Below are 55,221 nucleotides of genomic sequence, written 5' to 3' on the forward strand. Positions count from 1 at the left end.
TATGTTGGTTAAGGAATTAGCAAAAGTATCAGAAAAAAGTGAAACAGATCGTCCAGAAATAGCAGAGTCACCACGTTTTAGTCAATCAGTGACAGCTAAGTCAACCGATACAGACCGCGTTCAACGTCGTGCAGAGCTTGATTTAAGAGAACGTTTCAACAACCTTAAAAAAGAGAATAATGAATTACAAATGGCTTTACAACAAAGTAAAGCAGATGAATTAACGCAAAAAGAAAACATTGGTGAGTTAAAATTACAAATGGAACGCCAACAACGTGTTCTAAATGAAATGAACGACGGTAAAAAATCACACAATGCTGAAGAAAAAGAACGTACGCGTCAATTACAAGAGCAATTAGATGATGTGAATTATCGTTTGCGTCAAAGTGGACAAGATTTACTTGAACGCCAACGTGAAATTCAACAATTACAATTAGTTGTTAGCGATAATGAAAATTATATTAATGGCTTACAAGCTGATTATGACCAATTAAGATCAGCTAATAACACGCAAATTGAGCAATTATTGCAAGAAAATGATATGTTGAAAACTGATTTAATTGATTACCGTAACAGTGAACTAGAAGGTAAACAAATCGTTCAAGCGGTTAAGAGTGAATTACATCAATTAACATTAGAAAAAGAAACGATTCAAGAAGACTTGAAACAAAAACTACAACGTATGGAATATGAAAATGATGAATTACGTACTGTTCTTAAAGAAAATCAAGTATTCGAAGATAAAACACAACAAGATTTAATCGAAACAACCCGTGAACTAAACAAATTCCGTGATGATGTGAAACGTTTAGAAACAGAAAATTCATTGTTAACTCGTGAATGGGAAACACGTTTTCAAACATTGTCTTCAGAAAAAGAAGAATTAGCAGTGGCTTATAATACAAGTCGCCAGTTAGAAGTAGAGCGTCAAAATGAACTGATTCAATTAAAAAATAGTTTAGTTGTTTTAGAGCAAAACTTACAACAAGCGGGACTTGAACAACAAAGAGCCGTTAGTCAATGGGAAGAACGTGTTGCTAAAGAAGAACGTGAAACAGCGCGTATCTTACAACAAGCAAGTTTAGATAAAGATCAATTTGCTAGAAACAAAGAGCAAGAAATCAAACGTCTTTCTGATCGTTTAGAACAACAACAAAACTTAGTTGATAAATTAATGATGTCACAAAAAGACACACAAGAAAATTGGCAAGAAAATTATCAATTACTAGAAACTAATTACAAAACAGCAAGAGATCGTTCGGTTCAATTAGAACAAGAAATTTCTCGCTTATTACAAGATAACCAATTGTTAGAAACTAAATTAGCAGGTATGGAACAAAGAGAAGCTCACGTTGTGGCGCCGGTTATTCCAGTAGCACCTGTTGTACCAGTAGCAGCACCAAGTTTAGAAGCTGTTTTAGAGCAAACAAGTAGCACGCAAAACGCACTTCAAGCAGAAATTGACAATGAAGTCGCAAGTTTAGAAGTACCTGTAGTTAAACCAGAACCAAAAGTTGAAAAAGAAATTGCTTATGAAGAAGAAGTTGAAGAAACAGCAGATTCTGATTATGACTACGATTACGGTTACGACGGTTATGATGATGAGTATGGCTATGACGACGAATATGATGATGAGTATGATGATGACGACGACGATTCAGACGACGTTTTAAGCTATGACGGCGAAACAATCAAAGAAGATGTAGAAGAATTATTAGATAATACGGATGATGAAGACATCGAAAAAGTTTCTAAAAAAGATTTTGCAGAAGTTGAAGAACGCGTTGATGGCTTGAAACGTTTATTTGAAAAAACAGAAGATGCTGATTTCAAAACATTCGTAGCGCCAAAAATGAAAAAATACAACAAACTGAAAAATAAAATCGAAGAAGATGTGAAAAAACCTAAATTATTCTCACCTAAATACAAAATTGAAGCAGGTCTCTTCAATGAAATGAAAGCTTATGCTTTAATGAGCCGCCATTTACAAGTTTTATCAGGTGAAGATGAAGACGCTGATTATGACTATGATTACGATGGTTATGATTATGAGTACGATTACGAATAGAGATTAGAAAGTTTAAAGTGAGACATGAAAGTGTTTTGCTTTAAGCTTTTTTTATCAAAGAAAGGACGTTTTAAAATGAAAAAGACAAGTAATCCATTTACGATTCATCCTCCTGTAGGTCCTTATGTTCATCAAGTAATTAATTCGGGTTATCAACCAAAATGGCTAACGCTATCTGGTCAAATTGGCATGACTAAAGAGGGAGATATTCCAAGTGAAGTATCCAAACAATTTGAACTTGCTTTAAAGAATATTAAATCTAATTTATTGATGGCTGAGATGGATGTTAAAAACTTAGTAAAGTTAACTATTTATTTAGTTGAGGAAATTGATCTAGAAGAAAGAACGAAAGCATTGAAAGAGTTTTTAAAAGAAGAAGAAACGGCGATGACACTTTTATACGTTAAAGGTTTAGCTAATCCGAAGTTGAAGGTTGAAATCGATGTAGTGGCTTGTAAATAAAGAAAAAAGGAACGCTCTGCTTTAAGCAGTCGTTCCTTTTTCGCCTTTTTCAATGGCATATTTAATTAATAATGGTGAGAAGAGAGTTGTTAGGATAATCGCAACAACAATGGCAGAATATAAGCCTTCGTTGATTAAGCCTAGGGATTCGCCCATCTTCACAATAATCAACGCCATTTCCCCACGTGATACCATACCAGCACCAATAATTAAAGATTGATTTTTATCCAGATGAGTTAAACGCCCACCCACGTAACCACCAATTAATTTAGTTAAAGTTGCTAAAACAGTGAAGACAATAATTAGTAAGGCGTACTCTTTGAAAGCTGATAATTCAATATCTAAACCAATAGAGACAAAGAAAACTGGGATAAATAAAGAGTAGCTAATCACAGAAACATTGTGCTCAATGCGGTGTTTACTTTCATGTTTAGATAATAATAAACCGATGAAGAAAGCCCCAATCACATCACTCATACCTACTTTTTCTGAAAGAACAGCGAACAAGAAACATAAAACTAAACCGAATGCTGTCTCCACTTCCACAGCAACGATTTTTTTAACTAAAGCTAAAAGTGGGTTCAAAATAAATTTAGCAAATAGGAATAATCCTAAGAAGAATAAAATTTTGCTTCCCAGTAGGTCCCAAATGAAACCAACACCCATAGAACTACCACCAGAAGAGCCTGAACTTAAAACAGCGCTAAAGATACTAACAATTAAAACAACGGCGATATCATCCACTACGGCCGCTCCAAGAGTGACAGAACCTTCTGCTGTATCTAAACGGTTGTATTCTTTTAATACTTGAACGGAAATACTCACCGAAGTGGCACTAAAAATTACCCCTAAGAATAAAGCTTCTTTCCAAGGAATATCAAAGAGATGCGCAGCACCGCTTAAGAAAAGCATAGGAAGTAAAATCCCAAATAAAGCGACCATAACAGATGGTTTTAGGTATTTTTTGAGTTTTTCCAAATCGCTTTCTAAACCAGCTAAAAACATGAGTAGAATCACCCCGATTTCAGCAAAGAGTGAAATAGCTTCAGTATGTAAAACTAAGCCTAAAAGTGCAGGGCCTAAGATCACCCCAGTAAGCAATTCACCGATAACAGCAGGAATACCAATTTTTTGGCATAAATGACCAGCTAGTTTTGTTCCGATAATAATTAAGATTAACGAGATTAATAATTCCATTAACATAGTGTTTCCCCCTTTAAAAAATTTCCAAAAAAAGACGCATGCCAAGGAACCTCTTCCCGCCCTGAAAGAGATTTCCTTGAAGCATACGCCCAACCTTGAATTGTTCTATGTCTATTATTCTGACACAGTTTCATGATATTTTCAAATATTTTGTTACTTAACGACAAAAATAAATTCTTCACCTAAAGCTTCGATTCGTGTTTTCCACTCGTCATTTGTTAGATTATTTTCATCAATATAGCGATTTCTGTCGTGAACACGGCATTCATGAGAACAACCACGAACGTATTTGTCTTCATTTTCTTCAGAACATAAAATCTGACGGTTACACTCTGGATTTCCACAGTTAACATAACGCTCAGAAGGTGTGCCGTCAAACCAATCACGTCCCACGACAACAGGATTTACATGATTAATTGGGACACTAATACGCTCATCAAAGACATACATTGCGCCGTCCCATAGTTCCCCTTGAACTTCAGGGTCGCGACCATAAGTAGCAATCCCACCGTGAAGTTGTCCTACATCTTTAAAGCCTTCTCGGACTAACCAACCAGAGAATTTCTCACAGCGAATCCCACCTGTACAGTAAGTAACGACGCGTTTGTCCATAAATTCTTCTTTGTTATCACGAATCCATTGAGGTAATTCTCTAAATGAACGGATATCTGGACGAACAGCGCCTTTAAAGTGACCTAAGTCATATTCATAGTCGTTACGAGCGTCAATGACTACTGTGTCTTCATCTAGAATAGCCTCTTTAAATTCAATTGGAGAAAGGTAAGCACCGGTTAACTCTAAGGGGTTGATATCATCTTCTAATGATAAAGAAACAAGCTCTGGACGTGGTCTAACAAACATTTTTTTAAATGATTGTTCTTCTGCTGGATCCATTTTAAAGAAAGTATCTTTAAAGCGCTCATCAGCGTGCATGTGTTCCATGTATTTTTGAGTGTCTTCAGTTAATCCAGATAAAGTTCCGTTAATGCCTTCATTGGCAACTAAAATTCGACCTTTTAAGTTCAGTGATTTACAAAAGGCTAAATGTTCAGCTGCGAATTGTTCTGGATCTTCTATTGGAACGTATAAATAATATAATAAAACTTGATATTTTGACAAAGTCAATTCCTCCTCTAGTTTGTACTAAATTATTATAGTGTAGAGTAACTAAAAATAGCAACTTACGTGCTTTATTCACAAAGTTAAGGTATATTAGAGAGTAATTAAAGAGTTGACGATTAGCTAAAATAAAGATATCTTACATAGAGTAGAAAGATGTTTGACGATAGTGGGGTACAAAAGAAAATGATATGGAAAGAATTAAAGAAACAATGGCGTTTTATGGACGGTGTTGTTATCCTTTGTTTAGTTGTTTTATCCTTTGTTCCATTGGTGATTTTTTCGATGAATCAAAAAGATGCAACTGGTAATAAAGAAGGAACAATTGCAGTGATATCGATTGATGGTAAAGAGGTTGATCGGTTTGAATTAAATGAAGATACGAAGCATTATGAGAAAACGTATCATCCAGGGAAAGATAAATACAATATTGTGGAGATGGAAGGGACTCGAATTCGTGTAAGAGAAGACAACAGTCCTGACCAAATTGCCGTAAGAACGAGCTGGATTAGTCGTGTGGGTCAAACAAGTATTTGTTTACCTCATAAACTCGTGATTGAGATTATTTCACAAAATCCAAGTGACGATGATGAAGATATGATTATTACTTTTTAGGAGTGAAGGAAAATGGTCAGAAAAGTAACAGATAGAAAAGACTTAGAACAAATTCATGCTTTAGCAAGTTATGCCTTTAATAGTCAGCATACAGAGGAGCAAAAAGAGAAATACATTAAAAAGAATCAATTTATTGATAACTATGTAGAAGAAATTGATAACGTTGTTGCGAGCCAAGTTGTGAGTTATCCTTTCGCTGTGACAATCGGTGGCGTAACCATGGGAATGTCTGGTATTGGAGACGTGGCTAGTTACCCTGAAGCTCGTGGAACGGGTGGGATTCGTAATATTTTTAAAGCTATTTTCGAAGACTTACATGAAAAAGGAACAGAGCTTTCTTATTTAGCACCTTTTTCTCAAGCTTTTTACCGTAAATTTGGGTATGAAACAGTCTTTGATTTTGAAGAAATCAGAATTCCAGCAAGTATTATTCAACAAATTAAACCTGAAAAAATAGGAAGTGTGAAGCGCACAGACTGGTCAGATCAAGACACACAAGACGTGTTAAAAAATTTATATCAAGAAACACTTGGAAAAGAACATGGCACAGTGGTTCGTGAGGATTACTGGTGGGAATATACCTTAACAGCAAAGAAAAACCGCCGAATTGCTTTATGTTTTGACGATAACAACGTGGCACAAGGTTACTTAATTTATGAATTAATCGGTGCCTCTGAATTTATGATTTATGAAATGAGTTATAAAAATGCCTTTGCGATGCGTAAATTAATGACCTTTGTTTCTTCTCATAGCGGTAGTTTTGCGGAGTTTGTTTCAACTAATATTAGAGATACGATGCTATTAGAGTTGTTCACTGAGATGAAGGGGATCACTCGTAAAACCTATAGTAGTATGATGGTGCGCATTGTTAACTTTAAAAACTTTATTGAAAAATATCCATTTAGAGATAATGGTCAAAAAGAAGTTGTTTATTTAAAGGTTGAGGATTCAACCTGTGAGTGGAATAACGGCGTGTTTGAAGTGACGATTGAAAAAGGTCACGCAACCTGTGTCAACGTTTCAGATGAGACTGCTGTGGATTACAGTGGATCAATTCAACGTTTTACTCAAGTTTTCATGGGACATCATACACTTGAGCAGGCCCTGTGGTTAGAGTTAATTGAGCAATCAACAGATAACCATGTGTTAGGCGATTTGATTGAGCATCGAACACCACAGTTATATGATTATTTTTAAATAAAAAAATATAGACGAAAAAAAGAGTAGGTACTAGACTACTCTTTTTCTTCACGTTTAGGGCGCTGCATTAGCACGACTAAATATAAAACTATTCATCTATTATATTACCATAGTTATGAAAAAAGTCATTATCAAATTTTAAAGTAATGGATGAAAAAAATGATAATTAGTAACTTAACGTGATTTTACTTGTTTTTTAGTTCTTTTTTATCAATGAATAACCAACTGGTGTCTCTTTGTGATTGATTAGTGGAGAATTTTTCAATGTTAAGAATTCTAATTGATTTATCTTTATTAGAAAATGAATAATCAACAGAATTATCAATCGTGGCATCTTGATAAAGACTAGCAGACGCCGCAGGAATAGTTAAGGTTTCTTTTTGATTAAAGGAAAAAAGACTTGGAAAAGCTTGGATTTGTACATAGATATTAGGATCATTTGAATCAATTGTTCCGAAAACATGTGGACTATGGATTTTAGTGAATTTCTTTTTATTTTTTAGCTGAATGGTGTAAGTCACATCTTCTGGAATCATCTGCTCTTTTCTAGTGTCAGAGTTGAAGACCTTTTTCTCAGATACTTTATTGGAAGTAATTGAAAACACTTCTAAATCATCAGGAGTTAGTTGAATAGGTTGTTGTGTCCAAAAGAAATAACTAACAAAAATAGCAATTATGGCTACGCTAGCAGTTAATAACGATAGGAATGTTTTTCTCTTAATATTAACATTTAATTTTGCGGTCATTTTTTTATCTCCTCTCAACATTTCATCAAGGGACAGATTGAAAAAATCACTCAATTTAACTAACTGTTCCAAATCGGGATAGCTTTTTCCGTTCTCCCATTTAGAAATCAATTGACGACTGACAAAAAATTCATTAGCTAATTCTTCTTGTGTTAAGTTCTTTTTAGTACGTTCTTCTTTAATAATTTTTCCGATTTCCATTATTAGCACCTCCTTGAATTAAGCATAGTTGTTAACCGTAAAAATGACTAGCAACGAAATTAAACATTGATAGGTTAGGCATGCTACATATCCTTCCATGATAAAAATTTCCTTAATAATCAACAATCGTTAAACTTTTTAAGAACTCTTCTTTAAGATGTTGGTCTCGGTAATCTTGAAACTCTTTTTGATGATGTTTGAGAATTTTTCTAACATTCATCGGATTGAAACTGGTCATTAAGTCGTTAGTCAGCATAAAATCACGAGTGAGATGCCATTCATAAAAATAGCCCAATGGTTTTGCGGTATAAATAATATTCCCAATCTTGGTTTCTTCAAAACGGCGATGGGTGTGACCAAAAATCACTTGTCTGATATTAGGATAGTTGGCAAGCATGTCCCCTAATTTTTGTGTTCCTAAGAAGGCATTGATTTGATTCCAACGGGCGTATTTCCCTTCGAAGTAACGAATAAACTCTTGATGTGGAACAAAGTGAGTCGCCAAAATAACCTCTTTATTTTGATTGATTAAATCATCTAAAAGGATTTCTAGTTGTGAGAGAATCTGCTCAGTTATTTCAATATCACTTTTACCTCGCTCAATCATTCGGTCGTACCAATATAAATTTTTAGCTGCGAGTATTTTCTTTGGATCATTTTCTAAAGCAAAACTATAATCATACCAACCATTCATTCCAACTAAAACTAAGTCAGATGTTAATTCTAAATAATCTAAATTAAGAAAGCGATCATCTGGATAGTTTTCCATTTGCACTGGATTGTTTAAGCTTGGCAGTTCATGATTGCCGAAATTGTAAGTCACAGAATAGGAACTTTTTTCTAAATAAGCGACTGTTTCAAGTAACTGATTGACTGTATTGGCTGTGTCCCCAGCTAGGTGGAGATGGTTTATTTGCTGTGCCTCTAATAGCTCTATAAGGAGGTCCAAATCCTTTTTGGATAGTTTATTAATGTCTACGTGTAAATCGCTGATAACGGCTAATCTGCCCATGTAAGTCACCTCATAGATAGTATAGCGTAGTCTGTGATAAAACAGTTAGCTTTATTAACATACAATGTAATTAGATTGTGTTATAATGGATATGCGAGACGAGATTAGTAAGCAAACAGAACACCAAAAAACCACCCTATGGCGATAGGGTGGTTTTTCTTTTCACTGGTGCGAATCAGCGTTGGGTTAGTAGCAACTATTTGAATACCGTCTAGTCATCTAACTTCTGACTAATCCATAATAATATGAGTCCCACTAAAAGTGGTGCGATAAACAACGAGATTATTTGATCAAACAAACAGAATACCCCCTTTAAGGGCAGTTGCCAATAATAATTATATCATGAAAATAATCAGATTTTATGATTTGAGGTTGATCTAATGTGCTTTTTTAGTAAGCATCAAATTCTAAAATGAATTAATTAGAAACTATGTCTCCTAATAAGGTGAGATAGTTTGTTTGTGGTACGTTTAATCTTATTTTACAAAAAAATTTATAAAAAATAAAAAAATGTGCAACAATAAAAGTATTGATTACGAATAAGTAAGTAAAGGAGGCTGATAGAATGCCAAGTGATGCTGATTTAATTAAAAAGATAATCAAAAAAGGCTCTAAAGAAGCCTCTGAGATGTTAATAGAAAGATATTATGATTGTCTTTATTGTTTTTTATATCGTCAACTAGGAAACAAGGAAGATAGTTTAGATGTGACCCAGGAAGTTTTCATCTCCGTTTTAAACAGCATTCAAACCTATGATGCAAAAAAAGCCAGTTTTAAAACGTGGTTGTTTCAAATAGGAACCTATAAGGTAATTGATCGAAGGCGTAAAAAACAAGTGGTGTATGAAGAGTTGGAAGAGTATCACGAAGGTCAAACAGAAGATTTACTCGCTCAATTTGTGGAACTCGAATTATTAGAATCCGTCAATGATTATGTGATGAGGTTTCACCCAGATATTCAAAAAGTCTTTCGTTTGAAAATATATGGTGATTTTACGTTCAAGGAAATCAGTAAATTGTTAAATGAAAGCGAAGAAAAAGTTAAGGCGCAGTACTATCGTTTAGTGAAGAAGATTAGAAAGGAGTTCCAAGAAAATGAAAGATGAAAAAAAGATTGAATTACCTAATGAGTTAGAAAAACAGCAAAGTATCGCGTTTATTTTAGATCAAGTAGATGTAGTACCTCGTACTTTCTTACAGTTTATCCGAAATTTTTTAAGCGACATTAATATTAAAATTATTTTTGGTGAGTTAAAAGAAGTGTTACTGGTTATTTTTATGACATTGATCTGTGTACTTGTTTTAGGAATTCAAGTCACTCATGAGCAAATGCTAAAGACAAACTTAGTGATAGGTGAATTACAACAAGATACGGCATTTCTTACTTTTTTATTGTCTCCTTTAGTGTACGCTTTGTTCCATTATTTAAGTCTTTGGAAAGAGTATCAGCTTAAAACATTCGAATTAAAAATGACTTACCGAATCTCTTTGAAAGAACTGTTAATTATTCGGTTATTACTGTTTAGCATGGTTGCTTTGATTGTGTCTGTGACATCTAGCTGTCTATTGTGGCTAGCGTTAGAAAAAAATATCTCCTTAATCAGATTAATCAGTATTTCAAGTGCTTCTTTATTTATATTTGCAACTGTTCAACTAGTGTTGGATCAAAAAATAAGTTTAAAAAAGAGTTATATTATTAGTCCTATTTTTTGGCTGATTGTTGGTTTTATTTTATTTGAACTAAGTAATTTTGTTGGTGGCATCTTAATATGGTTACCGAATTTTTTAGTGATAATCATTAGTTTAGTTGCTATAGCAAGCTATTTGTATTTACTGAGACAAGAATTTTTAAAACAAAGAGAAGGAGGGGAAGCATATGTTAGAGCTTAAAAATGTTAGTAAAAAATTTAAGGACACACTTGTTTTAGAAGAAATCACCCTTACATTTGAAAACGGAATTTACGGCTTACTGGCTCCAAACGGGGCGGGAAAAACAACGTTAATCAAGTTGATGACAACCCTGTTATTTCCAACAACGGGAGAAATATTATGGGATGGTCAAGAAATTAATCAATTGGGTGAAAGTTATCGAGGAGAGTTAGGTTATCTACCTCAAGACTTTGGCTATTACGGGAATTATAGCCCAGAAAAATTTTTACTTTATGTGTCCGCCTTACAAAAAATGGATAAGAAAATAGCTAAAACAAAAATATCAGAACTTTTAGAACTAGTTGCTTTAACTGATGTTAAACATAAAAAAATGAAGCATTTTTCAGGTGGAATGATTCAACGTGTGGGAATTGCTCAAGCCATGCTAAATGATCCTAAATTACTGATTTTAGATGAGCCGACAGCTGGACTAGATCCTAAGGAAAGAGTTCGTTTTAGAAACTTATTACATCGATTGGCAGAAAATCGAATCATTATTTTATCAACACATATTGTTTCTGATGTAGAGTCTATTGCGAATCAGTTGATTTTATTAAAAGACCACCAAGTGTATTTATCTAATACACCAAATGAAATCAGTGAGTTGATGCAAGGAAAAGTCTTTGAAATACCTATGGAAAAAGAGTTGCCTGAGGATTATTTACTACTTAGTGAGAGACAGAGTGAACAGGGAGCTGTCTATAGGGTTGCCAGTTCCACCATTCCTAACAATAGTGTGGAGGTTAGACCAACATTAGAAGATGCCTTTTTATATCTGTTTAGAGATGAGGTGTAACGAATGTTGTGGCTAGAGTTTAAGAAGTTATTAGAGCAACGGATTATTGGTGTTTTTATTCTGTTATGTGTCGTTTTTAATCTACTGATGATAATCAACATTGGTTTTGATCAGAGCTACCTAAAAGATGTGACAGCATTTAAACATGAGCAGGGTCAATTGATTTCTCCAACAAGTATTGAAACTGCAGAGAAATTGCCTTTTTCAAAAAATCAGCAGCGTTTAGTTAATGAATTATCTGAAGCAGAGGATGTTTTTAGTCACTTATTTTATCAAGAATTAGAAGAACAGGTCATTGATCATTATCAAGTGACAGGTAAGATGTCTCAGAATTTAGGGAATAAATACCAACAATTAGAACCAGTTATTAAAAAGCTCTCTCAAGAAAAAGATGCACTAGATATTGCAGCTGCAGGAGACACTATGAATTACTTTACCTATATTAGAAATGTTTTATTTCGGATGATTTTATTAGAAGGTATTATCTTTGCTGTATTAATCGGGCTATATAGTAGTACTTCAGAAAAATTAACCAAAACAGAAGCACTTGTTTTTACCTCAAAGCGGGGGCGGAAAATTCAGTTTAGTAAATTCTTATCAGGGTTAGGATTAGTCTTACTTTTTTATCTCCTAACTACCTTTATAGTGATGTTTAGTTTTCAAATGACTGAATCACTGGCTGATTTATGGCAGAGTAGTGTAAGTACGCAATTTCACGTCAATATTTATATGCCAGATATACTGGAACTGCCATTTATTACGTGGATTCCTTTAACTTTATGGGGATATATTATGGCTTCTGCTGTTTTAGGATTGTTCATTATAATTTTCATTTATAGTAGTCAGTTTTTAGTTGGCTTGTATTTCAATCACATCTTTAAAGGATTTGTGTTCACGATTTTTCTGATAGCTTTACATAAATTGGTGAGGTTGTATGCTTTTAGACTAGGATGGTGGACGATTTTTACCGGAGTAAATTTTTTGCCAATCGCTATTGTCGAAAATCAGAGCTATTGGTTCACCGAGATGGGCATCTTCTCAATTATTCCCTTGCAAGAAACAGTGGTTGTTGTAAGTAGTTGTCTGATTTTAGGTTTATTAATCCTACCAGTCAGTCGTCTTTATTCAAGAAAGGAGGTCAAGTAAATGGTAAAAGTGGAATTCAAAAAATTTATCCAACCAATCGTCATTGGGGTGGTTTGTTTGATTAGTTTCGTTTCTTATCAATATTATATTAGTTTTATTTATACTTTTTGGCCAAATGGTGGTATCACAGAATTTTATAATTTTTCTCATGATTGGCATGACAGGTTTGGTCTCTCTATGTCAGATGCTGATTTTGAGGTCGTGGCAAATGAAAACCAAGAACGGGTAAAAAAAGCTGATAGTATCATTAAAGAAAGTGAGTATGGAAAACAACGAGGAATTAACACCTATAAAGAGTTTAAAACGTATGAAAGTGAATTGCCAGAAGGAGCAATTTTGGAATTACCTAAATCGGATCAGAAAGAACGTCAAGAGTTAAGAGAATTTATTCAACCTAATGAAAAAGTATTTTCTCAGATAGAAACTTTTGAAACAATTATAAAAGAAAAACAATCTTTTTCCTCACCAGAAGTTTTTGTTAAAGGAAGAGAGATAAATCAAAAAGAACAAGAAAAATTAACCAAAGTGTTGTTTCAAAATGACAGTTGGCGGAATATATTACCCATGTACTTACCAGATACATTAGCCAGTCGTATTTCTGATATGTTAATAACGATTTTGATTGCTTTAGGACTTTTGATACCTTCCGTTTTCGTGAAGGATACCATGTTAAAAATCAAAGCGACTCAGTGGAGTAGTAAACGAGGACGTAACATTGTTAAAAGTCAGTACATAGCGACTCAATTATGGAGTTTAATGACGATTACAGTGATGCTAGGTGTCTTTTTATATCCATTAAAAAACACCGAATTTACGCGCTACTTCTCTAGTGGATTGAATTCATTTTTAGGTGAAAGCTGGTTTCAAGGTAGAAACTATTCGTTTTTAGAAATCACTTTTGGAAGTTGGTTGTGTCTAGTCATCTTATTAGTATATTTGGTGGGAATGAGTTTTAGTCATATTTTATTTTTTATCGGTCAAACCAGCCGTAATTATTTAAACATGTTAATGAAAGTTATTCCCATGTTAACGGTATTTATTATTTTGAGTTCGTTAATATTTAACTATGCCTTTTACTTGGAAAATAAAATATATCAATGGACGGGCATTGTTAATAGTGAACTTTACGTGAGTCTATTATTGCTTATTGTGAGTGTTGGAATAGGGATTACGCCGATATTTATGAGTAAGAAGAGGGAACTAAAATAAACCCTATTACTTAATGATTTGAGGAGGAGTAATTATGAATCTATCAGTGACTATGAAAAAGTATCAAGTGGTAGGTATCATTATTATGGTTAGCTTTATTTTAGTTTTACCTCAGTTAATACTTAAAAACATGATCATAGGTTCAGATGCTCTATTTCACTTCAATCGTCTGTACGATACATCTCAACAAATCAAGGAAGGGAACTTTCAACCATTCATTTCAATGTATGGCTATCAACAATCAGGACGTGTTGTCACGCCTATTTACGCTCTGATACTATCATACATATTGGGTGCGTTACTTTTAATCTGTGGTAATTGGTTTATTTTTCAAATGGTTAGTAACTTTTGTCTTTTTTTACTCTCAGGAATATCGATGTATGCACTTTTAAGAAAAATGGAAGTCCAACAAAGAACGTGTGTGGAACTAAGTTTGTTTTTCATGACGACCTATTCAATATCTTATTGGGTTATTAGACAAGGTTTTTCTAGTTGGGCAGGAGAATTATTACCACTGTGCCTAATACCAGTAGTAACCATGTTTAAAGACAATAAATATCAACCAATTAGCGTGGCATTATCACTAGCGGTGATGTTTCAAACCCATTTTTTGACGAGAATCTTTCTTTTATTTTTTTATAGTATAGCTTTTATATATCAACTAATTAAGAATAGTCATAGACTAAAATTGATACGACAACTAGTTACTTCAATGGTTATTTTTTTCTTTTTAACAAGTAATATCTGGTATGCCTTACGGTGGCTTTATGGTAATAATAAAATTCTACCCCCATTTCAAAATACCGCAATGTTTGAACAAACGATAACAAAAGCAAGTTGGTATTGGTTAATCAATCCTTTTATTCTTCCGTTAATGATTCTTTTCTTATTATTTACCCTCATTACACGGTTTCGTAAAATGTCAGATTTAAACAAATATTTTAGCTTAATGTCTTTGTTCTTCTTTTTTCTATCTTCAAATTTTTTTCCATGGCGCTTTTTATCGACATTAGATATATCTTTAATTAAAGTCATTCAATTTCCGTTTCGTTTTTTTATACCTGGAACGGTGTGTTTAATCTGTAGTGTTGGATTAACGCTGTTAGAAAAATTATATAGAGTAAAAGTTAAAAATTTTCAGTTTTGATAGGAGCTTGTATTGTTCATAGTTTATTTTTATATGGAGATGCTTTGAAAGAGTGGGATGATCCAAAGTTATTCATTCAATCAGGAAGTCATGTTGTGATTCATTCGGAGGATGTTGATGAAGTGAAACAATCTTTTTATCAGAAAGACTTAAAAAAATCTCTGGTACTCGTTGAAAAATCGACTCCCGATTATTTACCAGTATATAGGGATTCTCAGGAAAACAACTATCAACTTTATGAGAAAGTTTTCTTTAATCAAAAAAATAAATTTAGTAAGACAGTAAAAAATCACCAATTGGTTGTAGAGTGGCAAGGGAAAGAGAATGAAGAAGTCATTGTTCCAGTCGTTAAGTATGCTCGGACAACAATAATTTATAATAATCAAAAACTAGAAAAGCCTAAATTAACAGTGTTAGGTAGTCCAATTGTTAAGAGTAGAAAAGGAGCCAATGAATTGATTTTGTATGGTGATTATTAATAATCACCATACAAAAATGCAACCAGCCTAAATGCTGATTGCTAAAAAGGAGTTGTTTATTTACTTTGGAGGAGTAAATAAATGAAAAAGTTTGTTAGGGTTGTTTTGTTGGTATACATATATAATAACTTCTAGATGTGTTAAAAGTGTGATGAAATTGTTCTAAAGTAAGAAGTTTTTTTAAAGGAATTCTTAAGATGAACTCACATGACAAGTTTGTAAGTTTTATCAATGTTAGTCGTAAGTTGGAGTTGGTAAAATGTAACCAACATTAACTAGGAGAGATGAACGATGAAAAAGATAATCCCAATTATATTACTGATTGTTGCAGGTTTTATTGGATACAAAGGCTATACTTACTATAACGACACATATAAGGCAACGACAGCTTATGCTCTTGTGCCTGAAGTACCAGAGAAGAAAGAAGCTCGGGATGACAGTAACAGACCAATCAAAGATGAAGATGGTTCAATTAATTATACTTACGACTATTCTTTTAACTTTATCAAAAAAGACGGTACAAAGCAGACACAAGATTTTGGTTTAACTGGATCGAATGCAGAACCTTATGAACCAGGTACTTATGTGACAGCTGAAATATCGAATAAACGTGTTGTTAAGGGACCTTATACAGTAAAAGAAGATCAAATCCCTAAAGAGATATTAGCTCAATTAAAAGGAAAATAACTATTTATAGGTGACATTGAGAAAACATTTTTTTGTCAGAAAAAATAAAAAATTACCCAAATAGTGCGATATAAAGAAAAAAACCTTCTTTAGATATTCCAAAATGGAATAGCAAAGAAGGTCTTTTTATTGTGTAATCCTTAAATAAAAAAAAGAGGCGGACATTTAAGTCAGCCTCTAAAAAGGAGTTGTTTATTTACTTTGGAGGAGTAAATAAATGAAAAAGTTTGTTAGGGTTGTTTTGTTGGTATACATATATAATAGCGCGTAGATATGTCAAAAGTGTGATGAAATTGTTTTAAAGTAAGAAGTTTTCTTAAAGGAATTCTTAAGATAGAAACTTATTTAACTTCCATCACGGCAAAATAATTATTTTCATTATCAGCAAAGTTAAAGACGCGACCAGTGGGCATAGGCACGATGTCACCTAAAGTTACTTGCTTATTACCTAGTTCTTGATAGAAGGCGTCAAAATCATCTGAATAAAACATTAACGAGGGTGTACCTAAGTTTAATTCAGGAGACATTTTTTCGATTATTTTTTTATCATGTAAAACGATGCTTGTTTCAGACGTTTGAGAAGGGGTGATTTCAAACCATTTCATACCGTGTTCGTTACTTACTTCTGCTAAAAGTTTAAAACCTAATTTTTCCGTCCAAAAATTTTTTGCTTCTTCTTGATTGTTAACGTATAACATAATTTGTCCAATATTTTTTATCATGGTGGTAACTCCTTTAAGTTGATAATTTTTTATAGTTGAAGTATAACTTTTTTAAGAGATAAAGACATGAATTTAGCTCAAAAATAGTTTGTTTAATCTATTAAATAAAAACAAAAAAATAGAGGCTGAATTGAGTCAGCCTCTAAAAGGAGTTGTTTTATTTACTTTGGAGGAGTAAATAAAATGAAAAAGTTTGTTAGGGTTGTTTTGTTGGTATGTATATATAATAGCGATTAAATGTGTTAAAAATGTGATGAAATTGTTCTAAAATAAGAATTTTTAATTAAGAAATTATTAAGACTGTGAAATTACCACGTTCGATCTAGTTTATCAGCGTAAAATTTGATGGCTTCTTGGTACATAGAAACGGAAGAATCAGAGGAAGTATGGGCAATAATTTCAAGTAAAACAGCCATGGCATGTTGATGTTCCGACAAATTATAGAGTGTCATGGCATAAAAAGTTTGTAGTGCTTGGTTCTCTGGAAACAGAGCGATTCCTTTAAGAAAAGTTTCCTCAGATTTTTCATACTTTCCAATTGTTCGATAAGTACTACCTAAACCAAGATACGCATTTTCTAAATCTTGAGGGGATAAATTACCATTAATTGCTTTCTCGTAGTAGGGAACTGCCCCATTTTCATCGCCTAAAGAATCAAAAGTCCAAGCGCATTGATAGTTAATATAGGCATCTTCCGGAAATTCTTGAACTAATTCGAGCATTAAATTCTTTGATTCAGTGTAATTTTTGCTATTTCGTAGATCAACAGCTAGTTTTAATTTATCTATCATTGTAACTTCCTTTCTGATATTTTAATTGTATTTATATAATTAGATAATGATATCATATAAAAATTCATTATATGTATAAATGTACTTAAAATTGTCTAATTGTTTTGAATATTATATAATTAAAATATAAAAATAAGAGGAGGAAGTCAAATGACAGATAAAAAAATGTTGAAATCAGAGAAATTAAGATTGAAAAATGACCGACTTCGAGCGCAAGGGAAAGATCCCTTAAAAGGCTCTAATCCAATGGTGAATACAGGAGTAGCTGGTATTAATAAAGTGAATATAGGCATTCGAGATGATTCTAATACAACGAGTTTTATGGATAAGACGCAACGTAACTTTAATACAGAAAATGCGTGCAAAGATGATAATCGTTAACTAAAAAAACAAGGATAACTCAAATGAGCGATCCTTGTTTTAAATTTATTCAGTTACTTGGAGCAAAACGGCTTTTTCATCACTCTAGAACCAAACCCCCACAAAAAACAGTAGAACTTCACATGAGACGACCATTGCTAGGTTTTTAATAGCTAGTGGGAAGGTTTTTGTTTTGATTTGTTCTTGGCTGTAAGCTTGGGTGTTTTTCCAAACTTTAGGGAAGATTCCCCAGATTAAAAGAAGTGTTAATGGCACAATTTTGAAAATCACGGCTAGGGTCACAGCGACAAAGGTTGCGATCACTAAAAATTGAAATAATTTAACCGCCTTTTTCTTACCAATGTAATAAACAAGGGTATGGCGGTTGTTGAGGGTATCCTCTTCTAAATCACACGTATTATTGGCAAGCATCAAATTAGCAATTGAAAAAGCGGCTGGAAGTGACATTAGACCAACTTGAGAAATGAGTGTCCAGTCAAAAGGCACTAAATTATAAATGTTGAGATACACACAAATTAACGGAATAACAACTCCCATCGTTAAACCAGAAGTGACTTCGCCAACTGGCAAACTAGATAAGGGTTTTGGTCCTGCTGAGTAAAAAATACCCATGGCATAACTAAACATGCCTAACCATAAAATAATCCAGCTCGTTTGAGAGGCTAGATAAATTCCCATTAAAGCGGAAATAATAATAAAGACCCACATGATGAACCTAACAAGATCTAAGGACAGATTTTCACGCCCAATAATATTGGTTTCGTCTTTGTAGTCGTGGACGTCTGTGGCGTTGTGGTAGTCCATATAGTTGTCCATAATATCCACAGCCATATTAAACAGCACCATGGAAATAAAAAAGATGAGCATATTGCCCCAATAAATTTGTTTAAAATGATACCATGAATAGAGGAATCCCATTAAAAAGGGAAAAATACTCGCTGTTTTAGCTTTTAATTCCACTAATTCAGCAAAAACTTTAAAACTCATTGATTAAAACATCCCTTCACTTTTCGTTCAGTGTTTATTATACTGTTATAGTAGAATTTTTCAATTATTTAAAATTGACACAGTTGTTTTAATGCGCTAAATTGAGACTATGATTATTTTGTAGGAGGCCAATAATGGCAGTACATCCACTATGGGAAAAGTATCCCGATTTAAAGAAAGATTTAATAGAAACAAAAAAAGTCATGGACAAATCCGTGAAAATTAGAAATAAAGACATTACCCAAGCTTTGCAATTATTTTTTGAAGCAGGTGGCAAGTTACTTCGCCCCGCTTATTTCTTATTGTTTTCAAAATTTGGAGACGCTGATATGCCTGAGAAAAAAGCCCATCGTGTGGCAGCTTCTTTAGAGATTTTACATGTAGCGACCCTAGTTCATGATGATATTATCGATGATTCCCCAATGCGCCGTTCATTGCCTTCGATTCAAGCAACTTACGGTCAAGACATTGCGGTTTATACAGGTGACTTTTTATTCACAGTCTATTTCCACTTGTTAGCAACATCTACAAGAAGTTTTAGAACGATTGAGATGAATGCCAATAGTATGAAACGCATCTTAGTTGGTGAACTAGATCAAATGAATTTAAGGTTTAACACAAAGATCACAGTGAAACAGTATTTTCAACATATTAAAGGGAAAACGGCCCAATTATTTGAATTTGCGTGTTTTGAAGGCGCTCATTTTTCAGACAGTTCTAAGATGGTTCAATTAACAGCCAAAAGAATCGGCTATAATATCGGAATGGCATTCCAAATTATGGATGATATTTTGGATTATAAAGCCACAGAAAGTGATATGCAGAAACCAGTTTTTGAGGATTTAAAAAATGGTTACTATACGTTACCACTTATTTTGGCTATGGAAAAACATCATGAAGAATTTGCACCGTATTTAGAGAAAAGAACTGACTTATCAGATACAGAACTACAAGAAGTCCGTGACCTAATCGCTAAATACGAAGGGATCGAAAAAGCCGAAGCCATTGCAGAACGCTTCACAGACCGCGCCTTAGCAGGAATCAAAAAGTTACCCGATCGTGAAGAAAAAGAAATCTTATACGACATAACAGCCACATTGTTAAAACGAAATAATTAATATAGAGTGGTGAAAACGGCGTTAAGCTCCAAGCAACTAAAGTAAATCGCAAACAAGTCACTTGAACAATAAAGAGAGAGGATACTAGGTGTCACTCTCTTTTTATGTACTTAAGAGGAGATATCAAAATGAAAAAGTTTAAAATATTTATGGTAATTACGTTACTTCTTGTTTTATCTAGTTGTGGAATGAGTAAGGGGAAACAAGGCGAAGAAATTCTTAATGCGAGTTTTGATTATGCCAATGAGCGTTATGATGAAAAAAATATGTTTACTAAGAAGAATACAAATGGATATGTGTATCAAGATGAGGACTATTATTATGTTCAGTTAATTAATCAACAAGAGGAAGAAGATTCATACGGCAAGAAATCAATGATTGTGATTCATGATTTTTACCGTATAAAAAAACATGACAAGTTCTCTGTATCTAAAGAAGATTTTGAAGTATATAACAATCGAGACGAAGTGGAAAGTAAACCATTTATCTATGATGAAGAAAATATAATTATTGAAGAATAACACCTTTAAAGACTACATGAAAAGTGATATGATATTTTCATGAAACAAAAACACATTAAATAAAAGAAGGTCTTTAAAATGACAAAGAAAAGTGTCGAAGAAGTTGAAGCAGCTGTTTTAAGAAAAGTGTATGATTTGATTTTGAATCCAGAAACAACAGAAGAAGAAAGAGCCTTACTTGTTTCATTCAAAGAAAAAGCAACAAGTAATCAAGATATGGAACAACCAATTATGAAGCTATCTACTGAATTAGGTCGGTTGGCACTCGTTAAGTACAACCAAAAAGCCACACTTAGCGCTGAAGTCGGAGAATTTTATAAAACAATCTCAGACACAGGCTTACTAAAAAAGAATGTAGGCTATGGCCTTTTAGCAACAAGCATAATGCTTCAAAATTTATAAAAATAAAGTACGTATGTCCGCAAAAATTTGTAGGCATACGTACTTTTTATTTCTTATCATTGTGTTAAATCAATCCGCTGACTCACTCCATAAATCAAACAACCGGTTAATCCCATTGATAATGCTTCGCCAAGAGCGACAAAACCATAAGTTATCCAAAAAGGCATATGATAAAAAACAGCTAACATGCCTGCTACAGTGAACATCGACAGAGCAAAAATTAGACTAGTAACAATAATTTTATTTTTTAAAGAAGTCATCTGTTGGGTAACCAATAGAACGATAAGTAACACTAAAAACGTGCTTAAGCTGCCGACAATCACATCAATAATGCCCAGTGGTGAGACAAAATTAGCAATCGCAACACCTAAAACAACGCTAGGCACATATCGTTTATTAAAGAGTGGTAAAAAATTGAAAATCTCCGCTAAACGGAATTGGATGGGCCCGAAACTAATCGCTGAAAAAGCGAAAGTAATCACCACATAAAGTGTAGTGACAAGAGCTATTTTTGATAGGTCAGAAACAGTGAGTTCCTGTAAGAGGTATTTTTTATTCATATTGTTTTCTCCTTTGCAAGACGAGGTGTCTTGGTAATAACTGTAACCAAAGGATGGAAAAAGATATTTTTTTCCGTAAGTGTTACAGTTTGATTCTTATTTGAGTAACCAACCACCGTCGATTGGTACAATGTTTCCTTGTAAATAGCTAGCTTGTTGACTTGCTAGAAAGAGTGTCAATTGAGCGACTTCATCTGGATTTGCCCAGCGTTTAACAGGTGTTTCACTGGCCACCCATTTTGCCATCTCACCGTCACCAACAAAATCCGCCGCATTCATCGGTGTTTCAATCGCACCAGGGGCAATCCCTTTAATACGAATGTTTTTATCTGCATAATCTAAAGCAAGCTGCTTAGTAAATCCCACGATAGCATGTTTGGCAGAAGTATAAGCAACACCGCCACCACCAGCAACAAGACCTGCAATTGAAGCCATATTAATGATACAGCCTGTTTGTTTTTCTAAAAAAATTGGCAAGACGAGTTTGGTTAAATTGAATTGACTCGTAACATTGACCGCAAAAACTGTTTCCCATAAATTATGAGATGTTTCATGAAGTGGTAAGTAGTCATCTAGAATGCCTGCTGTGTTAAGTAAGATATCAATGGTTTCAAACTGTGCTAAACACGTTGTAACAGCTTCTTCTAAAATAGCCATCTCTCTAATATCACCATGGGTAAACAAGAAATTTTCAGGATATTTTTGTTGAAGTTCAGTCATGCTATCCGCATTTTTATCTAGTCCAAAGACTTTAGCGCCTTGTTCTAAAAATGCTACAGCCTGTGAATATCCAATCCCTGAATTAGCTCCTGTCACAAAAACGACGCTTCCTTGATATTCTGGGTAGTGAATGAGCATCATTTGTCAGTAACCACTTTCCAATCTGTTGCTAAAATATCGCAAACAGTTGGGGCAAAACTAGAAAAGCCTTCGTCACTTGTTTTAATTAAAAAATAAGGTGTCACAGGACAGTTATCGAAGACGTCATCAGTTACAAGTGTCACATAAAGCTCGAATCCTCCCCAACCTTCGCGAATAATCTTTTCCCCATTTTTTAATTTAGGTAAAATCTCTTCAAATGTCATTTTAAAATCTCCTTTCGTTTAAAAACTGGTCTCATTATAACATGGAGTAAAACATACTTGTTCATTTTTCGAAAGCTTTTCTCCTTTAAATCCGATACAATAAACTCAAATAGAAACAGGAGGAAAAGCTTATGACGTTAACACAAGAGAAAAGAGACGAGTATTATCAAGCACTAGTAGAAAAAGATTCCACCTATGATGGTATTTTCTTTGCGGGAATCAAAACGACAGGTATTTTTTGTCATCCCACATGTACGGCTAGAAAGCCCAAATACGAAAACTGTGAGTTTTATTTAACGGCAGAAGAAGCCCTTCTTGCAGGATACCGACCTTGTAAAATTTGTCATCCCTTATCTTTTCCTCATGAAATTCCAGATGAAATTAAACGACTGGTTCAGGCGGTAGAGGAAGAGCCTGAAAAGAGATGGCAAGAACGTGATTTTAGAGATCTAGGCTTACATTCGGCAACGGCCAGAAGAAAATTCAAGGAGATTTATGGTATGACTTTTGTGCGCTACGCCAGATCAAGAAGAATGGGCCTTGCGTTCAAAGAGATTTCAAATGGCAGTAAAGTGATTGATCAACAAGTGGCAACAGGCTACGCCTCTCCTAGTGGGTTTAATGATGCTTTTACGAAAATTATGGGAAATCCAGCGAAAAGAACAGACATTTCGATTTTATATGCTTATTTTATTACAACGCCAATCGGAAAAATGTTGAGCTTATCTGATGATCATTACTTATATCTACTGGAATTTACAGATCGTAGGGGATTAGAAAGAGAATTAGAGGGTTTAAGAAAAAGCCAAAATTTCCGAATTATTCCTGGAAAAAATGACATTAATCAAGAAGTGGAAAGACAAATCCTTTTGTATTTTGACAAGAAGTTAAAAGTTTTTGATTTACCTTTATTTAGAAAAGGAACGCCTTTTCAGAAAGACGTGTGGGCGTTACTAGAAAAAATACCTATGGGAGAAGTTAGGAGCTATAAAGATTTAGCTCACGACTTGGGAGATGAAAACAAAGTGCGTGCTGTTGGAAATGCTAATGGTGCCAATCAGCTTGCCATCGTGATTCCTTGTCACCGAGTTCTTAAAACGAGTGGCGAATTAGGTGGTTACGCGGGTGGTTTAGAGCGTAAACAATATTTACTGAATTTAGAGAAAGAGATCAAAGAAGAGCTGTGTTAAACTGAGTTAAAAGGAACAAAGGAGCATGCTCATGAAAATTGAACTCAAAAAAATTATGCCAGAAGATTTAGTGGAACTCTGGGAGATTAGCTACGGTCCTGATGCTGATTTAGAATGGATGAACTACAACGGTCCATATTTTCACGATCCGATTTTAACAAAAGAGGAATACCTGACAGGTTGGGTGACTCAAGTAATCAATCACCACCGATTTAAACTGATTACGGTGGATGATAAAATTGTGGGCATTGTGACAGCTTATTGGGAAGATGGTAAATTGAAGCATTGGTTAGAAGTTGGCATGGTTATTTATGATCGTAATATGTGGGGAAAAGGCATTGGAACAAAGGTTTTAAAGATGTGGTTACCTTATTTATTTACTGAATATCCTGAGTTACCACATCTGAGTTTTACCACTTGGTCAGGAAACTCAGGTATGGAAAAGATTGGTCAAAAAGCTGGAATGACAAAAGAAGGCGTCATTCGTAAAGTGAGATATTGGCAAGGTAACTATTATGACTCAGTAAAATATGGCATCTTAAGAGAAGAATGTTGTTAAATAGCAAAGGTTGGCGAGGCGCTAACCTTTTTTTATACAGAAATTTTTTTAAAAACATCAACAAATTGAATAGTATTTATTGACTGTGTGGTAACTTCATACTTTATACTGTAAGTCATAACTAGGAGGCGATACTCATGTCATTACTTTCAACAGGACAATTAGCAAAATTATTTCAACTACCTAAACCCACCATCCGTCATTATGTGGATGAAAAACTTTTAATCCCTATCGTGAATGAAACGAATGGTTATCAACATTTTACAGAACGTGATGTGTACCGGTTGTATCAAATTATTTTTCTTAGAAAGATTGGCTTTTCAATTGAAGAAATCAAGAAAATGTTGAAGGATGATACGATTCTTTCAGGACTTAAAGAGTCAGTGGTTGATTTAGAAAATCAAATTCAAGAATTAAAAGCCATTCAACACACAGTGAATACAATTATTGAGACAGAAGAAACGGTCAAAATAGGTGAGATACAATTTTTAGAACAAGATATTCGTTACTTGAAAGAAGTTCCTGAGAATGTGATTAAAGATGAATCCATTGATTTTGTTGAAGCAGGAAAACAAGGCTTTACTCAATTAGAATTACTTATAACTATCATCAATAAAGAAGGAGTAGACAATACTTTTTCTCTTAGTTCGGAGTTAGAAAGTGAGCGAATACTGAAAAAAGGAACCTATGCTTGTAAAAATGTGGCGCTGATAGAAACTAAACAATTGGAAAAAGAGATTGAATTGTTTATGGCAGATCCGATTTTAAATATAAACTCAGATCAAGAAATCATAGTTTACGAAAATATCTATAGCTCTTTAGGTTACAGTGAAAAAGAAGTTTGGACGTTAGAAGCGAGAATATAAGGAGGCTTGTTACAATGGAGTACATGGGTGAATTGAATATTTTGCAGTGGACGGGTGAGTACTTTATTCAAATTCCAACAGGGTTTAAGGAAAAAGGACTTGAAGAAGATGATATTATGGCAATTGTTCGAGATGCAGTTACTTCTGAAGAAATTAAAGATTTAAAAGATATGGAGTCTATCTCTACAAGTCTTCCTTTGAAGAAAAAAACGGCGAAAGAAGTGATAGGTAAAATCGCCAAAGATGCGGCTGATCAAGGGATGAGCTTTTTAGTCGATACTTTAATCGAAACAACCTTAGATATTGATATGGGAACAGACAACAAGAAAAGTATTTTTGGCGAATTATTTACGATGGTTATGGATGAAGAGGAAAGAAGTTACATTGCATCCATTGGAAAATACGAAAAAGACCAACTATTTTTTGAAAGTATTATCCCAACTTCTGAAACGGTTCAAAAATTCTTTAAAACAGAGTACGAAGCAGATTTTTTCACAACTCATGTAGCACTCAATACCTTTGAAGCAACTGGAATATTTGAAATAGAAGAGGTAGCAGAGGCGTTCTTTGAACAAATTGTTAAATCGGATAAAATGGCTGAAGAAGTTGAGTTTGTTATTTTCTCATATAAAGGATTTGACTATGAGCTAAGTCGTTTGAGTAAACAAGAGTTGAGTTATAATTTATTTACGATGGAGATTGATTTGGAGGGTAAATCAGAGGTGTAAATTTATGGACTATGCTAGAATGAATTAACTTCAACACATTAGGAGGCTTTGTTTATGTTAAAACTTATTATCGCGGGTTAACCCTAACCAATTAAATAGAAAACAACATAGAAATTTTTTCAGCTGAGTAGCTGAGGATTATTTAGTGATGTTTTCAAGTGATAATTAAGAAAGCAAAACAAAGCGCAAAAAATGACGTTTAGCTCTGAGTAACTGGAGGAGTTGTCATAAATTCAAATTAAATAAAAAATGAAGCAGATGATGTAGTCCCTTTTATTTGATGACAGTGCGAGAGCTTATCTGCACTGTCTTTTTTGCGTGTTGTTGGAGGTGATTCCAGTGAATTAGAAAGATTATGAAGATAAATAACTAAATGATAAGGAGAGAAAAGAATGAAAGATTATCAATTAATAACAGACATAAAAAAAGATGAGGGACTAAGAAAGAGTTTTAATTGTCTTGCAGAAATGACCTTTGACATAAATTTTGAAACCTGGTACGAATTAGGCTACTGGCAAGATAACTACATCCCCTATTCATATGTAATAGACAACAAAGTAATAGCTAATGTATCGGTCACTAAAAGTGAGCTAGTGATCGATCAAGAAAAATACCGAATGCTTCAAATTGGAACGGTCATGACTCATAAAGAGTATCAAAAACATGGGTTATCAAGAAAACTAATGGAACATGTCTTGGCAGAATACCAAGATCAATATGATTATATTTACTTATTTGCTAATGAAATGGTCCTTGATTTCTACCCTAAATTTGGCTTTAAACGTTTAGGAGAAATGGAAACTGTTGTTGATGTGAGCAAATCGAAGACGAAAAAATCAGGTCTTGAAAAAACTAGTTTTAGGGAAAAAAAAGTGGATATTGAAAGGCTTATTTCAGAAAGAAATCAAGGTAATATCAGAACTTATTACGCTGATAACATCACCTTATCCATGTTTTATTATTCAACCATATTTACTGAAATGACTTACTATATTCAGGAACTTGATATGTATGTAGTATTTGAAGTTGAAGGAAGCAGGCTTTATTTAATGGATATTTTGACGAAGAGAGATTGGGTGTTGAGTGACATATTAAACTATTTACCAATTGAGGAGATTGAAATAATTGAATGTCCTTTTGAGTTAACAGAATGTAGCGAGCTGGAGATGAAGAAAGAGCTAAGGTTTATCGATGATGATGCGTTGTTTGTTTTAGGAAAAGATTTAACGCCATTTGAGGGAATTAAGATACCGTTGATTGGACATGCGTAATCTTAAAATGATACATTGTTGCCTTGGAAATAAAAAAAATATATGATAGAACCTAAGAGGTGAGATCATGAGCAACATAGATAAAATTTTTGAAGATGTCCGACTGATTCACGATAAAATTCTTTTTCTAAATACTGAAAAAATGCAGAAAGCTTTAGCAGGTTATACCGCATCTGAGGTTCATTGTTTGGAATACATTGGAAAAGAAGAAGATGTGAATGTGACAAAATTAGCTGAGCATTTCTTTATGACTCGAGGAGCTATGAGTAAAATTTCAAAAAAATTGACCACTAAAGGTGCTATCACAAGTTATAAAAAATCAGAAAATAAAAAAGAAATTTATTTTGAATTAACAGAAGAAGGTAAGAGAATATTTGATATTCACGAAGGACTACACGCCGAATTTAGGAAACGAGATGAACACTTATTTGAAGCAATTCCTGAGGATGTTTTGGAAAAAGTCGAATCTTTTTTAACTCGTTACAACGAACATTTAAATACTGAAATAGAGAATAAAAAGTAATCATCAGAAAAGGTGGTTACTTTTTTTATTGTTGACAAGGAAACAATAAAGGTTTATTATTTTGTTTACTAAGAAACAATAATGAAAGAGATGATTTTATGTTAACAAATGATTTACACGAAACAGTGGCAAAAGATAAATTTATTTTTGGATTAGTCGCCACGTTTTTATGTGGTATGGGATTTAGTATTGTGATGCCTGTGACACCTTTTTTAGTTCAACAATACACAACAAGTGCGTCTGATCAAGCAACCATGGTAACTCTCTTGATGTCGACTTATGCCTTTTGCATGTTTTTTTCTGCGCCAATTTTAGGGACGTTAAGTGACCGTTACGGTAGACGCCCAATCCTTTTGATTTCTTTGGTAGGTTCTTCTATTGGTTTTTTGATTTTTGGATTAGGTGGTTCAATAGGAATTTTATTTTTAGGACGAGTGATTGAAGGTCTAACAGGTGGTAGTATCAGCACAATTTTTGCTTATTTTGCAGATATCACACCAGAAAATCAACGGACTAAATATTTTGGTTGGATTAGTGCTGTTGCTGGTTTTGGTTCAGCTATCGGTCCTGCTTTAGGCGGTTTTTTAGCAACTTTTGGTTATGCAGTACCACTATTTTTTGGAGCTCTCGTATCATTTATTAATTTTTTAGTTGGGTATTTTATTATGAAAGAATCTCATCCACTAGAAAATAGAAGTCAAGAACTGACATTCCGTGACATCAATCCTATGCTTAAATTGAAGCAAGTTCTAGCCATCAAAAAAATTCGACACTTACTAATGATTGGTTTCTTTCTGTGGGTACCAAATAGTGCTTTGCAGTCCATCATGTCTCAGTTTTCTATTGATACGTTTCAACTAAAAGCAGCTGCCATTGGTTTTATTTTTTCAATTATTGGCATACAGGATATCTTATCTCAAACGTTTATCATGCCTATTCTTTTAAAAAGATTGAGCGATCAGCAATTAATCAAACTAGGAATTAGCTGTCAGTTGGTGGGATATAGTTTGATGACAGTGTCTGCATTACTACCTCAATTAAGCTATTTTATAGTTGGCATGCTTGTTTTTGGTTTTGGTGAATCTATTTTTAGTCCATCATTTAATGGTTTATTGTCGAAGTCAGCGACTCAAAATAGTCAGGGCACAATCCAAGGTGGTAGTCAGTCTATTCAAGCTTTATCACGAATTGTTGGACCGTTAATGGCTGGTCAACTGTATGTTACTTTTGGGCATTCTGTACCAATTATATTGGGTGTTGTTCTTAGTTTAGTGGGGTTACTTTTTATGGTGAATACTAAGTGAATTAATCTTTTAAAAGTAATTAGTTATCGATAAACGTTAATTAATTGTTGAAATATGATTATTTTAGGTATAGAATAATTGTAAAGAGGAGTGAGTGAGATGAAAGTGAAAAATTTTAAACGGTTGTCTAGAGTGTTGGAAGCTATTTTTAAAGTGCAAAGTATTATAGTTGGCTTAATGGCTGTTTTCATTGTTATCGGGTTAATAACAGGTATGAAACAGGATGTTGTTAAAAGTTTAAATCTGAGTGTTGATGGGATTAATCTTTTTTCTGGCGGTGGAGGTAAAGGTCATTTGGCAAATTCAGATCATTATCTGGCTTTATGTGTTTCAGGTTTCTTTAAAAGAGGAGTTCAGTCATATATTTTGTGGCAGGCAGGTATTTTCTTTTCGATTATGAGATATGAAAAACAGCCATTTACTCTAACTGTTTACCGATTACTAAGAAAAATAGGTATCATGTTAATTGCAGTTGATATCATCGCACCACTTATATACTATATAATTATCAACGTATTAATGACTAGCGGCTATCAAATTGTAATCGGTACGTTTACAGCTCAATCAGTGATTGGATTAGTGATTTACTTTATGGCAGAGGTCATTAGATATGGAATAACATTACAAAAATTTACCAATGATGTGGTCTAAGGAGTAGTAAGGGGAGAAGTAACATGGCGATTATCGTTCGTTTAGATCGAGTGATGGCTGATCGAAAGATTTCCTTAAAAAATTTAGCAGATGAGGTTGGGATTACCAATGTCAATCTGTCTAAATTAAAGACGGGAAAAGCAACAGCGGTTCGCTTTTCAACTTTAGAGGCGATTTGCCGAGTTTTAAAGTGTCAGCCAGGAGATATTTTAGAGTTTGAAGACGAAGAAGAAATAGAATAAGTATAGAGGCAAACTTAAGTGTTTGCCTCTTTTTTATTTGTATCTAGTCTGAGTTCAAAAGGCAGCTCCTGCGGCAACTTCACAAATGAAAATCAATCCGAAGAGCATGGATTGTTTTTCATTTCCTCCAGTTGCTTGGAGCAAAACGCCTTTTTCACTACTCTTATCTAGTCTGAGTTCAAAAGGCAGCTCCTGTGGCAACTTCACAAATGAAAATCAATCCGAAGAGCATGAATTGTTTTTCATTTCCTCCAGCTGCTTGGAGCAAAACGCCTTTTTCACTACTCTATTTCCTTATTATCTGCTAAACTCAAACTACATAAATAAGTTAAAGGAGAAAACCAATGTCTTTTGAACATGAATTCATACACTATAAAAATCAAAAAGTCCCGCTTAATTGGATTGTTCATTCGTGGCAAGAATCAACGACGACGGTTCTTCCTCATTGGCATGCCTCCTTTGAAATTTCCTATACGTATTCTGGAATGATTGAGAATTTTACGATTAATTCAAAGAATCATTCCACAGAACCAGGCACAGTTTTGCTGATTAATTCGGCGGAAATTCATAGCGCTCATTCGAGTTATTGTTCTGACTTAGAGGCGTTAACGATACAAATTCCTTTTGAATTCTTAAATAAATTATTACCTGATTTTGAATACATGCGTTTTGTTAATGAACCTAAAGAAAACATCAATGAACTCAATCAATTAAGAGAAATTTTGAGCAAGTTTTATCATTCAGTAAAAAATGAACCAGAAGAATTTTTAGAAGTTCAGCTCATGGCGTTAACTTATGAAATGATTTTTTTAATGGCAAAATATTGGATGATCCAAGAAAAAATGCCGATTAATTCAAGTGTTTACAATAAAAAATTAGGACAAATTCAAGAAATTCTGTCTTTTGTTCAAGAAAATTATGCCCATGATTTATCAGTTGATCAGATTGCCACAGAATTTCATCTATCAACTAACTCACTAAGTAAATTATTCAAACGAAATTTAGGACTTAGTGTCATGAAATATGTCCAGTTAGTTCGTGTGAACCAAGCACAAAGTCTATTAATACAGGGAGAGAAATCAATTCAAGTTATTTCTGATCAGGTAGGTTTTCCAAATGAAAAATCTTTTCGAAAAGCTTTTGAAGATATTTTTCATGAAACACCGAAAAAATATCAGTTGTCATACAAAAAAATGATAAAGGATCATAAAAAATAGAAAAGGGCTGAAAATGCCTTTTTTTTTGATTGGATCTGCCGTTTTTAAAAGAAACATTCGTGCTATCCTTCTTTATGTAATCGATTTCAATAATTAATTGGAGGATCATCATGAATAAGAATAGTTTTTTATTTAAAGCGTCGTTACTCTCTATTTCTTTAGTATTAGTAGCAGGACCTGTCGTATCATCACTCATTCCTTTAATTCAACAGAGCTTTCCAAATCAAAGCACATCGTCTATTGAATTAATCGCAACAGTCCCTAATTTCGGTATTTTAATTTTCGTTTTACTTAGCAATTTTATAATAAAATTTATTGGCAAGAAAAAGACCGTTTTATTAGGATTATTCGTTGCTTTAATCGCTGGATTAGTTCCAGTCTTTATCGAGAGTTACACGATCATTTTAGTTTCTCGTTTCTTCTTTGGTGCAGGAATTGGATTATTTAACGCGCTAGCGGTGAGTTTAATTACTGAACTTTATGAAGGCGAACAACAAGCCAGTTTAATGGGCTTACAAGCAGCAATGGGCTCAATCGGTAGTACCGTCATGACCTTACTTGTGGGTTACTTTACTCGGTTCGGTTGGCAAAACTCATTTTTAGTGTATGCCGTAACAGTGTTACCTTTAATTCTATTTACCCTATTTATCAAACTGCCAGATGATGGCAAAGAAGTTTCTGGGCAAGCAGTTAAAAAGGAAAAAGAAAGTGTTAATGCTCCAACGATTGTGTTATCAATTTTTGCTTTAATTGTATACGCTTTATTCTTCGTGGTAATGTTAAAAACAGCAACTTTATTAGTTGAAACAGGACTTGGAAAACCAGAAACAGCGGCTAGTATTTTAGGGTCAATCACGATTGTTGGCATTGTTGTTGGTGTTTTCTACGGTAAAATTTTCAAAGTGTTGAAACAAAATGTCTTACCGATTGGACTTTTAGGTATGGGAATTGGCTTTATGTTAATTCTCTCAGCAAGTTCCATCTCAATGGTGACAGCTGGCGCGATTGTTTCAGGATTATCTTTTAGTTTAGCAGCGCCATTTATGTTTATGTTAGTTGGACAAGTAGCACCGAAAAATTCAGCTAACTTAGCTACAGGATTATTATTAGTAGGGATTAATTTAGGGGTGTTTTTATCACCAACAATTAATGGTTTCTTAGGAAAAATGACAGGTATGACGAGTGCAGCGGATAGCTTTTTAATGAGCGGTATCGGCTTAATCGCTTTAAGTGTTCTATCATTTGTTGTTCTAAGTGCGCAAAAGAAAAAACAAGTGACACCAGACACACAAAAAATATAAGTTAAAAGAAAGAGGTTATTCCTATGGCTTTAGTACAAGTAAATTTTATTTCAAAAATGTTATCACGCACAGTGACCTTTAATGCGATTATTCCTTTAGATAAAATTTCATTTGGGGAAGAAGAACAGAAAGAACAAAAACCGCTTAAAACATTGTATTTATTACATGGCGCTTTTGGAAATTATACAGATTATTTATCGGGTACTCGAATTCAACGTTGGGCAGAAGAGCATAATTTAGCGGTCATCATGCCTTCAGGAGAAAATCAATTTTACGTGGATAAACCAAGTCGTGGCGAAAATTATGGTTCTTATGTGGCACAAGAATTAGTAGAATTTACAAGAAATATGTTTCCTTTATCTCATAAAAAAGAAGATACATTTATCGCGGGACTTTCAATGGGTGGTTACGGTGCTCTAATTAATGGGTTGAAATATCATGATACCTTTAGTCATATCGGCGCGTTTTCACCAGGCTTAATGAATGATCAAATTGAAGCCAGATCAGAGCTGTTATCTGTCACAGGGTGGAGTTTAGACTTTTACGATAATGCTTTTGGTGGCATCGATACGATTAAAAATAGTGACAAAGATTATTGCTATTTAGTGGATCAATTAATTGAATCAGGGGAAGAAATTCCAAAAATCTACTTACCAATTGGAACAGATGATTTCTTGTTAGAAAGTGTGCGAGGATTTAAATGGTTTATGGATGATCATCACGTTGAGATGACCTACATTGAGGATGCTGGTGGTCATGAATGGGACTTCTGGGATACTTATGTGAAGAACTTCTTAGACTGGTTGCCACTTGAAGAAAAAGGCAATTTTTTAAATAGTGGAAACGTGACGGAATAATTAAGAAAAGTGATGAACTGAGAAAGTTCATCACTTTTTTTAATTATTAAACTCCAAATAATGAATAATCGTCACAAAACTAAAATAAGAAGCACCAATAATCGGAATAATAAAAATAAACAGACCTTCATTGAACCCAATCCAACCAGAAAAAAACAAGATAAGAAACAAACTATGAACGGTACCTAAAGTTTTAACCATCGTTTTTCTTTTACGGGATAATTTGACTTTAAAGGCAGACAAGCAGATAAAAAGGGAAATTCCACTTAGTAAATAGGCGACCAACTGATTATCATCAAAGCTGATCCCAATACCTTTCCCGGTGGCAAAAATAAGGGATAAAAAGCAAATGACTGTAAAAAGTAAGGTGAGATAAATTGTTTGATGGTAGTCTGATTTCATATATAGTCCTCCTAACTATGGTTTAGGGATGTCGTAACCAATAGCCTTTAATTCTTTATTACTTGGTGGAAAGGCAAATTCATTCTTAATAAAATTTATATCTTCTGGTGTATTACCATTATAAACAGGGTAATAGGAAAAGTCGTGGTGTTTCAGGTTATATCGAATGAAATAATCCCTTCCAGTTTCATTTTTGCTCACGAGAGGATCTGTGTTATCCATTTCTTTATCAGATTTAGTCGTAAACGTCATCATGTATTCATTACCTGTAAAATTTAAAAAAGTTTTTTCTAAAATAATCAGTTCACTACTGGAAATATTTTTTTCCTTTTTTAAATAGTGTTTGATTTTCCAATCTGCCCATTTATTTAAGGCTAATGGTGATAGGCATAAGATTGTTATGATCACGAGAAAGATGAGGCTGATTCTTTTTTTAGTCATGGTGAGAAGTCCTTTCTTTAATAATCTCCAATTTTTCGAGGAGTATAGCCATTTTGAAAAATATCAGGTAATGCAGAAGGATAGATATACTGAACGTGTGCATAGTAGTCTTTAACAACTGGCGAGTTACCACTACCATACCAGTAAGAATTAAAAACAAGTTTTGAACAATAATTTGGATTGGTAACTAATGGACCGGGAGAGATTAGGTATTTAAGGTTAATATTGCGTGAATAACTACCTGAATAACTAAAATAATGTTTATCTGCATAACTAGCTACTTGATTAGCCATATTTTTATTTGGAATTCTCCATATTTGAATTTTATAGTTAATGTTTTGATCAGGGGTCCAACCTTGTTCAGAATAACCGAACAACCAGTTATTAGCTTTAAATTGATGATTATTTTTTTCGATACCGCCAGCAAACCATTTTACAGGATTTCTTCCTCCAGTCATTTCTAGAATATAATTATCAGTTGTAGCAATGGCGGCATGTCCAGGACCTTTTGAATTAACAACAATAATATCACCTTTTCGTAAATCTTTCTTAAAACGATTTGCACTTCTTTTTTGAGCGTCTGAAAAACCACGTGTGCTGATATCAGTAATGGAATTTTCTGAATAGGCTTCTCCTTGACCATCAGGTAACGCACCAAAACGTATTTGTTCAAACCATTCATCAAAGCTTTCCTCTAGCTTAAAGATTTCTTTAGTTTCAGGGTATTCATTTAAGGATATTTTGTAATTATAAATAAAATCTTCCAAAGAATATAGTTCTCTTTTTATTTTACCAGTTGATATCGCATATTCATAAAATTTTTCTATCTTATCATCTCCGATAATTTGAGTATCTGGTATGTTGTTTTCTAAACTATCAGATATGTTGGTTATATCTGATATAGGTGTAACAGCTTCTTTTTTTGCTGATTCTTCTGTAGTAGTTGATAAAATTTCTGAATCAATATCAGTTGAAAATTTAGTGGATGTCGAATTTTCTGTAGCAGCGATACCGATTGAATTTGAAATTAGTAGAGAAAAAATAAGTAAACTTGAACTTAACAATTTTCTTTTCATTAATAACAACCTTCTTTCTTTTTGATGCCCTAAATATCCCATAAACTTTCCTTTTAAGTAAGCAATCAGCAGTTTACATCATGTCAACCAGAGCGAGCAACGTTGTTATATCAATGTTTAGAACACGCGTTTTTAAACCGTTAATAACTTTCTTTTTTTGAGACGCACGCAAAAAGTGCTGAGATGTACATCAATGATTGCTTATTTTTTTCTTTGATACTCGTTATAGTTAAGGTAAATAACTAAAATGAGAGAGGAAGAGTTTTTATGAATTTCGGGACTTTTATAAAAAACAATCGTATAATAAAAGAAAAGAGTCAAAAAGAGATGGCAAAATTTTTAGGGGTCAGAAGACAGTCGGTTTCGAGGTGGGAAAATAACTTAGCTTTTCCTTCTTTGGAACATTTATATGACTTGTCCGAATTTTTAGAGATATCCATGGAGGATGTCTTGATCAATTTGCGTTATTCCCTAATGGAAAAGAAAGGTTGATTCATGTGACATTGGGTAGACGGTTGAAGCAAGTCAGAGTAGAAAAAGGTTTTTCTCAAGCAGAGGTGGCTGATTTTTTAAATATATCACGGCAATCAATTTCAAGGTGGGAAACAGATAAAGCATACCCCGATTTGGATAATTTGGTTGAGTTAAGCAAATATTATGAAGTGTCGATTGATGAATTATTAACAGAAACTAAAGTTCTCCAACATGAGATTAATCAAAAAACAGATCAAATGAATAAAAATATAGAAGAAATAGAAAAGAAGCAACAAAAGCTAAACCAATTATTATCCTCAGATAGTGATGAAAGTTGGGTGTTACTATTATTTACTGCTTTGTCTATTGCCATCGCTCCTTTTGGGTTAATTGCACTTCCTCTTGTTCTATGGCGTAATAAAAAAGACAATCAATTTTATAAATTAATCGTCTTTTTATCAATATTGATTTTTGTATATAATATTTATGTTTTACAGCTAGGTATAACAACTAGTCTGGATATTGGAACGACAGTGAATGTGGAATGATTTATTCAACAACGAGTGAATTATTTTTAACAGTGGTTTTTACTTGGACATTAGAAGTATAAGAACGATTTTTCCAAACACCCTTCCCAATCGCCAGAGAATCAGAATGTCGTTTAACAGAAGTGTTTGAAAAACTACCTTGTATCGCTGTGAATTGTCCACTATGAGCGGCAGTTATTTTGTTTTTTTTTACATTAACTTTGTAAGAAATGGTCCAAGAGTTATTTTTACTTTTAGAAACAGTATAGGTCTTATCAGGCATTCTAGAAAAAAGCGAGTTATCTAAAATAGTGATCGTCACCTTTTCTCCCTGTTCTTCTAAAGTGAAGGTTTCTAGTAGTTGATGATTGTCTAGGTCGTAGTTGACTTTTGTCTCACTTGCTAAAGCATCGTGTCCATTTAAGAAAAAGCCACCACCAAAAACAGAGAGACTTAAAACTAATTTTTTCATAAATACATTCCTCCTAAATAAATGTGATAGTAAAAGTTTACCGTTTTTTAGGAGAAAAAAAGAGCAATCAGTGGTTTACATTAGGCAACCACTGATTGCTTTTTGGGTTGAAGCCTAAGAACATAGTAGAAAAATTAACTGAATAATAGTAATAAAGTATCTCTATTCATTTTATAATGTTCAATTTTTTTATTATTTTGTAAGTTATAATAACCGATAGTTTTATTATAATCATTTATTTATCCATGTAAAGTAGCTTTTACATGGGTAGATTGAGTAATGTAAAACTACTTACTATCGTTTAATTTTATCTCTTAACTCATAATGATTAAAGAACAAAAAAATAAAAAGGAAGTGTCTATTTGGAAATAAGCAAAAAAATTATTGAAATTAGAAAAAATAGTAACATGACACAACAACAGTTTGCTGAGCATCTATTTGTTACGAGGCAAACTATTTCTAATTGGTAAAACGAAAGGAGTTATCCGGATTTAGAATCATTAATATTGATTAGTGACAAGTTCGAGGTATCGTTAGATGAACTAATTAAGGAGGATACAGTCATGGTAAAGAAAATCAATTTTTGGGTAAAAAATAGAAGAGGATTAAGAAATTTATTAGTGATAACATGTTTAATTTTATTTTTATCATCAATGTATAGAGTATGGTGGTTGAAATGTGAAGCTGATTCAATTAATAAAATTGAAACAAAGTTAGAATGGGATGGGTATGATCAAAATGGGGATTATATTGAAGATAGGCAATATAAAATTAATTCTTCCAGACAGGAAAATAAATTTCCTAATCCTATTTTTAAACCATATTCTGTAGAAGTAGAAGATATGTCAGAGGGAATTGTAATTCAAACTACTAATAATAAGATATATAGACTTTTTAATGGGAAAGGATTAAGCTTTGATTTAAATTCTAATTTAGAAATTAGTAACAATCAAAATTTAATTGAGAAGAGTGAAGGTCAGGCTGAATTATTTCTTGAAGAACATAAACAAGAAATACAATCGCTATTAGAAGTAAGTGATGAATATTATAAAAAAATTAATACTTAAAAAGGATAAAGAGCTATGTGTCAATTGACGCATAGCTCTTCATCTCTACTTAATCATTCCCCACTTTTCAGGTGGCCAGAATGAAACTTTTGCTTTTCCAATAATATTATCTTTAGGAATAAACCCAACTTCGGGATAGCGGCTATCTTTTGATACGCGGCGATTATCCCCTAAAACAAAATAAGTATTCTCAGGAACTGTTTGTTGTCCAGTCAGTTCTGACAGGGTAAAATTCGGAGTTAATGGCTCAGCGTTACCGGCATCTTTCCATTTTTGTTGGTAATCAGTTAGGTAAGGCTCATTCAAAGCTTGTCCATTAATCAGTAACTGATCCTCTTTATATTCAACCGTATCTCCTGGTAATCCAATCACACGTTTCACATAAAAAAGGGCGGGATCATCAGGTGCTTTTAAAGGAACCACATCAAATCGTTTGATGTCTCCTAATTTATAGGCGATAGCTTTTTCTCCATCAACGAGTGTGGGCATCATAGAAAGTCCCTCTACTTTAATGGGTGAGAAGACAAAGACTCTAATCGCAACTAAAATAGCCACAAGTGAAACTAGCCAAAGTAATTCTTTTATCCAATGTTTGATCATTCCTTAACCACCTTTAGTAATTTCGTTTATCATACCATAAAAACGTGTGGTACCATTCACCCCATAAAAAATTTCATAAATTATTAAAATTTAAGAGTGCCATGCTTTGTTTGTATCAAAGTAAGTTGCTGATTCAAAAGCATGTGCCACAATCTCATCTGGAAACCCAAGGGCGTCAATCAGTTTAATGGCGTTTCGAGAAGTCGCCACGCCGTCTTTGAGTAAGTAATCAAAGGTGATTCCTTGATCCTTTTCCACTGTTTCTTCGAAATGAATATTGTCGCAAGCACCACCTAGAATTTGAGGTAATTCAATATCATGAGTTGCCACAAATGTCAGTTGATGTTGTTGATTTAACCACTGAATCACACTAGAGGAAGCTGCGATTCGTTCAATAGTATTGGTGCCTTTTAAAATCTCATCAATAAAGGTATAACAAAATTCCCCAGTAGCGACTTGATTGATCAGACGACGGAGGGATTTGATTTCGGCGATAAAGTAACTATCTCCATCAATCACACTGTCGCTCACTCCCATAGAAGATAGGATATGTCCTCGTTTTAATTGGAATGAAGTCGCCAAGCAAGTATTAAGTGTTTGTGCTAACAAGCAATTGATGGCAACACTTCGTACATAAGTTGATTTACCAGAAGCGTTTGAGCCTGTAATCAGAGTGCTTTTCTGCCAAGCAACAGGATTTGGGACAGGTTCGCTAAGTAAAGGATGAATGACATTTTCGCCTACGACTTCGTTTTTATCTGTAAATTCTGGCAGACACCAGTGATCCCCGTAGACTTCCCGAAGATTTAAAATCGCAATGCTTACTTCTAGTTGTCCTAGTAAATCCCAAATGTCTTTAGCATCTTGTTGGTGATGACTGAGTGCTTTTGAAACAGTCCCATAAGAGATGAAAGGTAGTAAAAAGGCCCCACCTAACATTTCGACCATCATCTCCATTTCGCCACCAGTTTTAGTTTTAAAGGCAAAAGCGAAAGGTAAGACTTTTTGAAAAGGCGCTATTTTTTTCTGTAAGTCTTCTTTGACAGGTGAATTTTTCTTACTTAATTTAGTCCCAAGAGACAAGCTTTGAACCAAGTAGCTCATGGTTCCTAGTTCCACATCTAGTTTTCCTTTTTGGATGAAGTAAAAAATAGTGTTAAAACAAAGAGAAGCCAAACCAACAAACAAGCCAACAGGACCAATAAAGATAGCTGAAAGTAAGCTAATAATAGGTAACAGACCAAGAAAAGCAAACAGTCCTTGTTGTTCAAACACAGGTTTTGTCTGTTCATTCAAATAAGCTTGAATATAGTTAAAATCCTTTTTCCCTAATTGGGCAAATTGATATGAAAAAGCTTCACGTTCTGCAGGATGTTCTTTAAAGTAAGCGATAATTTCTTCTGAGGAGGTTTTATCATCACTTAAAGAATAACTACGTAGTGTTTCATAGAGCTTTTCTGAGCCGATACTTGAGTAAGTGAGATTGAGTCGTTGAAAGACCTCAAACATATCCAAATCTTGCCAAGTTAAATCATCAATCAGACTATTCTCTTGCTGATTTTTTAAACTAAACGCTTTATAGAGACTTTTCTCCGTGTCTCTTTTAGTGCCACGTGGAATATTTCCCCAATCTGATTTAATCTGTTTTCTTAATTTCACACGACTGACATAATCAAGATAATAAAAAAAGCCAGTAATGCCAAGCACGAATAAGACTACAATTCCTATTTCATTCATAGTAGGACTCCTTTAAAAAAATAATAAATTCATTATATCACGTTTGTTTTGAGAGTTTACGGTATACTAGAAAGAAAAAGTGATGTGGCGTAAGATGAGAAAGGTTTATTTTATCAGACATGGTTTAAGAGATACGACAGTCAAAGATGACATGCTTGCTCCTTTAACAGAACAGGGAAGAAGAGATGTTGAAATTTTAAGTGAAAAACTATTAAAAGAAGAAATTACTCAAATTTATACGAGTCCCTTTTTACGAGCTAAAGAAACAATCATGCCTTTAGCAAGGCAATTGAACCTAGAAATGAATGTCATCGAGGAATTAAAAGAGCGAGAAGTCGGCAGTTGGGTGAAGGATTACCAAGAGTTTACGAAAAATCAGTGGGCAGATAAAGCGTATAAATTAGAGTCAGGAGAATCTTTAAATGATGTTTCAAAGCGAGGTATCGCTACATTTAATCAACTGCAAAAGAAAAGTTCCGGGGATTTTGTGATTAGTGGTCACGGAACATGGTTGGCTGTGTTGTTTAATCATTTAACTAATGGGGAGTTTGATTATGAAGGATTTAGAGAGATGAACTTTCCAGATGTCTACTACGGCGAATTTACTGAGGATGACCAATTTATTTCTTTGAAAAAATACTTGACCTAAAACCCGTTTCAGTCGGTATAGTGTGATTAAAACTACGAGGAGCAAACACATGATTACACATATATTTTCAGATTTAGACGGGACATTATTAAACGAGACGGGGGACGTTACAGAAACCAACGCTGCTATGATTATTAATAGTGGTATTCCTTTTAGCTTAGTTTCAGCAAGAACCCCAAATGACATGGCGCCCATTGTTGAGAAACTGCAATTAAACTCGCCTCAGGTGGCTTTTAATGGTGGTTTGATTTACCGTAATGAATCAGGGAAACGGGTGATTATTTCAGAAGAATTTATTGAGTGGGAGATGGCTCAAAAGATCATCACCTTGATTCAGACTTACTATCCAAGTTTGAGTTTTAGTTTCTATGACGATGATAACTGGTATACGTGTAAGATCGATGAAGGAATCAAAAGAGAAGAAAGTATTGGTAGTCAAATCCCACAAGTTGTAGAAAGAGAAGTCTTTTTTAGCCAAGACCCACGTAAATTATTTAAAATTATGTTGTGGATTTTTGATGCTGAGGTGATGGAAGAGGTCAAAGAGTTTTTTGCTAAATTAGAAATAGAAGAATTAGCTTTTACCCAGTCTAGTCCGTATACTTTAGAAATCACGAATATCAAGGCGCAAAAGTCTAAAGGGATTGATTATATTCTGTCTCATTATGATTTAGATAAGGAGCATGTGGCGGCTTTTGGAGATGGGCATAATGACATTTCCATGTTAGAAAAAGTGGGGCATCCTGTGGTCATGGAAAATGCCAGTGATGAAGTCAAAGCTTACGGTCGCTATATTACTAAAACCAATTTAGAAGACGGCGTGGGGTACGGCATTGAAACGTATTTTTTGAAAAAATAGAGGAGTGACGTGAGTGGCAAACATACATGATATTGCGAAGAAAAGTGGCTATTCAGCAGCAACCGTTTCTAGGGTCTTGAATCAGCGTAAGCATGTGTCAAAAGAAGCCCAAGAAAAAATTAAAGCAGCCATTAAAGAGCTGGACTATGTGCCAAGTGAAATCGCTCGAGATTTAAGTCGAGGGAAAACTTTAAATATTGGGATTGTTTTACCACACACCAAGCATCCTTTTTTTACAGAAATTTTGCGAGGAGCCATCGATGCCTCTTTTCAAACGGACTATCATTTGGTTATTCTGCCCTCTGCTTACGACAAGGAAAGAGAGCTGGCTTATTTAGAGCAGTTAAGAAGGAATGCCTATGACGGCTTGATTTTCACCTCCCGTGGCTTGTCACTTGAAACCTTAGTCAGTTACACAAAATATTCTCCCATCGTGTGCTGTGAAGACCCTGGAGAAGTTGAAATTTCAGCAGTGTATTCTGAGAGAAACATCGCCTATGAAGCAGGTATGAGATGGTTAAAGGAAAAGAACTATCAGAAAATTGGTTTTTTCTTTAGTCGGGAAGCTAAAATAAGCGCCACAAGTCGTGAAACAGTTAAAGCTTATCAAAAAGTGTATGGACAAGAATTGACAGAACAGTGGATTAAAACTGGCATTGCCACTTATGAAGAAGGCTATCAAGCAGCGAAAGAATGGCATGAGTCAGGGGTGGAAATCGAAGCCATATTTTCTAATGGAGATGATGTGGTAGCTGGTGCTAGACAATTTTATCTTGATTACAAATTATCAGTGCCATTTTTAGTGGGACAAGAGATGCAGTTAAGTAGCCAATTACTTAATATTTCAACTATAGACAATCGATTTGCTGAAATAGGTAAGAAAGCTTTTGAATTAATTTTAGACAGCTCGAGAGTGGAAAAAATCGGGATACCTTCAAGGTTTGTTGTGAGGGAAGATAATAAGTCATAGAGGCTGTGACAGAAGTGTTCAACTTCAAGAAATAAGAAGGAAATCACGAAAAATGCTTTTCAAATTTTTGTGATTTTCGGCTTATTTCCAAAGAAGCTACTTCTGTGACGCCGTTTAGAGTGCAACTTAATTATATCTTATTTTTCCTTAAAAACTAACCGATAGTATAAATAATGAGGTATATTTATATTGAAAAGTTGGAAGGGAGTTTTGATGAAATTAAACAAAAGAATGAAAAGGCAAATGATTGCAGTAACTATTTTACTAATTATGCACCTAATATGTGGATGGTTACTAGAGGATGTTAATATTATCTTTAATCCTAATTATGGTTTAATTATTTGGATAACAGTGTTGAGTATTCCAATTATCTCGTCGATTTTAATGGTTTTAACTCATGATTATTTTAAGCCGAAAGTGAAAGGTGTGGTGTCTGTTTATCTAGCCCCTATTATTTTCTTTGTGTGTGGTTTAATCCTGTATTTATTATCAATCAAGGGGATAAAAGATGTTGAAAAAATAAATTTTCTAGTAGATTCTTATTTTATTATGTGGGTTCTTAGCTTTTTGATGGTTGGTGTAGGATTTATGGGAGTAATCGGTGTAACATTACGAGAAATTGTAAGAAAAATAGTAGAGAAGATGAAAAATTAAAAAGGCGTTTAGCTCCTGCGGCAACTTCGCAAATATTAATCAATCCGAAAAACATGGATTGTTTAATATTCACTCCAGTTGCTTGGAGCTAGACGCCTTTTCATCACGCTTATGTAGTCCGTATTCAAAAGGCAGCTCCTGCGGCAACTTCGCAAATATTAATCAATCCGAAAAACATGGATTGTTTAATATTCACTCCAGTTGCTTGGAGCTAGACGCCTTTTTCATCACTCTATACGCCATATCTTTTTTTCTTAATCAAATAAACAACGGCTAGGACGAAGCAATCGAAGAAGAAGCTATCGATGTGTGGTTTTGGTACGTTTCCTCCAGCAATACCTAGGCGATTGCCGGTAGTAATTAGTAGTGGCCAATCAATATCAAAAAGATTGATATTAAGTTGGATAAAATGTACTAGTAGAATAATCAAAAAACTAAGTGCGAAAGATTCATAAACTGCTTTTTTTTGGAGTTCATCATAACGATGTAAAATCAGTAACATAATAAATAAGCGAACAACAGAATACAGAGCAAAAATGGTAACACCAAACTGTAAAAAAGCTAATAAATAATACCCAATCATCATCTCTACACCTCCAAATGTGTGTGATTAAATCCCATAACGTTTTTTCTTAATAAAATAAACAATGGCTAAAACAAAGCTATCAAAGAAAAAGCTATTAATATGAAGTGGTGGACTGCCAATAATGATGCCTGGTACCGTACCAGGACCAACAATCAGCGGTAAGTTAATCTCGAAAACGTTGATCGTCAGTTGGATGAGATGAACAACAAGAATAATCAAGAAAGTAATAGCAAATGATTCATAAACAGCCTTTTTCTGAAGTTCATCGTAACGATCCATTAAAATCAACGTTAGAAATAAGCGACCAACAGAATAAATCGAGAAGACACCAATTAATATAAGTGAAAACATGAGCAAAACATTCCAAATCATTTCCTACACCTCCGAATTTAATTCAAAAATCTCTTCCACACTAAGTTCAAAATAGCTAGCAATTTTAAGTGAGAGCTCTAAACTGGGATTGTACTTCATTTTTTCAATGGCAGTCATGGTTTGTCTTGAAACCCTCAAACTATCTGCCATTTCATTTTGTTTAATCCCACGAGTTTCTCGAATGTCTTTAATTTGATTTTTTACGGTAATAGTCATTGTTAGCCTCCTTTTTACTATGAGTAAAGATATCTTTACGTATAGTGTAATTCTTTTTGTACAGAAAGTAAAGTTATCTTTACTTATATTTTGTGGACTCGAATAATGTCACAAGTTTTTTTGTGACAATCAACGAAATAAGAGTTATAATTAAAAAGAGGTGATAGACTTGGAACGGATAATAATTAATATAAATAAAGCTATTGATAGAAGTGGAGTGACTCATGAAGAGCTTTCTAAAAAAATGGAACTCTCACGTAGTTATGTGACAATGATTTTAAAAGGTGAACGAAAAATAAATAAGGAATTAGTTGTCTGTTTTTCAGAAGCCTTATCATTAAGTGTGGAGGAATTATTTTCTTTTGATTTAGATCAAGAATATGAAGTTAGAACTCGAGGAGAATTTAAAACGAGAGCATCGAAAAATAAATTGGCGAAATTGAAAGTAAGAATGGACGACTATTTAAGATTGAAAGGTATGTATGAAAATGAATACATTGACTAAAAAAGATATTCATAACAATGCTAGAAATAGTGCTATTTTATTTTTAAATGCTATAGGAAGTAAAGATTTTATAGGTCCAACGTTAAGTACTATTTTAGATATCAAGAAAATAATTTTGATTAAAGATGTTATTGAAGATCCAGAAGCTGAAGGATTTAGTGCGAAAAAACAAGGAGAAAAATTTTTATTTGTTAACACTAAGTTTAATCAACGACTTCAAAATTTCACCATTGCTCATGAACTATTTCATTTAGATGAAATGATAGTCCAACTAGAAGATGATCAGGAAAATGAGCGAGCAGCAGATCATTTTGCAGCAAATATTTTATTACCAGAAAATATACTTTTTGATAAGAAGAGAGCTTTAGAAAATTTAGGCTTAAAGGAAATAGAAGTTTTCTTTAAATTAGCTGATTTATCAGAAGTCCCTTATGAAACGTTATTTGAAAGATATAAGGAACTGAAAATAAGTGTGATTGTTTTAAAAAGGGAGTTAGAGCTAATGAAGGTTAAAGCTGATAATCCATTTTTAGGAGAGAAAGAAGAGGGATTTCAGCAGTTACGAAAAACTTATATGATAGATGAAGTGACCCTTGATAAAGCGAATTGTGAGACTGCTTTTGTGAAATTAGACATGTTAACTAATTATTTTGAAAATACTGGTACAGGACATGGGAAATAAATTAGCAACCTTTATTGATACGAATATATTACTATATATTTTCACGTATCAAAAACAGGATGTCTTTCAATGGATTGATGAATTATATGACACTATCTATGTTCATAAAGATATTTTAGAGGAGTTAAATAGTCAAAAGAGTAAAGAGATTATTGAAGAAAAAATAAAGAGTAACTCTAAATGGGTGTTGTTTGACCCAGAAGATGAAAATCGACTAACAGATGATGAGTACACTATCTACTTAGAAATATATAATGAAATACGTAGGCAATTTACGGAGTATAAGGAGCTACGATTACATAAAAATACAACAGATTACGAGATTACGGCGATATAGGAATTTTGGCGGGATGTTTATTTTTAGAGACAACGATTATTACCTCCCATGATAGTGATTTCAAACAAGTGATTCAGACAAACGATTTGAAAATATCTTTTGGAAAAGAAGAGATTCCAGATGAAGAAATAGTTATTCATGATTTGCTAGTTTTAGGGAATCAATTGATTCAACAAAAAATTTGTAGAAGAAGTGAGTATCGAAAATTTATCAAAGCTATTCTTGGAAAAAATAGCTTTGATATTATCGATAGACAATTAGTTGATGAGATGAATGAAAGGTGAGCGGTATGATGTGAGTCATTTCGCTTCTTTTTTTCAACTTTTACCCTTTAACGTAAGTTCGATACACAATATTGTTGATAACCTTAACGTCTTTCACACGGAGTCCTAAAGGTTCTTTAACGGGTTTAAATAAAGGAACCCCTTCGCCTAAAATCACAGGAATGGTTGCCAATTGATACTCATCAATCAGATTGGCATCCATAAGAGGTTGCACGATACTCGCACCACCTACAACGAAAACATCTCCGCCATCAGTTTCTTTTAAGTTATTAACAATATCAACGACAGATTGATCAGTGAAAATTAGTTTTTCATTCGCTTCACCAGAACGAGAGGTTAAAATATAAGATGTACTATCACTATAAGGATAATGATCAGGTGAAAGAACTTGAGTAACTTGATCATAGGTTGTTCTACCTAGAATAACCGTATCCACATGTTGATAAAAATCTTCATAAGAGGTATCTGTTTCAGAGTTGTCCACATTTGTGGATAACCAATCAATCCCCCCTTTATTATCAGCAATGTAACCATCTAAACTTGTCGCGATATAAAGAATAATTTTTCTATTTGTCATAAGACACGCTCCTTTTTATTTCTATCTTAAGTATACAAGGCTATCCCTTGTTTGATAAGAGACAAAACTGTATAATGTCGCTATAAGAAATGTGAAAAGAGGGTTGAAAATGAAAGAAAAAAGTATGGATATGCGAATTTGGCAATCTTTTTTTGAAATGATGGTAGATGAAAAATATCAATTTAGCCAAATTCGAGTAAAAGAAATATGTGAGGTAGCAGATATTCACCGTTCCACGTTTTATCGTCACTTTGAAGATAAATATCAACTTTTAGAGTTTGGCTTATTTGTTCTTTGGAATGACTATTTCGAAATTGATGAACGAGACAAATTTTATACCCCATTTAAAACTTCTGTTGATTTTTACGAAAAATCGGAAGCACAGCGTTTAATTAATCGAAATTATTTAGATCAATCCTTTATTGAAACAGTCGACGCTTTTTTCTTGAAACAAATGTCAGCTTCATTTGGCGTCATTTTAAAAGAAGATAGTAGAAATGGCTTACCGAACGATCTTTTAACGAGGCACGTTGCAAGCAGCATTCAGATGTTAGAGGAGTGGGCCTTTCACCAAGAGGAAGAAATAACACCTGATGAGTTAGATAATTACTATAAAATATTAATATTGGATACTTTGGCGTTGAAATAGCTTTAATTACTATCTTTTGCGTATTTTTTATCGTAAAATGTAGATATTACTCTGTAAAAAAAATGGAGTTAGAGGAGGTTGTGAATGTTTTATGCTTGATTTTTGGAACCGATTAAAAGCTAACGACACCGCTCGGAGAACGTTGGTTTTAATCTCAGTTTGTATCATTTTGTATCTCATTAGAAATATCTTAAGTTTAGTTTTATTAACCTTCATATTAACTTACTTAATTTTAAGAAGTGTGGACGGAATTCATAAGTTAATTAAGATACCTAAAAAAATAATAGTGGTGCTAGTTTACTTACTGATAGTCGTCTTTCTATACTTCTCGGTGACAGTCTATGTCCCAAGATTATTCAATCAAACCGTTAAAATGATCGAGGAAGTTTTCTCATTCTATCAACGAATGAACAGTGATAACCGCTTGTTCGAATGGGTGTTATCAAATGTGAATTTCCAGGACATTAAACAGCAATTAACCACAGGTGCTAAAGTTATCTTTAGTACCATTACGAGTATTGGCTCAATGGGGATTACCTTCTTTATGTCATTTATTTTAAGTTTCTTTTTCATTATCGAAAAAGAATGGGTGACCGACTTTGGACGTGCCTTCTTCAATAGTAAGATTGGCACATTTAGTAAAGATGTGGGTTACTTAGGTAAAAAATTTGTGAATACATTTGGTGTGGTGATTGAAGCGCAATTTATTATTGCCATGATTAATACAATCTTAACAACATTTGGCTTGTACTTTATGAAATTCCCTCAAGATCAATTACTAAGTTTAGCTTTAATGATTTTCTTACTAAGTTTGATCCCAGTAGCAGGTGTGATATTGTCATGTATCCCATTAAGTTTAATCGCCTATACCAATGGTGGCGTTCATGATATCATTTACGTCCTCATCATGATTATGATAATTCACGGGATTGAGTCTTACTTACTGAATCCTAAATTAATGAGTAGTAAAACAGATTTACCTGTTTTCTATGTGTTTATTATTTTAATGTTTTCAGAAAAATTCTTCGGTATCTGGGGACTGATTATTGGAATTCCAGTCTTTGTGTTCTTATTAGATTTACTTGAAGTCAAAACAAATCATAAGAAACCAACATTACCAGCAATAAGCCTTCCCATGAAGGAAAAAAATGAAGAAGAAACGTAAATAAAAAGATTGTGAGTCAAGTTTTTTAAACTTCGCTCACAATCTTTTTTGTTATTTTTAATTTATCAGAAAGCGTTGACATCTATTAAGATGAATTATATACTTATTGTGAAAAAAATAACAATACAGTAAGGAGCGTTGGATGGAAACTTTATTTTTAGGAATTATTGTTGGTTTTTTATTTGGATTTCTATTGAAAAGAAGTCGTTTTTGTATGACAGGAATTATTAGAGATATGTATTTAGAGAAGAAAAAAACAAATATTTATTTGGTGTTAACTGTTATATTTATTCAGTCAGTGATCTATTTTTCTTTCGTTGGCTTAGGATTGATTCCAGAAACTGAATATAAGAGCTTTTCTGTCATGGCTATTATGTTGGGAAGTTTTATCTTTGGTTTTGGTGCAGTGATGTCTCAAGGGTGTATCGTAAGCACCTTGATTAAAGTTGGTGATGGTAGGCTAGTGGGACTGATGTCTTTACTGAGTTTCATGTTGTTTACATCTATGTCTAAAAAAGGAGTCTTAAATGGATGGATAGAAGGAACTCAAAGTAAAAGTCAACTATCAGATGATCTGTTAGAGAAGCTGAGTATATCGCCAATTTTAGTGGTTATCCCAATTACAGCATTGGTTTTAGTTGCTTTGTTTAAAACGAATAAGCCGAAACCTAAAAAATTTGTGATGCCCACTCAGTATACTGGTGCGAGACATTTGTTCTTTGAAAAAATTTGGAACAAAAAAATCACAGCAATTCTCTTTGGTATCTTAGCAGGATTGGGTTGGTATGCAAGTAATTTAACAGGAAGAAATGGTGGTTTTGGTATGACGACACCGATTTTTTCATGGTTTGATTTCTTAACAACTTCTAATTTTGAAGGTATCAATTGGGGCAGTTATTTTGTGTTAGGGATTATTGTCGGTTCATTTTTATGTACATTAGGTAGTCAAGAATTTTGGTTAAAAGGAACAGACGGAGCGACGCTATTAAAAGCTTTTATTGGTGGTGGTTTAATGGCCTTTGGTTCAGTTATGGCCCAAGGGTGTTTGATTGGTAATGGTTTAGTTGGGACAGCTACCTTATCAATAAAAGGCTGGCTAGGGTTAATTTTTATTAGTTTTGGTATTTGGTTTGGAACATTTATTTTTTATAAACAAGGTGAAAGGAAGTTATCAAGATGACAAAAGAGATTAATACGAATGGATTAGATTGTCCAATTCCATTGATTAAACTAAAAGAGGCACTAAAAGAAAGTCAAGATGGAGAAGTAATCAAAGTATTATTTACCTGTCCAGAAGCCGTAGAAAATTTACCAAATTATGCAGAAGAACAAGGACATGAAGTGTTAGACTTTAAAAAACTTGGTAAAAAAGGTTGGGAAATTACTGTTAAAAAGTAAAAGGATGTGGAAAAAGCGGTTAGCTTTTGGAACACCATCTATCATAGATTAAATAAAAAATGTGAGTGAAGTTTTAAAAACTTCACTCACATTTTTTTACATTTCGAAATTTCTAAATCTAATAAACGTGATTAATTCTGAGATACCGGCGATTAGTAAAGTGATACCAAAGAATTGGAAAAAAATCATAGCTGTTGAGAAAGGATTAGCAACAAGTAAGATACCAGCTCCAATCATCACACCACCGTAAATACACATTGGTAACCAACGAACGTTAACATATTGTCTTAATTTTAAAGATTGAGATAAACGAACTCCACCACCAATGATAATCATGATTCCTAATAGGAAAGGAAGAGCTGCGACTAAAGGTTTCGCAAATAGGAAAAGAATAAGTGCGAAAATAAAGTAGAAAATAGCAATCGGTGTTGCCGAATTATAGCCATTTGTTTTATTTTTACGCGCGCTGATTAAGTTGAAAATTCCCATTAAAACATTGTAAGAAACAATCAAGTATAAAATCATTTGAGACACTTTGTTAGGTTCAAGAAAAATCGCAATACCAAGTAAGATATAAGCAATACTTCTAAGTAAAGCATGTTTTTGAATTGATTTGAAAAAAGAAGCCATAAGAATCATTCCTTTAAATTAGTTTGTAAAACATAAGATAACTTTAATCATAATAACGCAAAAAATCAAGAGAAAACCTCTTGATTTTACATAGAATCTTTAAAAACGTCTTTATTTTTAGCAAAGTAATCGACACCTGAATAAATCGTAAAGGCTAAACAAGTGTAAAGCATGATTTGATCCAGTGGAAGACCTAGACTAGCAAAAGGAACGTTGTTCAGTAATAGCAAGATAATCGCTACCATTTGTGTGGCTGTCTTGATTTTTCCAGGCCATGCAGCTGCCATCACTTCGCCACCTTCAACAAGAAGTAAACGTAAGCCAGTTACAGCTAATTCACGACAAACAATCACTGCTACAATCCATGCTGCAGCTTTTCCTTGTTCAACTAAGACGATGAAAGCTGTCATGACTAACATTTTATCAGCTAATGGGTCAGCAAATTTACCGAAATTAGTGACTAAATTGTGTTTTCTAGCAATTTTACCGTCTAACCAGTCAGTAATACTTGCTACAGCAAAAATGATCGCGGCAACGAATTGAGTGACTTCAAGTGACGTACCTAAAATACTGACTTCACCCCAATTTAATGGGACAACAGCGACTACGATGAAAATCGGGATCATGAAAATTCTTAATACGGTTAACTTATTTGGTAGGTTCATCTTATCTATTGACCTCTTTCTCTTCGATTGAATTATTAGTAGTAGCACTATTCAACTTCAATGTTATCATTTTTTTGCCTGTAACGGGAGTTTTTTCGTTGAATTTTAATTGTTCTCCGTTCACACTAATTTTAACATTGTTGGCAGCACCCACAATAATATCAAGAGATTCTAAACCTTCAGGAGCAATCGTTTCTAATTCTTCACCTGGTTGAATCGTATATTGATAGAATAATTCTTGTGTTGTTGTTGATTGAAGACCAACCCACGCAGGACCTTCTAAGCCTTTAAACGTTACTTTCACAGGTTGTTTAACGTTCTTAGCCGTGTAAGTTGCCAAGTCGCCAGTATCGGATTCTAAAGCAAAAGAACTTTTTTCTTTTTTCTTTTTCTTCTCTTCTTTGGTTGAATCTGTTGTCGAAGACTCACTTGTTTTTTCTGAGCTGTCTGTTTCTTTTTCAGAACTTGCCTCAGTAGAAGAGTTAGAACCTTGGACAACCGTTGTTTTCTCAGGTTTTGGCACGATAGGTCCTTTTTCAGAATCTAACATAATCGCCCAAGTAATCGTTCCAACAATTGCTAGAACAACTAAAACTAACAGCGTCACAGGAATATAAGATTTAATGGTTGTTTTCTTTGAATTGGTTTCGTTGTATTTAGACTTTCTAGAACCTCTTACAGGTAAAGAAAGAATCATGGTATTTGATAAGCCTTTATTTTCTTCTTCAGGTTTACCATCTAAGCGACGTAAAAGAGGCTTAGGATTTAGACCAACGGCTTCAGCAAATTGTCTAATGAATGTTCGCGTATAGTAATCACTCGGCATCGCATCAAAATCATTGTCTTCAATAGCCTCTAAGTAGCGACGTTGAATTTTAGTTATTTTCTGTAAATCACCGATTGTCAGTCCGCGATCTAAACGGGCTGCTTTTAATTTTTCTCCAATCGTTTCCAAATGTATGCTCCTTCTTTCTATACTAGTCAATCAGGTGATTGACGGTGGCTTTTACGCTTTTAAATTTAGGTCTCAAATAGCTCTTAATAACGACTATACAAAAGATTTAAGTATTTGCCAATCCGACTAGGGACTGAACTTAGGCTCTTTCTTTTGGATAGATGAAGAAACGACTTAATCCATCAGGACGGACAAAGTTTTCTTGAGCTTCTAGGACATCTTTTAGTTCAATGCTATCAATGACTTCAGCAAAATCAAAGAGGGTTGTTTCACCAAATTTCATACTACTAAATTGGTTGGCAATATATTCCAGTGAATCAAGTGATTGCAAGTGTTTACCCATCATTTTTCGTTTAGCTAAATTTAAGTTACGCTCAGTTAATTCGGGACTGTCTTTTGATTTTAAAATCAAGTTAATCATTTGATTAGCAAAACGTTCAGGTTCATTGGTATCAGTACTAAAATCAGCAAAATGGAAACTACGATCTAGTGTGAATTCATAAGAAAATGAATCATCAATTAGGCCGTCATTGTACATTTCTAAGTAACTAGCAGAAGTATCACTAAAAAGTAAATGGAGTAATAATTGTAAGCTAGTTTGATATTTTAATAGCTCGAATCCGTCTTCTGGCAATGTATCAAGTCCTTTTAAGCCAACAATCGCTTTAGGTCGGCTGACTGACAACTCAATGCGATCTTCTTTGATGATTTCCTTAGGTGTTTCAACCGGGAAACGTCTTTTGATTGGTTGACTTGGAACAAATTCTTTTTGAGCTTGGTTTTCTATAATGAACGTCATTAATTGTTCAGGTTCTAAGTTCCCCACAATAAATAAATTCATGTTACTTGGGTGGTAAAACGTATTGTAGCAAAGGTATAAATCCTCAGCCGTAATGTGTGTAATACTTTCTTCCGTTCCAGCAATATCAATATGAAGTGGGTGTTTAGGATACAAATTGTTAAGTATACCAAAGTAAAGACGCCAGTTAGGATCGTCTTGGTACATTCTGATTTCTTGGGCGATGATGCCTTTTTCTTTATTAACAGATTCGTCAGTAAAATAAGGGTCTTGAACGAAATCTAGAAGTGTTTGGATGTTTTGTAAGGTATTATCCGTACTTGAAAAAAGGTAACTTGTACGCGTAAAGCTAGTAAAAGCGTTACTTGAGGCACCTTGGCGACCAAATTTTTGGAAAACATCTTCGTCTTCTTTTTCAAACAATTTGTGCTCTAAAAAATGAGCAATCCCGTCAGGAACTTTGGTAAAATCTTCTTGACCTAAGGGAACAAATTCATTGTCAATGGAGCCGTAATTGGTAGTAAACAGCCCATATGTTTTATGGAAATCTGGTTTAGGAAGTAAGGTTACTTCTAGACCATTATCCAGTATTCCAGTGTAAAGTGTTTCTTTAATTGAAGGGTAAAAAATCTTTTTCATCATTAATTTTCCTCTCCTTCCATAAAGTAAACAGCTTGTAAGCGGACATGTTTTGCCACTTCTTGAACGTCTTGAATAGTAACCGCGTCAAGACGAGCTATCCATTCTTCTTGAGTAATATCAGCCGCAGGGACTTTTAATTTTAAATAAGCCTGCTCCATTAAGTTACGTTGATTGTCTTGTCCTAATAAATAGTGATTTTTTAACATCACTTTTGTTTGATCAAGCGCTTCGTTTGTTACTTTACCAGCAACTAATTCTCGTAATTGTTCGTTAATTAAACGTAAAACTTTCTCACGGTTTTTACCATCAATACCGGTTTGAACTGTCACTAATCCTCTAAAAGGTTCTAGCGAACTACTAGCATAATAAGCTAAGCTATGTTTCTCACGTACATTTAAAAATAATTTAGAGTGAGGGAAACCACCGAATAGCCCATTAAAAATCATCAACGCAAAATAAAGGTCATCGTAATAATAGATGTCACAATGATAAGCGAGATTTAATTTTGATTGGACAACAGGTAATTGTTCCATTTTTTGGTGAATAATATTTTGAAACGGTTGTTGATAAAATAAAGGAGTAGCGATATTTTCACGGTCAGTAAAACCAAAATCTTTAAAGACGCGCTGAACATATCCTTCAGCTACGTCACCAATGACCATAATATCAACTTTATCTGTGGCAATCATTTCTTGGTAGTAACTTGCAAGAGAAGCAGCAGTTTCTTCTTTGATTGAGTCAATATCACCAAAACTAGGTGTTTTTTGACTGCTTGAGCGGTTAAAGAATAAATTTTGTAATGAAAGAGCAGCATAAGTTTGCTTATCATCAAAAATTGAATCAATATACTCGATTAAATTTTCTTTCTCACGTAGAAAAGTTTCTTGATCAAAAGCCCCATCAATAATATGAGGGGAGAAAATAACTTCTTTTAAAAATTCAACCCCAGATTCTAAAACAGAAGTACCACTTGGGACTAAATTGTCGTTGATAATGTTCAGGCCAACGGTAAAATAATGTTGATTTCCGTTACGGCTAATACCTATACCAAAACCAGCGCCGTAAAGGTCAGATAACTTTTTACTGATGGCTGTTTGGTTAGGAAAGTTCAAGCTGTTTGTTTCCATTAAGCTTGCTAAAAGTGATCGTTTACTACTAGTTTCTTTATTTAAAGGTGCCGCAAAACGAACTAAAAGGCGGACCGTTTTATATTTATTAGTTGGGAAAACATGTAAATTCACGTTTTTGTTTAATTCATAGGTCATGGATCTAATCTCCTTCGTTGATCAGATAGGTGTCTTCATTTTGTAAAATAAGATACACCCACTAGAGTACCAAAAATCATTCGATATTGGTAGGGAAAAGCTAGATTTTAAAATGAAAAATACAATTTTAATAAAAGATTAAGGTTTGCAATAAACGACATCTTTTTTCTATCTTTACAATATCTTATCATATATTACAAATAGGTTACATGTCAAATCAAAATAAATGAAAATTAACACTTGTTTTTGTATAATAAACAAAAAGGGGAGAG

69 protein-coding genes (1 of these 69 cut by a window edge) are annotated in these 55,221 nt (G+C 33.7%); 44 read left to right on the top strand and 25 right to left on the bottom strand.

The window, feature by feature from the left end; all coding sequences use genetic code 11:
- Both G7082_RS06400 and G7082_RS06405 read left to right on the top strand, forming a co-directional pair.
- Positions 1-2,068, top strand: partial view of a coiled-coil domain-containing protein gene (locus G7082_RS06400; RefSeq protein WP_166034292.1) — the 3' portion only. The gene continues 344 nt to the left of window position 1, outside the view; the window shows 2,068 of its 2,412 coding nt (coding positions 345-2,412); the start codon falls outside the window, past its left edge; the stop codon is at positions 2,066-2,068.
- 75 nt (positions 2,069-2,143) lie between these two features.
- Entirely contained in the window at positions 2,144-2,530 is a 387-nt protein-coding gene (locus G7082_RS06405) for a RidA family protein (RefSeq protein WP_166034293.1), read from the top strand.
- Positions 2,531-2,551: 21 nt separating this feature from the next.
- On the opposite strand, the gene G7082_RS06410 is transcribed toward G7082_RS06405, so the two are convergent.
- Together G7082_RS06410 and trhO are read right to left on the bottom strand one after the other, a co-directional pair.
- Positions 2,552-3,733 (bottom strand): cation:proton antiporter, encoded by a 1,182-nt coding sequence (locus tag G7082_RS06410; RefSeq protein ID WP_166034294.1) that lies wholly within the window; start codon positions 3,731-3,733, stop codon positions 2,552-2,554.
- 153 nt (positions 3,734-3,886) lie between these two features.
- The gene (gene trhO / locus G7082_RS06415) at positions 3,887-4,852 is read right to left on the bottom strand and encodes an oxygen-dependent tRNA uridine(34) hydroxylase TrhO (RefSeq protein WP_166034295.1); all 966 of its coding nucleotides are present in this window, start codon (positions 4,850-4,852) and stop codon (positions 3,887-3,889) included.
- A 156-nt stretch (positions 4,853-5,008) separates the two neighbouring features.
- Between trhO and G7082_RS06420 the strand changes: the two genes are divergently transcribed.
- Positions 5,009-5,467, top strand: a complete 459-nt coding sequence (locus tag G7082_RS06420; protein ID WP_420825020.1) for a NusG domain II-containing protein — start codon at positions 5,009-5,011, stop codon at positions 5,465-5,467.
- A 12-nt stretch (positions 5,468-5,479) separates the two neighbouring features.
- A complete protein-coding gene (locus G7082_RS06425; protein ID WP_166034296.1) occupies positions 5,480-6,664 on the top strand; it encodes a GNAT family N-acetyltransferase in 1,185 nt (394 codons plus the stop codon).
- Between the two features lie 188 nt (positions 6,665-6,852).
- On the opposite strand, the gene G7082_RS06430 is transcribed toward G7082_RS06425, so the two are convergent.
- Positions 6,853-7,614 carry a helix-turn-helix domain-containing protein gene (locus tag G7082_RS06430; protein WP_166034297.1) on the bottom strand — a complete coding sequence of 254 codons (762 nt, stop codon included), beginning with the start codon at positions 7,612-7,614 and terminating at the stop codon, positions 6,853-6,855.
- A 112-nt stretch (positions 7,615-7,726) separates the two neighbouring features.
- On the bottom strand, positions 7,727-8,626 hold the full coding sequence (locus G7082_RS06435) for a metallophosphoesterase (RefSeq protein ID WP_166034298.1): 900 nt from the start codon (positions 8,624-8,626) through the stop codon (positions 7,727-7,729).
- 565 nt (positions 8,627-9,191) lie between these two features.
- Between G7082_RS06435 and G7082_RS06440 the strand changes: the two genes are divergently transcribed.
- The 8 genes from G7082_RS06440 (at position 9,192) to G7082_RS06475 (ending at position 16,018) form a co-directional block, all read left to right on the top strand.
- Positions 9,192-9,731 (top strand): RNA polymerase sigma factor, encoded by a 540-nt coding sequence (locus tag G7082_RS06440; RefSeq protein WP_166034299.1) that lies wholly within the window; start codon positions 9,192-9,194, stop codon positions 9,729-9,731.
- Complete coding sequence (locus G7082_RS06445) at positions 9,721-10,515, top strand: hypothetical protein (protein WP_166034300.1); 795 nt, start codon at positions 9,721-9,723, stop codon at positions 10,513-10,515. Before G7082_RS06440 ends, G7082_RS06445 begins: the two co-directional genes overlap by 11 nt.
- A complete protein-coding gene (locus tag G7082_RS06450; RefSeq protein WP_166034301.1) occupies positions 10,502-11,350 on the top strand; it encodes an ABC transporter ATP-binding protein in 849 nt (282 codons plus the stop codon). Before G7082_RS06445 ends, G7082_RS06450 begins: the two co-directional genes overlap by 14 nt.
- A 3-nt stretch (positions 11,351-11,353) precedes the next feature.
- Positions 11,354-12,496, top strand: coding sequence for a hypothetical protein (locus tag G7082_RS06455; protein ID WP_166034302.1), 1,143 nt, complete (start codon positions 11,354-11,356; stop codon positions 12,494-12,496).
- Positions 12,497-13,705 carry a hypothetical protein gene (locus G7082_RS06460; protein WP_166034303.1) on the top strand — a complete coding sequence of 403 codons (1,209 nt, stop codon included), beginning with the start codon at positions 12,497-12,499 and terminating at the stop codon, positions 13,703-13,705. It begins immediately after the preceding gene.
- A gap of 34 nt (positions 13,706-13,739) precedes the next feature.
- The gene (locus G7082_RS06465) at positions 13,740-14,852 is read left to right on the top strand and encodes a YfhO family protein (RefSeq protein ID WP_166034304.1); all 1,113 of its coding nucleotides are present in this window, start codon (positions 13,740-13,742) and stop codon (positions 14,850-14,852) included.
- Positions 14,853-14,896: 44 nt separating this feature from the next.
- Complete coding sequence (locus G7082_RS06470; RefSeq protein ID WP_166034305.1) at positions 14,897-15,331, top strand: hypothetical protein; 435 nt, start codon at positions 14,897-14,899, stop codon at positions 15,329-15,331.
- A 291-nt stretch (positions 15,332-15,622) separates the two neighbouring features.
- On the top strand, positions 15,623-16,018 hold the full coding sequence (locus G7082_RS06475; protein ID WP_166034306.1) for a DUF1093 domain-containing protein: 396 nt from the start codon (positions 15,623-15,625) through the stop codon (positions 16,016-16,018).
- 341 nt (positions 16,019-16,359) lie between these two features.
- Here the strand turns inward: G7082_RS06475 and G7082_RS06480 are convergent, their stop codons facing one another.
- Positions 16,360-16,740, bottom strand: a complete 381-nt coding sequence (locus tag G7082_RS06480; RefSeq protein WP_166034307.1) for a VOC family protein — start codon at positions 16,738-16,740, stop codon at positions 16,360-16,362.
- Between the two features lie 308 nt (positions 16,741-17,048).
- A complete protein-coding gene (locus G7082_RS06485; protein WP_166034308.1) occupies positions 17,049-17,531 on the bottom strand; it encodes a tetratricopeptide repeat protein in 483 nt (160 codons plus the stop codon).
- Positions 17,532-17,681: 150 nt separating this feature from the next.
- Between G7082_RS06485 and G7082_RS06490 the strand changes: the two genes are divergently transcribed.
- Positions 17,682-17,912, top strand: a complete 231-nt coding sequence (locus tag G7082_RS06490) for a hypothetical protein (protein WP_166034309.1) — start codon at positions 17,682-17,684, stop codon at positions 17,910-17,912.
- 84 nt (positions 17,913-17,996) lie between these two features.
- Here the strand turns inward: G7082_RS06490 and G7082_RS06495 are convergent, their stop codons facing one another.
- Positions 17,997-18,899 (bottom strand): prenyltransferase, encoded by a 903-nt coding sequence (locus G7082_RS06495; protein WP_166034310.1) that lies wholly within the window; start codon positions 18,897-18,899, stop codon positions 17,997-17,999.
- Between the two features lie 134 nt (positions 18,900-19,033).
- Between G7082_RS06495 and G7082_RS06500 the strand changes: the two genes are divergently transcribed.
- From G7082_RS06500 to G7082_RS06510, 3 genes are all read left to right on the top strand, one after another.
- Positions 19,034-20,017 carry a polyprenyl synthetase family protein gene (locus G7082_RS06500; protein WP_166034311.1) on the top strand — a complete coding sequence of 328 codons (984 nt, stop codon included), beginning with the start codon at positions 19,034-19,036 and terminating at the stop codon, positions 20,015-20,017.
- Positions 20,018-20,145: 128 nt separating this feature from the next.
- Entirely contained in the window at positions 20,146-20,538 is a 393-nt protein-coding gene (locus tag G7082_RS06505; protein ID WP_166034312.1) for a hypothetical protein, read from the top strand.
- A gap of 78 nt (positions 20,539-20,616) precedes the next feature.
- On the top strand, positions 20,617-20,940 hold the full coding sequence (locus G7082_RS06510) for a bacteriocin immunity family protein (RefSeq protein WP_166034313.1): 324 nt from the start codon (positions 20,617-20,619) through the stop codon (positions 20,938-20,940).
- A gap of 56 nt (positions 20,941-20,996) precedes the next feature.
- Here G7082_RS06510 and G7082_RS06515 read toward each other — a convergent pair whose 3' ends face one another.
- The 3 genes from G7082_RS06515 to G7082_RS06525 all read right to left on the bottom strand — a co-directional run bounded on the left by G7082_RS06515 (position 20,997) and on the right by G7082_RS06525 (position 22,585).
- Complete coding sequence (locus G7082_RS06515) at positions 20,997-21,500, bottom strand: QueT transporter family protein (protein WP_166034314.1); 504 nt, start codon at positions 21,498-21,500, stop codon at positions 20,997-20,999.
- Between the two features lie 96 nt (positions 21,501-21,596).
- Positions 21,597-22,358, bottom strand: coding sequence for a 3-oxoacyl-ACP reductase (locus tag G7082_RS06520; protein WP_166036032.1), 762 nt, complete (start codon positions 22,356-22,358; stop codon positions 21,597-21,599).
- A complete protein-coding gene (locus G7082_RS06525) occupies positions 22,358-22,585 on the bottom strand; it encodes a DUF2829 domain-containing protein (protein ID WP_166034315.1) in 228 nt (75 codons plus the stop codon). Before G7082_RS06525 ends, G7082_RS06520 begins: the two co-directional genes overlap by 1 nt.
- A 131-nt stretch (positions 22,586-22,716) precedes the next feature.
- Here G7082_RS06525 and G7082_RS06530 point away from each other — a divergent pair, with 131 nt between their 5' ends.
- From G7082_RS06530 to G7082_RS06585, 12 genes are all read left to right on the top strand, one after another.
- Positions 22,717-23,775 (top strand): bifunctional transcriptional activator/DNA repair enzyme AdaA, encoded by a 1,059-nt coding sequence (locus tag G7082_RS06530; protein WP_166034316.1) that lies wholly within the window; start codon positions 22,717-22,719, stop codon positions 23,773-23,775.
- A gap of 25 nt (positions 23,776-23,800) precedes the next feature.
- On the top strand, positions 23,801-24,334 hold the full coding sequence (locus G7082_RS06535) for a GNAT family N-acetyltransferase (RefSeq protein ID WP_166034317.1): 534 nt from the start codon (positions 23,801-23,803) through the stop codon (positions 24,332-24,334).
- A 137-nt stretch (positions 24,335-24,471) separates the two neighbouring features.
- Positions 24,472-25,200 (top strand): MerR family transcriptional regulator, encoded by a 729-nt coding sequence (locus G7082_RS06540; RefSeq protein ID WP_166034318.1) that lies wholly within the window; start codon positions 24,472-24,474, stop codon positions 25,198-25,200.
- Between the two features lie 14 nt (positions 25,201-25,214).
- Complete coding sequence (locus tag G7082_RS06545) at positions 25,215-25,928, top strand: hypothetical protein (protein ID WP_166034319.1); 714 nt, start codon at positions 25,215-25,217, stop codon at positions 25,926-25,928.
- Between the two features lie 392 nt (positions 25,929-26,320).
- A complete protein-coding gene (locus tag G7082_RS06550; protein WP_166034320.1) occupies positions 26,321-27,199 on the top strand; it encodes a GNAT family N-acetyltransferase in 879 nt (292 codons plus the stop codon).
- 67 nt (positions 27,200-27,266) lie between these two features.
- Entirely contained in the window at positions 27,267-27,722 is a 456-nt protein-coding gene (locus tag G7082_RS06555; RefSeq protein ID WP_166034321.1) for a MarR family winged helix-turn-helix transcriptional regulator, read from the top strand.
- 98 nt (positions 27,723-27,820) lie between these two features.
- Positions 27,821-29,026 carry an MFS transporter gene (locus G7082_RS06560; protein ID WP_166034322.1) on the top strand — a complete coding sequence of 402 codons (1,206 nt, stop codon included), beginning with the start codon at positions 27,821-27,823 and terminating at the stop codon, positions 29,024-29,026.
- 99 nt (positions 29,027-29,125) lie between these two features.
- Positions 29,126-29,677: a hypothetical protein gene (locus tag G7082_RS06565; protein ID WP_166034323.1), complete on the top strand. Its 552-nt coding sequence runs from the start codon at positions 29,126-29,128 to the stop codon at positions 29,675-29,677.
- Between the two features lie 23 nt (positions 29,678-29,700).
- The gene (locus tag G7082_RS06570) at positions 29,701-29,919 is read left to right on the top strand and encodes a helix-turn-helix domain-containing protein (protein WP_166034324.1); all 219 of its coding nucleotides are present in this window, start codon (positions 29,701-29,703) and stop codon (positions 29,917-29,919) included.
- 344 nt (positions 29,920-30,263) lie between these two features.
- Positions 30,264-31,136 carry a helix-turn-helix domain-containing protein gene (locus G7082_RS06575; protein WP_166034325.1) on the top strand — a complete coding sequence of 291 codons (873 nt, stop codon included), beginning with the start codon at positions 30,264-30,266 and terminating at the stop codon, positions 31,134-31,136.
- A 110-nt stretch (positions 31,137-31,246) separates the two neighbouring features.
- Positions 31,247-32,437, top strand: coding sequence for an MFS transporter (locus tag G7082_RS06580; protein WP_166034326.1), 1,191 nt, complete (start codon positions 31,247-31,249; stop codon positions 32,435-32,437).
- 23 nt (positions 32,438-32,460) lie between these two features.
- Entirely contained in the window at positions 32,461-33,294 is an 834-nt protein-coding gene (locus tag G7082_RS06585; RefSeq protein ID WP_166034327.1) for an alpha/beta hydrolase, read from the top strand.
- 39 nt (positions 33,295-33,333) lie between these two features.
- Here the strand turns inward: G7082_RS06585 and G7082_RS06590 are convergent, their stop codons facing one another.
- From G7082_RS06590 to G7082_RS14920, 3 genes are read right to left on the bottom strand one after another with little or no spacing between them, the layout of a single operon-like run.
- Entirely contained in the window at positions 33,334-33,696 is a 363-nt protein-coding gene (locus G7082_RS06590; protein WP_166034328.1) for a hypothetical protein, read from the bottom strand.
- A gap of 15 nt (positions 33,697-33,711) precedes the next feature.
- Positions 33,712-34,137 (bottom strand): hypothetical protein, encoded by a 426-nt coding sequence (locus G7082_RS06595; protein WP_166034329.1) that lies wholly within the window; start codon positions 34,135-34,137, stop codon positions 33,712-33,714.
- 17 nt (positions 34,138-34,154) lie between these two features.
- Positions 34,155-35,255, bottom strand: a complete 1,101-nt coding sequence (locus tag G7082_RS14920; RefSeq protein ID WP_202983136.1) for a hypothetical protein — start codon at positions 35,253-35,255, stop codon at positions 34,155-34,157.
- A gap of 225 nt (positions 35,256-35,480) precedes the next feature.
- Between G7082_RS14920 and G7082_RS06605 the strand changes: the two genes are divergently transcribed.
- Positions 35,481-35,705, top strand: a complete 225-nt coding sequence (locus G7082_RS06605) for a helix-turn-helix transcriptional regulator (RefSeq protein ID WP_166034330.1) — start codon at positions 35,481-35,483, stop codon at positions 35,703-35,705.
- A 5-nt stretch (positions 35,706-35,710) separates the two neighbouring features.
- Complete coding sequence (locus tag G7082_RS06610; protein WP_166034331.1) at positions 35,711-36,235, top strand: helix-turn-helix domain-containing protein; 525 nt, start codon at positions 35,711-35,713, stop codon at positions 36,233-36,235.
- A 1-nt stretch (position 36,236) separates the two neighbouring features.
- On the opposite strand, the gene G7082_RS06615 is transcribed toward G7082_RS06610, so the two are convergent.
- Positions 36,237-36,686 (bottom strand): DUF5626 family protein, encoded by a 450-nt coding sequence (locus tag G7082_RS06615; protein WP_166034332.1) that lies wholly within the window; start codon positions 36,684-36,686, stop codon positions 36,237-36,239.
- A gap of 362 nt (positions 36,687-37,048) precedes the next feature.
- Between G7082_RS06615 and G7082_RS06620 the strand changes: the two genes are divergently transcribed.
- Both G7082_RS06620 and G7082_RS06625 read left to right on the top strand, forming a co-directional pair.
- Positions 37,049-37,156 carry a helix-turn-helix transcriptional regulator gene (locus G7082_RS06620; protein WP_166034333.1) on the top strand — a complete coding sequence of 36 codons (108 nt, stop codon included), beginning with the start codon at positions 37,049-37,051 and terminating at the stop codon, positions 37,154-37,156.
- A 93-nt stretch (positions 37,157-37,249) separates the two neighbouring features.
- Positions 37,250-37,753, top strand: a complete 504-nt coding sequence (locus G7082_RS06625; RefSeq protein ID WP_166034334.1) for a hypothetical protein — start codon at positions 37,250-37,252, stop codon at positions 37,751-37,753.
- 45 nt (positions 37,754-37,798) lie between these two features.
- On the opposite strand, the gene lepB is transcribed toward G7082_RS06625, so the two are convergent.
- Positions 37,799-38,353 (bottom strand): signal peptidase I, encoded by a 555-nt coding sequence (gene lepB, locus G7082_RS06630; protein WP_166034335.1) that lies wholly within the window; start codon positions 38,351-38,353, stop codon positions 37,799-37,801.
- Positions 38,354-38,443: 90 nt separating this feature from the next.
- Positions 38,444-40,090, bottom strand: a complete 1,647-nt coding sequence (locus G7082_RS06635) for a MutS-related protein (protein WP_166034336.1) — start codon at positions 40,088-40,090, stop codon at positions 38,444-38,446.
- A 94-nt stretch (positions 40,091-40,184) separates the two neighbouring features.
- Here G7082_RS06635 and G7082_RS06640 point away from each other — a divergent pair, with 94 nt between their 5' ends.
- The 4 genes from G7082_RS06640 (at position 40,185) to G7082_RS06655 (ending at position 43,222) form a co-directional block, all read left to right on the top strand.
- Positions 40,185-40,739 carry a histidine phosphatase family protein gene (locus G7082_RS06640; protein ID WP_166034337.1) on the top strand — a complete coding sequence of 185 codons (555 nt, stop codon included), beginning with the start codon at positions 40,185-40,187 and terminating at the stop codon, positions 40,737-40,739.
- Positions 40,740-40,788: 49 nt separating this feature from the next.
- Positions 40,789-41,598 carry an HAD family hydrolase gene (locus G7082_RS06645; RefSeq protein ID WP_166034338.1) on the top strand — a complete coding sequence of 270 codons (810 nt, stop codon included), beginning with the start codon at positions 40,789-40,791 and terminating at the stop codon, positions 41,596-41,598.
- Between the two features lie 13 nt (positions 41,599-41,611).
- Entirely contained in the window at positions 41,612-42,568 is a 957-nt protein-coding gene (locus G7082_RS06650; RefSeq protein ID WP_166034339.1) for a LacI family DNA-binding transcriptional regulator, read from the top strand.
- A 213-nt stretch (positions 42,569-42,781) separates the two neighbouring features.
- Positions 42,782-43,222: a hypothetical protein gene (locus tag G7082_RS06655; protein WP_166034340.1), complete on the top strand. Its 441-nt coding sequence runs from the start codon at positions 42,782-42,784 to the stop codon at positions 43,220-43,222.
- Positions 43,223-43,454: 232 nt separating this feature from the next.
- Here the strand turns inward: G7082_RS06655 and G7082_RS06660 are convergent, their stop codons facing one another.
- From G7082_RS06660 to G7082_RS06670, 3 genes are read right to left on the bottom strand one after another with little or no spacing between them, the layout of a single operon-like run.
- A complete protein-coding gene (locus G7082_RS06660; protein WP_166034341.1) occupies positions 43,455-43,808 on the bottom strand; it encodes a hypothetical protein in 354 nt (117 codons plus the stop codon).
- A 24-nt stretch (positions 43,809-43,832) separates the two neighbouring features.
- On the bottom strand, positions 43,833-44,180 hold the full coding sequence (locus tag G7082_RS06665) for a hypothetical protein (protein ID WP_166034342.1): 348 nt from the start codon (positions 44,178-44,180) through the stop codon (positions 43,833-43,835).
- 3 nt (positions 44,181-44,183) lie between these two features.
- Complete coding sequence (locus G7082_RS06670) at positions 44,184-44,396, bottom strand: helix-turn-helix transcriptional regulator (protein WP_455345762.1); 213 nt, start codon at positions 44,394-44,396, stop codon at positions 44,184-44,186.
- A gap of 169 nt (positions 44,397-44,565) precedes the next feature.
- Here G7082_RS06670 and G7082_RS06675 point away from each other — a divergent pair, with 169 nt between their 5' ends.
- Genes G7082_RS06675 through G7082_RS06690 form a run of 4 tightly spaced genes read left to right on the top strand, consistent with a single transcriptional unit; the run spans position 44,566 to position 46,204 of the window.
- Positions 44,566-44,901, top strand: coding sequence for a helix-turn-helix domain-containing protein (locus G7082_RS06675; protein WP_166034343.1), 336 nt, complete (start codon positions 44,566-44,568; stop codon positions 44,899-44,901).
- A complete protein-coding gene (locus tag G7082_RS06680; RefSeq protein WP_166034344.1) occupies positions 44,894-45,583 on the top strand; it encodes an ImmA/IrrE family metallo-endopeptidase in 690 nt (229 codons plus the stop codon). The genes G7082_RS06675 and G7082_RS06680 overlap by 8 nt, the downstream gene beginning before the upstream one ends.
- Positions 45,573-45,920, top strand: coding sequence for a PIN domain-containing protein (locus G7082_RS06685; protein WP_166034345.1), 348 nt, complete (start codon positions 45,573-45,575; stop codon positions 45,918-45,920). The genes G7082_RS06680 and G7082_RS06685 overlap by 11 nt, the downstream gene beginning before the upstream one ends.
- 5 nt (positions 45,921-45,925) lie before the next feature.
- The gene (locus tag G7082_RS06690; protein WP_166034346.1) at positions 45,926-46,204 is read left to right on the top strand and encodes a hypothetical protein; all 279 of its coding nucleotides are present in this window, start codon (positions 45,926-45,928) and stop codon (positions 46,202-46,204) included.
- A gap of 40 nt (positions 46,205-46,244) precedes the next feature.
- On the opposite strand, the gene G7082_RS06695 is transcribed toward G7082_RS06690, so the two are convergent.
- Positions 46,245-46,781, bottom strand: coding sequence for a dihydrofolate reductase family protein (locus G7082_RS06695; RefSeq protein WP_166034347.1), 537 nt, complete (start codon positions 46,779-46,781; stop codon positions 46,245-46,247).
- A 109-nt stretch (positions 46,782-46,890) separates the two neighbouring features.
- Between G7082_RS06695 and G7082_RS06700 the strand changes: the two genes are divergently transcribed.
- The 4 genes from G7082_RS06700 (at position 46,891) to G7082_RS06715 (ending at position 49,993) form a co-directional block, all read left to right on the top strand.
- Positions 46,891-47,430, top strand: a complete 540-nt coding sequence (locus G7082_RS06700) for a TetR family transcriptional regulator (protein ID WP_166034348.1) — start codon at positions 46,891-46,893, stop codon at positions 47,428-47,430.
- Positions 47,431-47,521: 91 nt separating this feature from the next.
- A complete protein-coding gene (locus G7082_RS06705) occupies positions 47,522-48,595 on the top strand; it encodes an AI-2E family transporter (RefSeq protein WP_166034349.1) in 1,074 nt (357 codons plus the stop codon).
- A gap of 142 nt (positions 48,596-48,737) precedes the next feature.
- Positions 48,738-49,775 (top strand): YeeE/YedE family protein, encoded by a 1,038-nt coding sequence (locus tag G7082_RS06710; protein WP_166034350.1) that lies wholly within the window; start codon positions 48,738-48,740, stop codon positions 49,773-49,775.
- Positions 49,772-49,993 (top strand): sulfurtransferase TusA family protein, encoded by a 222-nt coding sequence (locus tag G7082_RS06715; protein WP_166034351.1) that lies wholly within the window; start codon positions 49,772-49,774, stop codon positions 49,991-49,993. The genes G7082_RS06710 and G7082_RS06715 overlap by 4 nt, the downstream gene beginning before the upstream one ends.
- A gap of 96 nt (positions 49,994-50,089) precedes the next feature.
- On the opposite strand, the gene G7082_RS06720 is transcribed toward G7082_RS06715, so the two are convergent.
- The 5 genes from G7082_RS06720 to yfmF form a co-directional block, all read right to left on the bottom strand.
- A complete protein-coding gene (locus G7082_RS06720; protein ID WP_166034352.1) occupies positions 50,090-50,623 on the bottom strand; it encodes an HdeD family acid-resistance protein in 534 nt (177 codons plus the stop codon).
- A gap of 86 nt (positions 50,624-50,709) precedes the next feature.
- The gene (gene pgsA / locus G7082_RS06725) at positions 50,710-51,288 is read right to left on the bottom strand and encodes a CDP-diacylglycerol--glycerol-3-phosphate 3-phosphatidyltransferase (RefSeq protein WP_166034353.1); all 579 of its coding nucleotides are present in this window, start codon (positions 51,286-51,288) and stop codon (positions 50,710-50,712) included.
- Position 51,289: 1 nt separating this feature from the next.
- Positions 51,290-52,243 carry a RodZ domain-containing protein gene (locus G7082_RS06730; protein WP_166034354.1) on the bottom strand — a complete coding sequence of 318 codons (954 nt, stop codon included), beginning with the start codon at positions 52,241-52,243 and terminating at the stop codon, positions 51,290-51,292.
- Between the two features lie 139 nt (positions 52,244-52,382).
- Complete coding sequence (gene yfmH, locus G7082_RS06735) at positions 52,383-53,681, bottom strand: EF-P 5-aminopentanol modification-associated protein YfmH (RefSeq protein ID WP_166036034.1); 1,299 nt, start codon at positions 53,679-53,681, stop codon at positions 52,383-52,385.
- Between the two features lie 2 nt (positions 53,682-53,683).
- Positions 53,684-54,949 carry an EF-P 5-aminopentanol modification-associated protein YfmF gene (gene yfmF, locus G7082_RS06740; protein ID WP_166034355.1) on the bottom strand — a complete coding sequence of 422 codons (1,266 nt, stop codon included), beginning with the start codon at positions 54,947-54,949 and terminating at the stop codon, positions 53,684-53,686.
- Positions 54,950-55,221 lie beyond the last annotated feature (272 nt).

The organism is Vagococcus hydrophili, assembly GCF_011304195.1.
Lineage (GTDB): Bacteria > Bacillota > Bacilli > Lactobacillales > Vagococcaceae > Vagococcus > Vagococcus hydrophili.

What these genes read in the sequence shown, in the direction of transcription:
- G7082_RS06405 (WP_166034293.1), top strand. Translation starts at nt 2,144, where the DNA reads ATGAAAAAGACAAGTAATCCATTTACGATTCATCCTCCTGTAGGTCCT.
- G7082_RS06410 (WP_166034294.1), bottom strand. Translation starts at nt 3,733, where the DNA reads ATGTTAATGGAATTATTAATCTCGTTAATCTTAATTATTATCGGAACA.
- G7082_RS06420 (WP_420825020.1), top strand. Translation starts at nt 5,009, where the DNA reads ATGTTTGACGATAGTGGGGTACAAAAGAAAATGATATGGAAAGAATTA.
- G7082_RS06425 (WP_166034296.1), top strand. Translation starts at nt 5,480, where the DNA reads ATGGTCAGAAAAGTAACAGATAGAAAAGACTTAGAACAAATTCATGCT.
- G7082_RS06430 (WP_166034297.1), bottom strand. Translation starts at nt 7,614, where the DNA reads ATGGAAATCGGAAAAATTATTAAAGAAGAACGTACTAAAAAGAACTTA.
- G7082_RS06435 (WP_166034298.1), bottom strand. Translation starts at nt 8,626, where the DNA reads ATGGGCAGATTAGCCGTTATCAGCGATTTACACGTAGACATTAATAAA.
- G7082_RS06440 (WP_166034299.1), top strand. Translation starts at nt 9,192, where the DNA reads ATGCCAAGTGATGCTGATTTAATTAAAAAGATAATCAAAAAAGGCTCT.
- G7082_RS06445 (WP_166034300.1), top strand. Translation starts at nt 9,721, where the DNA reads ATGAAAGATGAAAAAAAGATTGAATTACCTAATGAGTTAGAAAAACAG.
- G7082_RS06450 (WP_166034301.1), top strand. Translation starts at nt 10,502, where the DNA reads ATGTTAGAGCTTAAAAATGTTAGTAAAAAATTTAAGGACACACTTGTT.
- G7082_RS06455 (WP_166034302.1), top strand. Translation starts at nt 11,354, where the DNA reads ATGTTGTGGCTAGAGTTTAAGAAGTTATTAGAGCAACGGATTATTGGT.
- G7082_RS06460 (WP_166034303.1), top strand. Translation starts at nt 12,497, where the DNA reads ATGGTAAAAGTGGAATTCAAAAAATTTATCCAACCAATCGTCATTGGG.
- G7082_RS06465 (WP_166034304.1), top strand. Translation starts at nt 13,740, where the DNA reads ATGAATCTATCAGTGACTATGAAAAAGTATCAAGTGGTAGGTATCATT.
- G7082_RS06475 (WP_166034306.1), top strand. Translation starts at nt 15,623, where the DNA reads ATGAAAAAGATAATCCCAATTATATTACTGATTGTTGCAGGTTTTATT.
- G7082_RS06480 (WP_166034307.1), bottom strand. Translation starts at nt 16,740, where the DNA reads ATGATAAAAAATATTGGACAAATTATGTTATACGTTAACAATCAAGAA.
- G7082_RS06485 (WP_166034308.1), bottom strand. Translation starts at nt 17,531, where the DNA reads ATGATAGATAAATTAAAACTAGCTGTTGATCTACGAAATAGCAAAAAT.
- G7082_RS06490 (WP_166034309.1), top strand. Translation starts at nt 17,682, where the DNA reads ATGACAGATAAAAAAATGTTGAAATCAGAGAAATTAAGATTGAAAAAT.
- G7082_RS06495 (WP_166034310.1), bottom strand. Translation starts at nt 18,899, where the DNA reads ATGAGTTTTAAAGTTTTTGCTGAATTAGTGGAATTAAAAGCTAAAACA.
- G7082_RS06500 (WP_166034311.1), top strand. Translation starts at nt 19,034, where the DNA reads ATGGCAGTACATCCACTATGGGAAAAGTATCCCGATTTAAAGAAAGAT.
- G7082_RS06505 (WP_166034312.1), top strand. Translation starts at nt 20,146, where the DNA reads ATGAAAAAGTTTAAAATATTTATGGTAATTACGTTACTTCTTGTTTTA.
- G7082_RS06510 (WP_166034313.1), top strand. Translation starts at nt 20,617, where the DNA reads ATGACAAAGAAAAGTGTCGAAGAAGTTGAAGCAGCTGTTTTAAGAAAA.
- G7082_RS06515 (WP_166034314.1), bottom strand. Translation starts at nt 21,500, where the DNA reads ATGAATAAAAAATACCTCTTACAGGAACTCACTGTTTCTGACCTATCA.
- G7082_RS06520 (WP_166036032.1), bottom strand. Translation starts at nt 22,358, where the DNA reads ATGCTCATTCACTACCCAGAATATCAAGGAAGCGTCGTTTTTGTGACA.
- G7082_RS06525 (WP_166034315.1), bottom strand. Translation starts at nt 22,585, where the DNA reads ATGACATTTGAAGAGATTTTACCTAAATTAAAAAATGGGGAAAAGATT.
- G7082_RS06530 (WP_166034316.1), top strand. Translation starts at nt 22,717, where the DNA reads ATGACGTTAACACAAGAGAAAAGAGACGAGTATTATCAAGCACTAGTA.
- G7082_RS06535 (WP_166034317.1), top strand. Translation starts at nt 23,801, where the DNA reads ATGCTCATGAAAATTGAACTCAAAAAAATTATGCCAGAAGATTTAGTG.
- G7082_RS06540 (WP_166034318.1), top strand. Translation starts at nt 24,472, where the DNA reads ATGTCATTACTTTCAACAGGACAATTAGCAAAATTATTTCAACTACCT.
- G7082_RS06545 (WP_166034319.1), top strand. Translation starts at nt 25,215, where the DNA reads ATGGAGTACATGGGTGAATTGAATATTTTGCAGTGGACGGGTGAGTAC.
- G7082_RS06550 (WP_166034320.1), top strand. Translation starts at nt 26,321, where the DNA reads ATGAAAGATTATCAATTAATAACAGACATAAAAAAAGATGAGGGACTA.
- G7082_RS06555 (WP_166034321.1), top strand. Translation starts at nt 27,267, where the DNA reads ATGAGCAACATAGATAAAATTTTTGAAGATGTCCGACTGATTCACGAT.
- G7082_RS06560 (WP_166034322.1), top strand. Translation starts at nt 27,821, where the DNA reads ATGTTAACAAATGATTTACACGAAACAGTGGCAAAAGATAAATTTATT.
- G7082_RS06565 (WP_166034323.1), top strand. Translation starts at nt 29,126, where the DNA reads ATGAAAGTGAAAAATTTTAAACGGTTGTCTAGAGTGTTGGAAGCTATT.
- G7082_RS06570 (WP_166034324.1), top strand. Translation starts at nt 29,701, where the DNA reads ATGGCGATTATCGTTCGTTTAGATCGAGTGATGGCTGATCGAAAGATT.
- G7082_RS06575 (WP_166034325.1), top strand. Translation starts at nt 30,264, where the DNA reads ATGTCTTTTGAACATGAATTCATACACTATAAAAATCAAAAAGTCCCG.
- G7082_RS06580 (WP_166034326.1), top strand. Translation starts at nt 31,247, where the DNA reads ATGAATAAGAATAGTTTTTTATTTAAAGCGTCGTTACTCTCTATTTCT.
- G7082_RS06585 (WP_166034327.1), top strand. Translation starts at nt 32,461, where the DNA reads ATGGCTTTAGTACAAGTAAATTTTATTTCAAAAATGTTATCACGCACA.
- G7082_RS06590 (WP_166034328.1), bottom strand. Translation starts at nt 33,696, where the DNA reads ATGAAATCAGACTACCATCAAACAATTTATCTCACCTTACTTTTTACA.
- G7082_RS06595 (WP_166034329.1), bottom strand. Translation starts at nt 34,137, where the DNA reads ATGACTAAAAAAAGAATCAGCCTCATCTTTCTCGTGATCATAACAATC.
- G7082_RS14920 (WP_202983136.1), bottom strand. Translation starts at nt 35,255, where the DNA reads ATGGGATATTTAGGGCATCAAAAAGAAAGAAGGTTGTTATTAATGAAA.
- G7082_RS06605 (WP_166034330.1), top strand. Translation starts at nt 35,481, where the DNA reads ATGAATTTCGGGACTTTTATAAAAAACAATCGTATAATAAAAGAAAAG.
- G7082_RS06615 (WP_166034332.1), bottom strand. Translation starts at nt 36,686, where the DNA reads ATGAAAAAATTAGTTTTAAGTCTCTCTGTTTTTGGTGGTGGCTTTTTC.
- G7082_RS06625 (WP_166034334.1), top strand. Translation starts at nt 37,250, where the DNA reads ATGGTAAAGAAAATCAATTTTTGGGTAAAAAATAGAAGAGGATTAAGA.
- lepB (WP_166034335.1), bottom strand. Translation starts at nt 38,353, where the DNA reads ATGATCAAACATTGGATAAAAGAATTACTTTGGCTAGTTTCACTTGTG.
- G7082_RS06635 (WP_166034336.1), bottom strand. Translation starts at nt 40,090, where the DNA reads ATGAATGAAATAGGAATTGTAGTCTTATTCGTGCTTGGCATTACTGGC.
- G7082_RS06640 (WP_166034337.1), top strand. Translation starts at nt 40,185, where the DNA reads ATGAGAAAGGTTTATTTTATCAGACATGGTTTAAGAGATACGACAGTC.
- G7082_RS06645 (WP_166034338.1), top strand. Translation starts at nt 40,789, where the DNA reads ATGATTACACATATATTTTCAGATTTAGACGGGACATTATTAAACGAG.
- G7082_RS06655 (WP_166034340.1), top strand. Translation starts at nt 42,782, where the DNA reads ATGAAATTAAACAAAAGAATGAAAAGGCAAATGATTGCAGTAACTATT.
- G7082_RS06660 (WP_166034341.1), bottom strand. Translation starts at nt 43,808, where the DNA reads ATGATGATTGGGTATTATTTATTAGCTTTTTTACAGTTTGGTGTTACC.
- G7082_RS06665 (WP_166034342.1), bottom strand. Translation starts at nt 44,180, where the DNA reads ATGATTTGGAATGTTTTGCTCATGTTTTCACTTATATTAATTGGTGTC.
- G7082_RS06670 (WP_455345762.1), bottom strand. Translation starts at nt 44,396, where the DNA reads ATGACTATTACCGTAAAAAATCAAATTAAAGACATTCGAGAAACTCGT.
- G7082_RS06685 (WP_166034345.1), top strand. Translation starts at nt 45,573, where the DNA reads ATGGGAAATAAATTAGCAACCTTTATTGATACGAATATATTACTATAT.
- G7082_RS06695 (WP_166034347.1), bottom strand. Translation starts at nt 46,781, where the DNA reads ATGACAAATAGAAAAATTATTCTTTATATCGCGACAAGTTTAGATGGT.
- G7082_RS06700 (WP_166034348.1), top strand. Translation starts at nt 46,891, where the DNA reads ATGAAAGAAAAAAGTATGGATATGCGAATTTGGCAATCTTTTTTTGAA.
- G7082_RS06705 (WP_166034349.1), top strand. Translation starts at nt 47,522, where the DNA reads ATGCTTGATTTTTGGAACCGATTAAAAGCTAACGACACCGCTCGGAGA.
- G7082_RS06710 (WP_166034350.1), top strand. Translation starts at nt 48,738, where the DNA reads ATGGAAACTTTATTTTTAGGAATTATTGTTGGTTTTTTATTTGGATTT.
- G7082_RS06715 (WP_166034351.1), top strand. Translation starts at nt 49,772, where the DNA reads ATGACAAAAGAGATTAATACGAATGGATTAGATTGTCCAATTCCATTG.
- G7082_RS06720 (WP_166034352.1), bottom strand. Translation starts at nt 50,623, where the DNA reads ATGGCTTCTTTTTTCAAATCAATTCAAAAACATGCTTTACTTAGAAGT.
- pgsA (WP_166034353.1), bottom strand. Translation starts at nt 51,288, where the DNA reads ATGAACCTACCAAATAAGTTAACCGTATTAAGAATTTTCATGATCCCG.
- yfmH (WP_166036034.1), bottom strand. Translation starts at nt 53,681, where the DNA reads ATGAAAAAGATTTTTTACCCTTCAATTAAAGAAACACTTTACACTGGA.
- yfmF (WP_166034355.1), bottom strand. Translation starts at nt 54,949, where the DNA reads ATGACCTATGAATTAAACAAAAACGTGAATTTACATGTTTTCCCAACT.